The organism is Alteromonas sp. W12, assembly GCF_001924945.1.
Taxonomy (GTDB): domain Bacteria; phylum Pseudomonadota; class Gammaproteobacteria; order Enterobacterales; family Alteromonadaceae; genus Alteromonas; species Alteromonas macleodii.
In genome coordinates this window covers 1383505-1441175 of sequence record NZ_LQXH01000001.1, presented here as the reverse complement: position 1 = coordinate 1441175, position 57671 = coordinate 1383505, and the positions used below count along the sequence as shown (strand labels likewise).

The 57671-nt window shown below is 45.0% G+C and carries 48 protein-coding genes (2 of these 48 only partly in view); 17 read left to right on the top strand and 31 right to left on the bottom strand.

From position 1 onward, the window contains the following. Window positions 1-1963: the 3' portion of a TonB-dependent siderophore receptor gene (locus AWH61_RS06070; protein WP_075176483.1), read on the top strand. Its footprint begins 233 nt before the window's first position; only the last 1963 of its 2196 coding nucleotides appear in the window; the start codon falls outside the window, past its left edge; the stop codon is at window positions 1961-1963. Between the two features lie 62 nt (window positions 1964-2025). Here the strand turns inward: AWH61_RS06070 and AWH61_RS06065 are convergent, their stop codons facing one another. Next, window positions 2026-2985, bottom strand: a complete 960-nt coding sequence (locus tag AWH61_RS06065) for a LysR family transcriptional regulator (protein ID WP_075176482.1) — start codon at window positions 2983-2985, stop codon at window positions 2026-2028. Window positions 2986-3173: 188 nt separating this feature from the next. Here AWH61_RS06065 and AWH61_RS06060 point away from each other — a divergent pair, with 188 nt between their 5' ends. Next, entirely contained in the window at window positions 3174-3995 is an 822-nt protein-coding gene (locus tag AWH61_RS06060; RefSeq protein WP_075176481.1) for a DUF4437 domain-containing protein, read from the top strand. A gap of 72 nt (window positions 3996-4067) precedes the next feature. Here the strand turns inward: AWH61_RS06060 and AWH61_RS06055 are convergent, their stop codons facing one another. From AWH61_RS06055 to AWH61_RS06045, 3 genes are all read right to left on the bottom strand, one after another. Beyond that, window positions 4068-4340, bottom strand: a complete 273-nt coding sequence (locus AWH61_RS06055; protein ID WP_075176480.1) for a hypothetical protein — start codon at window positions 4338-4340, stop codon at window positions 4068-4070. A 173-nt stretch (window positions 4341-4513) separates the two neighbouring features. Continuing rightward, entirely contained in the window at window positions 4514-5650 is a 1137-nt protein-coding gene (locus AWH61_RS06050; protein ID WP_139308974.1) for an ankyrin repeat domain-containing protein, read from the bottom strand. 77 nt (window positions 5651-5727) lie between these two features. Next, a complete protein-coding gene (locus AWH61_RS06045; protein WP_075176479.1) occupies window positions 5728-6699 on the bottom strand; it encodes an NAD(P)H-dependent oxidoreductase in 972 nt (323 codons plus the stop codon). A gap of 198 nt (window positions 6700-6897) precedes the next feature. On the opposite strand from AWH61_RS06045, the gene AWH61_RS06040 reads away from it, so the two are divergent. Beyond that, entirely contained in the window at window positions 6898-7803 is a 906-nt protein-coding gene (locus tag AWH61_RS06040) for a LysR family transcriptional regulator (protein ID WP_075176478.1), read from the top strand. Window positions 7804-7861: 58 nt separating this feature from the next. Here AWH61_RS06040 and AWH61_RS06035 read toward each other — a convergent pair whose 3' ends face one another. Together AWH61_RS06035 and AWH61_RS06030 are read right to left on the bottom strand one after the other, a co-directional pair. Then, window positions 7862-8431 (bottom strand): nuclear transport factor 2 family protein, encoded by a 570-nt coding sequence (locus AWH61_RS06035; protein ID WP_075176477.1) that lies wholly within the window; start codon window positions 8429-8431, stop codon window positions 7862-7864. Window positions 8432-8461: 30 nt separating this feature from the next. Further along, complete coding sequence (locus tag AWH61_RS06030) at window positions 8462-9568, bottom strand: alpha/beta hydrolase (RefSeq protein WP_139308973.1); 1107 nt, start codon at window positions 9566-9568, stop codon at window positions 8462-8464. A gap of 116 nt (window positions 9569-9684) precedes the next feature. Between AWH61_RS06030 and AWH61_RS06025 the strand changes: the two genes are divergently transcribed. After that, entirely contained in the window at window positions 9685-10590 is a 906-nt protein-coding gene (locus tag AWH61_RS06025; protein ID WP_075176476.1) for a helix-turn-helix domain-containing protein, read from the top strand. 41 nt (window positions 10591-10631) lie between these two features. On the opposite strand, the gene AWH61_RS06020 is transcribed toward AWH61_RS06025, so the two are convergent. Continuing rightward, a complete protein-coding gene (locus tag AWH61_RS06020; protein WP_014949292.1) occupies window positions 10632-11438 on the bottom strand; it encodes a DUF3307 domain-containing protein in 807 nt (268 codons plus the stop codon). 50 nt (window positions 11439-11488) lie between these two features. Further along, entirely contained in the window at window positions 11489-12235 is a 747-nt protein-coding gene (locus AWH61_RS06015) for a hypothetical protein (RefSeq protein WP_061094891.1), read from the bottom strand. 278 nt (window positions 12236-12513) lie between these two features. Between AWH61_RS06015 and AWH61_RS06010 the strand changes: the two genes are divergently transcribed. From AWH61_RS06010 to AWH61_RS06000, 3 genes are all read left to right on the top strand, one after another. After that, window positions 12514-13032 carry a TetR/AcrR family transcriptional regulator gene (locus tag AWH61_RS06010; protein WP_014949290.1) on the top strand — a complete coding sequence of 173 codons (519 nt, stop codon included), beginning with the start codon at window positions 12514-12516 and terminating at the stop codon, window positions 13030-13032. Between the two features lie 64 nt (window positions 13033-13096). Continuing rightward, complete coding sequence (locus AWH61_RS06005) at window positions 13097-14152, top strand: alcohol dehydrogenase family protein (protein WP_075176475.1); 1056 nt, start codon at window positions 13097-13099, stop codon at window positions 14150-14152. Window positions 14153-14483: 331 nt separating this feature from the next. Next, entirely contained in the window at window positions 14484-15242 is a 759-nt protein-coding gene (locus tag AWH61_RS06000) for a DNA/RNA non-specific endonuclease (RefSeq protein ID WP_014949288.1), read from the top strand. Between the two features lie 26 nt (window positions 15243-15268). On the opposite strand, the gene AWH61_RS05995 is transcribed toward AWH61_RS06000, so the two are convergent. From AWH61_RS05995 to AWH61_RS05960, 8 genes are all read right to left on the bottom strand, one after another. After that, window positions 15269-16138, bottom strand: a complete 870-nt coding sequence (locus AWH61_RS05995; protein ID WP_075176474.1) for a sterol desaturase family protein — start codon at window positions 16136-16138, stop codon at window positions 15269-15271. A gap of 72 nt (window positions 16139-16210) precedes the next feature. Beyond that, complete coding sequence (locus AWH61_RS05990; protein ID WP_075176473.1) at window positions 16211-16876, bottom strand: CDP-alcohol phosphatidyltransferase family protein; 666 nt, start codon at window positions 16874-16876, stop codon at window positions 16211-16213. A gap of 76 nt (window positions 16877-16952) precedes the next feature. After that, window positions 16953-17582: an ATP-binding cassette domain-containing protein gene (locus AWH61_RS05985; protein ID WP_014949285.1), complete on the bottom strand. Its 630-nt coding sequence runs from the start codon at window positions 17580-17582 to the stop codon at window positions 16953-16955. 54 nt (window positions 17583-17636) lie between these two features. Then, window positions 17637-19436, bottom strand: a complete 1800-nt coding sequence (locus AWH61_RS05980; protein ID WP_075176472.1) for an ABC transporter permease — start codon at window positions 19434-19436, stop codon at window positions 17637-17639. Then, window positions 19436-20824 (bottom strand): ABC transporter substrate-binding protein, encoded by a 1389-nt coding sequence (locus AWH61_RS05975; protein WP_075176471.1) that lies wholly within the window; start codon window positions 20822-20824, stop codon window positions 19436-19438. Before AWH61_RS05975 ends, AWH61_RS05980 begins: the two co-directional genes overlap by 1 nt. After that, window positions 20811-21800 carry a DUF547 domain-containing protein gene (locus AWH61_RS05970; protein WP_075176470.1) on the bottom strand — a complete coding sequence of 330 codons (990 nt, stop codon included), beginning with the start codon at window positions 21798-21800 and terminating at the stop codon, window positions 20811-20813. Before AWH61_RS05970 ends, AWH61_RS05975 begins: the two co-directional genes overlap by 14 nt. A gap of 5 nt (window positions 21801-21805) precedes the next feature. After that, a complete protein-coding gene (locus AWH61_RS05965; protein ID WP_075176469.1) occupies window positions 21806-23959 on the bottom strand; it encodes a dihydrolipoyl dehydrogenase family protein in 2154 nt (717 codons plus the stop codon). A 15-nt stretch (window positions 23960-23974) separates the two neighbouring features. Then, on the bottom strand, window positions 23975-26314 hold the full coding sequence (locus tag AWH61_RS05960; protein ID WP_075176468.1) for a TonB-dependent receptor: 2340 nt from the start codon (window positions 26312-26314) through the stop codon (window positions 23975-23977). A 167-nt stretch (window positions 26315-26481) separates the two neighbouring features. Between AWH61_RS05960 and AWH61_RS05955 the strand changes: the two genes are divergently transcribed. After that, window positions 26482-26892 (top strand): hypothetical protein, encoded by a 411-nt coding sequence (locus AWH61_RS05955; protein WP_014976366.1) that lies wholly within the window; start codon window positions 26482-26484, stop codon window positions 26890-26892. A gap of 138 nt (window positions 26893-27030) precedes the next feature. Here AWH61_RS05955 and AWH61_RS05950 read toward each other — a convergent pair whose 3' ends face one another. Beyond that, a complete protein-coding gene (locus AWH61_RS05950) occupies window positions 27031-27495 on the bottom strand; it encodes an EVE domain-containing protein (protein WP_075176664.1) in 465 nt (154 codons plus the stop codon). Between the two features lie 254 nt (window positions 27496-27749). Between AWH61_RS05950 and AWH61_RS05945 the strand changes: the two genes are divergently transcribed. Beyond that, window positions 27750-30092, top strand: a complete 2343-nt coding sequence (locus AWH61_RS05945) for a YgiQ family radical SAM protein (protein ID WP_075176467.1) — start codon at window positions 27750-27752, stop codon at window positions 30090-30092. A gap of 106 nt (window positions 30093-30198) precedes the next feature. Here AWH61_RS05945 and AWH61_RS05940 read toward each other — a convergent pair whose 3' ends face one another. The 3 genes from AWH61_RS05940 to AWH61_RS05930 all read right to left on the bottom strand — a co-directional run bounded on the left by AWH61_RS05940 (window position 30199) and on the right by AWH61_RS05930 (window position 33606). Continuing rightward, window positions 30199-30618, bottom strand: coding sequence for a hypothetical protein (locus tag AWH61_RS05940; protein ID WP_075176466.1), 420 nt, complete (start codon window positions 30616-30618; stop codon window positions 30199-30201). Then, window positions 30618-32282, bottom strand: coding sequence for a S41 family peptidase (locus AWH61_RS05935; protein ID WP_014949275.1), 1665 nt, complete (start codon window positions 32280-32282; stop codon window positions 30618-30620). The genes AWH61_RS05940 and AWH61_RS05935 overlap by 1 nt, the downstream gene beginning before the upstream one ends. 253 nt (window positions 32283-32535) lie before the next feature. Next, window positions 32536-33606, bottom strand: a complete 1071-nt coding sequence (locus tag AWH61_RS05930; RefSeq protein WP_075176465.1) for an SMP-30/gluconolactonase/LRE family protein — start codon at window positions 33604-33606, stop codon at window positions 32536-32538. A gap of 205 nt (window positions 33607-33811) precedes the next feature. Between AWH61_RS05930 and AWH61_RS05925 the strand changes: the two genes are divergently transcribed. Both AWH61_RS05925 and AWH61_RS20350 read left to right on the top strand, forming a co-directional pair. Further along, on the top strand, window positions 33812-34390 hold the full coding sequence (locus AWH61_RS05925; RefSeq protein WP_075176464.1) for a demethoxyubiquinone hydroxylase family protein: 579 nt from the start codon (window positions 33812-33814) through the stop codon (window positions 34388-34390). Window positions 34391-34474: 84 nt separating this feature from the next. After that, window positions 34475-34666, top strand: a complete 192-nt coding sequence (locus tag AWH61_RS20350) for a DUF8622 domain-containing protein (protein WP_075176463.1) — start codon at window positions 34475-34477, stop codon at window positions 34664-34666. 37 nt (window positions 34667-34703) lie between these two features. Here AWH61_RS20350 and AWH61_RS05915 read toward each other — a convergent pair whose 3' ends face one another. The 5 genes from AWH61_RS05915 to ahpC all read right to left on the bottom strand — a co-directional run bounded on the left by AWH61_RS05915 (window position 34704) and on the right by ahpC (window position 41503). Continuing rightward, on the bottom strand, window positions 34704-36188 hold the full coding sequence (locus AWH61_RS05915; RefSeq protein ID WP_075176462.1) for a PepSY-associated TM helix domain-containing protein: 1485 nt from the start codon (window positions 36186-36188) through the stop codon (window positions 34704-34706). 10 nt (window positions 36189-36198) lie between these two features. Beyond that, window positions 36199-36735 (bottom strand): hypothetical protein, encoded by a 537-nt coding sequence (locus AWH61_RS05910; protein WP_075176461.1) that lies wholly within the window; start codon window positions 36733-36735, stop codon window positions 36199-36201. A 9-nt stretch (window positions 36736-36744) separates the two neighbouring features. After that, window positions 36745-38907, bottom strand: a complete 2163-nt coding sequence (locus AWH61_RS05905) for a TonB-dependent siderophore receptor (protein ID WP_075176460.1) — start codon at window positions 38905-38907, stop codon at window positions 36745-36747. Between the two features lie 267 nt (window positions 38908-39174). Then, window positions 39175-40764: an alkyl hydroperoxide reductase subunit F gene (ahpF, locus tag AWH61_RS05900; RefSeq protein WP_075176459.1), complete on the bottom strand. Its 1590-nt coding sequence runs from the start codon at window positions 40762-40764 to the stop codon at window positions 39175-39177. A 181-nt stretch (window positions 40765-40945) separates the two neighbouring features. Continuing rightward, entirely contained in the window at window positions 40946-41503 is a 558-nt protein-coding gene (gene ahpC / locus AWH61_RS05895) for an alkyl hydroperoxide reductase subunit C (RefSeq protein ID WP_425291745.1), read from the bottom strand. A gap of 299 nt (window positions 41504-41802) precedes the next feature. Between ahpC and AWH61_RS05890 the strand changes: the two genes are divergently transcribed. Then, entirely contained in the window at window positions 41803-43125 is a 1323-nt protein-coding gene (locus tag AWH61_RS05890; RefSeq protein WP_075176458.1) for a DUF2252 family protein, read from the top strand. Window positions 43126-43454: 329 nt separating this feature from the next. Next, entirely contained in the window at window positions 43455-46040 is a 2586-nt protein-coding gene (locus AWH61_RS05885) for an ExeM/NucH family extracellular endonuclease (protein WP_075176457.1), read from the top strand. 119 nt (window positions 46041-46159) lie between these two features. Here AWH61_RS05885 and AWH61_RS05880 read toward each other — a convergent pair whose 3' ends face one another. Both AWH61_RS05880 and AWH61_RS05875 read right to left on the bottom strand, forming a co-directional pair. Further along, window positions 46160-47845, bottom strand: coding sequence for a response regulator (locus tag AWH61_RS05880; RefSeq protein ID WP_075176456.1), 1686 nt, complete (start codon window positions 47843-47845; stop codon window positions 46160-46162). A gap of 208 nt (window positions 47846-48053) precedes the next feature. Beyond that, window positions 48054-48725, bottom strand: coding sequence for a 2OG-Fe(II) oxygenase (locus AWH61_RS05875; protein ID WP_014949263.1), 672 nt, complete (start codon window positions 48723-48725; stop codon window positions 48054-48056). Between the two features lie 426 nt (window positions 48726-49151). On the opposite strand from AWH61_RS05875, the gene AWH61_RS05870 reads away from it, so the two are divergent. The 4 genes from AWH61_RS05870 (at window position 49152) to AWH61_RS05855 (ending at window position 55021) form a co-directional block, all read left to right on the top strand. Continuing rightward, window positions 49152-50708, top strand: coding sequence for a bifunctional GNAT family N-acetyltransferase/carbon-nitrogen hydrolase family protein (locus tag AWH61_RS05870; protein WP_014949262.1), 1557 nt, complete (start codon window positions 49152-49154; stop codon window positions 50706-50708). A gap of 191 nt (window positions 50709-50899) precedes the next feature. Then, window positions 50900-51712, top strand: a complete 813-nt coding sequence (locus AWH61_RS05865; protein WP_014949261.1) for an AAA family ATPase — start codon at window positions 50900-50902, stop codon at window positions 51710-51712. A gap of 142 nt (window positions 51713-51854) precedes the next feature. After that, window positions 51855-52613: a 23S rRNA pseudouridine(2604) synthase RluF gene (gene rluF, locus AWH61_RS05860; protein ID WP_014949260.1), complete on the top strand. Its 759-nt coding sequence runs from the start codon at window positions 51855-51857 to the stop codon at window positions 52611-52613. A 50-nt stretch (window positions 52614-52663) separates the two neighbouring features. Then, window positions 52664-55021, top strand: coding sequence for a diguanylate cyclase domain-containing protein (locus AWH61_RS05855; protein WP_249922606.1), 2358 nt, complete (start codon window positions 52664-52666; stop codon window positions 55019-55021). Between the two features lie 122 nt (window positions 55022-55143). Here AWH61_RS05855 and rpsO read toward each other — a convergent pair whose 3' ends face one another. The 4 genes from rpsO to infB form a co-directional block, all read right to left on the bottom strand. Further along, window positions 55144-55413 (bottom strand): 30S ribosomal protein S15, encoded by a 270-nt coding sequence (rpsO, locus tag AWH61_RS05850; protein ID WP_012518257.1) that lies wholly within the window; start codon window positions 55411-55413, stop codon window positions 55144-55146. 120 nt (window positions 55414-55533) lie between these two features. After that, entirely contained in the window at window positions 55534-56508 is a 975-nt protein-coding gene (truB, locus tag AWH61_RS05845) for a tRNA pseudouridine(55) synthase TruB (RefSeq protein WP_075176454.1), read from the bottom strand. Continuing rightward, window positions 56509-56910, bottom strand: a complete 402-nt coding sequence (gene rbfA, locus AWH61_RS05840) for a 30S ribosome-binding factor RbfA (RefSeq protein WP_014949257.1) — start codon at window positions 56908-56910, stop codon at window positions 56509-56511. Window positions 56911-57024: 114 nt separating this feature from the next. Further along, window positions 57025-57671, bottom strand: the final stretch of a protein-coding gene (gene infB, locus AWH61_RS05835; RefSeq protein ID WP_014949256.1) for a translation initiation factor IF-2. The gene runs 1960 nt beyond the window's last position; 647 of the gene's 2607 nt are visible here — the last part of the coding sequence; its start codon lies off the right edge, out of view — the gene reads right to left on this strand; it ends in the stop codon at window positions 57025-57027.

Genomic DNA, 57671 nt, shown 5'->3' with positions numbered 1-57671 from the left:
CGCTTTAGACTTGTCCGCTTCGGTAGCAAGGCAAAATAACTTTGGTGGCCTTTGGAACAGCTTTGCTATTCGTGGTTTTTCAGGTGACGAAAACTTACCTAGCGGGTTTCTGGTAAACGGTTTTAATGCAGGACGCGGATTTGGCGGACCTCGTGATCTCTCTGGCATTGATCATGTTGAAGTATTAAAAGGCCCTAAAGCTGCGCTGTTTGGTCGCGGTGAACCAGGTGGAGCGGTAAACCTTGTTACAAAGCGCCCCCAGTTTCGTCAAGGTGGTGAAATTAAAGCAACTTACGGAAGCTGGTCGCAGAAGCGCATTGAGGCTGATGTACAATCGGTTGCAGGCAGTACTGAAAATGTAGGTGTACGCTTAGTAGGCTTTTATGAAGATGCTGAAAGTTTCCGCGATACAGTAGAAACTGAGCGTTTTGGCTTTTATCCATCGGTTACGTGGGAAGCATCAGCAGACACCACGGTTACGTACGAACTCGAATACACCGAGCAAAAAATTCCTTTCGACCGTGGCGTAGTGGCCATCGATGGTAAGTTGGGCCATCAGCCAATTGAAACCTTTACTGGCGATCCTAATGGCGACACCATCGATACGGAAGTGGTTGGTCATCAAATTGAGATTTCTCATAAACTTGCTGACGAATGGAACCTGCTTTTGGGTGCTGGCTTACGCGATACTACTTTCGAGGGTAATGCATTAGAAAACAACTTTGGTGGTCGCCAAACGTTATTTATCGATCCTAATCAAGCCTTGTTGTCTCGTTTTAAGCGCTACCGTAATTTCCAAACCGATTACTTCGTTTTACGCGGCGAAATAGCGGGACAATTCGATACTGGGTCGCTATCACATCGCGTGATTATTGGTGCTGACTACGATAAGTTTGAAAATGACCAGATTATTCTGCGCTATCGCCCGCCATTCTTTTCAAGCGATACTGACATTAACGACTTGGACTTAGAACAGTACTTAGTGGTCGATATTTTTAATCCGGATTACTCACCACTTCCAGATGTGGAATTGTCTGATAACTTGGACCGTTTTGAAGTTCAGGAAGCGTGGGGTATCTATTTCCAAGACCAAATCAACATCACTGATAATTTCCAAGTTAGGCTGGGTGGTCGCTTCGATAAGTTCGAGCAGGAAATTGATAATCGCCTGGCGTCACCTGTAAGTACCACTTCACAAGACGACACACGCTTTTCTCCACAAGTGGGTGCTGTTTATCTGTTTGATGACACCACAAGTGTGTACGCAACTTACGGTGAAGGCTTCCGTCAGCTGACGGGGTCGGATTTCGCCGGAAACCCGTTTGAACCTAACGAATCGAAATCTGCGGAAATTGGTGTTAAAGCCGACCTCACATCAATGTTTAATAATATACGGGGTGATATCACCTTCGCCGTGTTTAATATCGAGCAAAGTAACATCCTTGTTTATGATGATAGCCCTGAGGCGTCTGACGGCTTCTTCTTAACCCCTGCTGGCGAAGCCCGTAGCCGTGGTGTTGAGTTAGACATTAACGCTGAATTTGAAAATGATATTTCGCTTTGGGTGTCGTACACCTTCGTAGATGCTGAAAGTACAAACGATGCGGCGGATGCTAACTTTGTTGCAGCCATTGAATCTGGCGATCCTTTAATTAACGTTCCAGAAAACCAATTGAGCATTCAGTTGAGCAAGGGACTTACATTTGCTGATATGCCAGTACGTATCGGTTCAGGGCTGTTGTATGTTGATGAGCGCTTAGGTCAAACCGCTACCGACTTCTACTTACCAAGCTACACCACGGTTCGTGCGTTTGCTGAAATAGAGCCTATAGAAAACTTGTCAGTTAAAGTTGCAGTAGATAACCTGTTTGATGAAGAGTTTTATACTAACTCTTTCGCAGATGTGTGGGTTGAACCTGGCGCGCCTCAGCGCTTTAGGCTTACCGCCGCCTATCGCTTTTAAGGTTTAAGGAGAGGCTTTTAAAGCCTCTCCGTTTATGATGTTCAGGTGTTGTTTTAACTAAATTAGGCGTTGTCACACGGCGGCCATTCACTCTCTTTTAATATTTGATTTTGAATAAGACGTTGACGCTTACTTTCAATAACCTGTTTTAATTCATCTCTAATTAATCTTACTGCTGGCGTAATAAGATGCCGGCTAGGCAGCATGAGCCACATTTCAGTTAGCGGTACGTGGTAACCAGTCAAAATACGCTGCAGCTTTGTGCTCAGTAAATCCCCCGCAACGTCTATACATGACTTTTTAGCTATCCCCTCTCCATCTACGCACCAGCGCCGAACAATATCACCGTCATTCACAGCGCGATTACTGTTCACTTTCACTTTAACTCTCTCGCCCTCGTTGATAAGTTCCCACGTATTGTGGGTTTGGTCGTAGAGCTTATAAAGAAGTGCGTTGTGCTGCGCTAAATCAGTCAAAGTTGTAGGCTCACCGTTTCTTTCTAAATAATCGGGAGACGCGCAAATCACATGCGGAATATTGCACACTTTAAAACCATACATCTGCGATTCTTTAACCGCTTCTTTTGTCATGGCTCTAAGTGCTACATCTACACCATCGCGGTAGAAGTCCACCCGACTGTCGCTCACATGTAATCGCAATGAAAGTTCTGGGTTTTCGCGTTGCACTTTATTTAGCAGTTCACGCATTAAATTGCGACCCATTTCCGAAGACATCGCCATGCGAAGCTCACCATGAATACTCTGCCTCTGCTCTGTTACTAATGCAAGGCCCTGCTGTAAGGTGTCGAGTGCCTGCTTTGCCATAGGCAAATACTGCTCTCCTTCAGGTGACAATCGAATTTTGCGTGTACTTCGCACGAATAGCGCTACGCCAAGCTGCTCTTCTAGACGTTTAACCGCCATACTTGCAGCAGATGAGCTAATATCAAGTTTTATCGCAGCAGTGGTTATCGAGCCCACTTCAGCCACCTTTACGAACACAGACAGGTCTTCGGTTTTCATACTTCCCTCAACGTTTATTTCACTCTTTTGATTTCAAGGCGAAAAAGACAAAGCAAAATGGATCACCTCTATTATCCACATTTTCAGGAAAGTCTTTATTGATTTTGGTCGTTTATGAGACTTATTCGAAATAATAGACTGTGCCTGTCTGTTAAATAAAGCCTACGACCAACAATTAGGAGGTTTGAATGAAACCAACGAACCGAAACAAACTTACAATAGCATCGCTATTATTGAGCACCTGTTTTCTTCTTGTACCCGGCGCACAAGCACAAGACAAAGTTATTGCAGCCAAGGATGTAGAATGGGGTTACTTGAACCCAGCCCGTGGCGACAAAAGCCCCGGGGCAGCAGACTTGTGGGGAGACCGAACAAAAGACACGGCAACGGGGATGTTAGTGCGATTTAACAAAGGCTTTGAATCGCCACCGCACATTCACAACATAACCTATAGAGGTATTGTGATTGAAGGTGAAATGCACAATGACGATCCAAACGCAGCAAAGATGTGGATGCCAACAGGTTCGTTTTGGACCCAGCCAGCAGGTGAAAATCACACCACTGCGGCAAACGACAAAACCAACCTGATTTACCTGGAAATTGATGAAGGCCCATACCTTGTAAAGCCATCAAAAGAACATTTTGACAACGGTGAAAGGCCCATCAACGTTCACGCAGACAATATGGTGTGGCTGCACGAAACAGATACCGCAAATATTTCGGCAACAGGTGTTTCTTCAGCGTACCTGTGGGGAGATACACATTCACTTTATGGCTCGTTTGTTAAACTGCCCCAAGGCTTTGAAGGTGAGATAGTAGCGAAATCTGACGAATTCAAAGCAGTCGTAATCAGTGGGAGCTTGAAATATGACAACGTTAAAACGCTTGATCCAGGTAGCTATTTTACTCTGTCTAAAGGTGCACACTCACGCATTGAAAACGAAGGTAACAAGCCTTCAATCGTATACGTTCGTGCAACATCACCTTATCAAGTGAAAGATTCCAAGTGATAAGAAATGTTAAGTATAAAAAACGCCCATTTAAGGGCGTTTTGCTAAAGCAGGTTTATAACACAAGTGCTGTTACACTTCTCGACACGATGAAGTTATTCTAGGCTCAATAGTGCCAGCGCGTCTGTAAGTGTTACTGCTTTCAGAGTTTTCTTTTACGTTGCGTAAATTATAACGTATAGCAGCGGCATGACAGTCTTGGACATCACGATACTCCCTAACGAAATTACCCCGTTCGTCATAAAGTGCAATCGCACCGCTGTTAACTTCTGGTTGCTGCTGAGCGATTTCCGTTGTGTCACATGCCGCTAATAAAATAACTGACGCTGCCAGTAGTAATCTCATACCTAAGTCCTTCTGTCTAATGTTACTTTTAAATGTAAGCTAGATAATTCAACTAAGCAAATATATTGAATAAAAAGCAATCAATTGAGATTCTGCAGCACTCTGTCTAACCGCTTGTTTCGTATAGCGACTCGTTAATTAAAAGCGATAGGCATTAGTACGTTTTTTTCAGCTCACTTACGCGGGGCTTTTCCACGCTTGCTTCGCGTATTTTCTAGGTATTCAGCAATCATAGAATAACCGTTTTGCCTTGCAAGCTGCTCTGGTGTATTGCCATCATAACCTTTCAAATCTAACCTAGCTCCTGCTTCCACCAATACTTTCGCTGCCTCTAAATGCCCATGCCACACTGCGTCATGAAGCGGTGTATACCCGTTGTTAGGACCTTGCGCGTTAAGCACTTCCTGAAAGCCAGGATATTGACTAAGTAACGTCAGCATGTCTGCACGCCCAAAATATGCGGCTTTGTGTAAAGCAATTGCGGCCATGTAGGCGCCGGTAAGCGTTTGATCTGCGCCGTTATCTAGCAACAGCTTTGCTACTTTCAGGTAGCCTTTCATCGCTGCAAGCAGCAGCGCGCTATGAAAATCACTGCCTTGTTTCAATACGGGTGCAATCGCATTAACGTCATACCCTTTTTCTAGCAGCACTTTTATTTCAGCTACCATTTCTTCTTCAGACAGCGCTTGGTTGGCAACAACCATATAAATGGCTGCTTTTTCTTGCGCTTGCTGCAGCGTTTTTGCTTTATGAGCCGCAAATAGCGCGTTTATAGTTGCAACATCTTCATTTAACGCTTTATCGTTTGCTTTTGCACCGCTTCGATTAAACCCAAGGGCTGTAGCGCCTGCCGCTGAAATAACGGTGGTATCGATGTCGGGCAAACTTAATAAATATTCCACCGCGGGAATATTTCTGTGCCACACGGCCAATAGCAGTGGCGTTCCGCCCAGGCGTACTGACTGCAAGTTTACGAATGCCCCCTCTTTCACAAGCAGTTTAACAAGGTCTAAGTTTCTTCCTTGAACAGCCAGATGAAGCGGCGCTACCCCCATTAATCTATCGAATGCGTTAACATCTGCGCCGCTGTCTATAAGTGCCTTAACACGCTGTATATCGTTATCCCACACTGCTTTGTGCAGCGGTGTTAGGTTCTGATTTATGTTGCTTTCAAACTTACTTGTATAGAGCGCCCCTATTGCTTCGTTTACCGCGGCTTCGCTAAACGAAGCGGTAATGCCCATGCCAGAGAGCACAATTAACGCCAGAGACTGGCAGGTTTTTCTTGTAAACGGGATAGGTTTATTCATTGTCTCGCCTAACTTTTTAAATGCTTTTTGTCTTGGTTTTAAATTCTGGTTTTGGTTTTTTAGCACGTTGTTAATCCCTACAAAGGACTAACAAGGTAACTGTCGATGATTACTTTACCTTCGGTATCAATATGCACATGCCAGCGCTCTTTTACCTGTACCTCAACCGATTCCCCTTTAAAGTCAGACGATTCAAATGTGTCAGCGCTAAGGTTAATTCGAAGGTCTACTGTAAACCCATTGAGCTTCGCTGAATCAGCATCGGGTTTGATATCAATTTGATCTACACGGTGCTCACAGTTAGGTTTAAACGTTTTGCGTGCCCACGCGTACCAGTCGTTGAATCCAGCATGGCCTTGAAATCGTCCCTCTGGCGCTTGCCAGACAACCTCCTCGCTGAGATTCGGTAGAAACGCTTCACTTGACGCTGGTAATTGATCGAACTGCCCAAACCACGTCGTTACAAACTGTTTGATAAGCAATTCTGGTGAGTTCATCAAAACATCTATAGCATCGGCTACCCGCTTACCATGTTGGTCACCGCGGGCCTGAACGTCTGAAAGCGTGTTGTAAACACCTTCAATGTACACCATGCGATGGCTGTAAATTGGCTTGTGGTACTGCATTTTTGCAAGATAAGCGAGCTGTTCTAGCGGGCGTAAGAATTCTTCCACACTGAAATGGTTATAGCCTAGCGGTCCATAAGACTCTTTTGGGCCACCTACCGAAATGGACAGTAAAAAGTGCTTATTCGCCAGCTTGTTTCCTTCAGGGCCAAACGCAAAATTATAAGTAAATACTTGGTCAATCCAGCGCTTAAGTAAAGCTGGTACAGAATACCAGTGGAAAGGAAACTGCAGCACAATTACCTCAGCTTCAAGCAAGGCTTTTTGCTCTGCCTCTACATCAATTGGGTTGTTAGAATAAAGGGTGTCCAAACGTCTAACTTCAATGTCGTCTATGCGCTTAGTCAGGCTTTGCAAAATAGCGCTATTAGCATTGGACTGATCTAAATTAGGATGGCCGGAGATAACTAATACTTTACTCATTACTTCTACCTTTGCGTGATAATTTTATGGTTGGTTCAAAGTGAACAGATAGAAGTTTATGCTTGAACAACCTTTAGTTTTAGATGATTATTAATTCAAAGATTATTAGTTTAAAACTAACAATTAAATTCTAGACATAATTTTGGGCTTGAAACCCTTCGACCAATTTGTCACTTAGACTTTCAAGAGGCGCTACAAGTGAACGGCACCACATTCCAACAACTTATTGTTTTTCATGCTATTGCCGATGAAGGCAGTATTAGTGGCGCTGCTCGCCAGTTAGAAATGGCACCGCCGTCTGTAAGCCACGCGCTTAAATCTCTAGAAGCAAGTGTGGGCGTTCCTTTGTTCAATCGAACCACGCGTAGAGTTGAATTAACCGATGCGGGAAAGTTACTTAAGCAGCAAACTCATCATGCTATCGACACGTTAGATATTGCATTTGAAGAGGTCAACGCCCTTAGCTATACCCCTAGGGGCACGGTTCGTATTACCACCCCCCGCTTCGCCTTCCAACAGCTTTTGGCGCCTTATTACCAAGAGTTTTGCGAGCGCTATCCAGACTTAAAGCTTGAGGTATCGATAAACGATGCAGCCGTAAATTTGATTACCGATGGGATGGATGTGGGTATTCGCTTTGGTGATAGGATAGAAGAAGGCATGGTGGCAAAGCGATTAACTAAAGCCACTAAAGAATGTTTGTTCTGCTCACCTCAGTACGCTAAAAAGTATGGCCTTCCCTCGTCTATTGATAGCCTTCAGCAACACAAGCTCATTCAATATCGTTTTATTACCTCTAACAAACTTGCGCCACTTCATCTGTGGCAAAACCAGCAAGCTGTGAGTGTTTCAATGCCGATTGCTATGGTAGTCAACGATACAGATTTGATGATTGATGCTGCCAAAAAAGGGTTAGGTATAGGAAGAATTGTTGAACCTATGGTGGATGAATTATTTGAAACCGGCGAGCTTGTTCCCGTACTTAAAGAGAACTGGTTTCCTTATTCAGGGCTATTTATGTATTTTCAGCAACATAGTCAAAAGGCCCAAAGAATTAGGGCCTTAATCGACTTTCTTGAAGAAAAACACGCAGTTTTACGCTAGCGCCTGTTGGTTTTTACTGTGCATCAAATCTCAACAGGCGTTAGTAACTTGTTTGCTTTCAGTGCGCTAGGGTATCGTTTTTAACTTGCTGCAGATCCGCCAAGCGGTCTTTCGCATTTTCTGGCGCAATCGCTAAAATATCGCGACTGCCCGCCTCCTCTCTCTTTTCTAGTGTCACTGAAGTAATCAGCCATTGCCCTTCTATCTTTTTAAAAGTGAAGTGGTAGATGCCCGAAACTTGCCAAAAACCATCATGCCCTAGCCAATGACTGGCAGTAAATGGCACGTTAGCAAACGCTATATCTTCTTTTCGATTAATACTTGGGTTTCCCAAGTTGTGGAATGTTTTGTCAAAGCCAGGCAAGAAAGCCGCCCAGTTTTGCATTAAGATCTCACGTTTTTGGGTTACCGCTTCGCCCCCAAACAAACTGGTGTAGTCTGTTGTTACATGTGGGGCAAACAGTAAGGTTAAGTATTCATAAGCATTGTTGTCAGCTAATGCTGAAAAGCTATTCAGGTTGCTGTGAATACTTGCAATGTCTTTATCACGGTTCGAATGGGATGTGGCGGCATGGCCCATAGTAAAAACTCCAACTAACATGACACAAATTATGGCTTTAAATTTCATTTCTGAGCCTTTAATAGGTAAATACTCGTCTTACAATGCGCTGTCGAAGTGGGAAACTACGGCGTTAACGGCTTTTTCAACGGCTTCAGGTTGGTCGTAGAAGTCAAATTGATTGATGTTATCTAGCCAAATTGCATTTACCGAATCAGTCGCGTTTTCCAAATACTGATGTGCACCTTGTGGCAGCGCCATCGCTTCTGATGCAACCATTAAAACCGGTATAGTCTGTTTTGATGCACTTAACTGCGCATTATAATTAAGCCAACCGCTCCATGACGTCACGTTGAATTTGTTGTCGTAGGCAGGCAACAAACCTCGTGATTGCTCAGTGTAGTAAGGTGCGTTATACATCAAGGCGTTTTCATTGGTTAAACTTGCCGCTTCAATAACTAATGGCTCGGATTTGTCTTTCTCTGCCGCTGCTAACGCAAGTAATTGATTGCGATTTTCTTCACCGCCATAAATGGCTGTTGCCATTGCTTCATCGTGTAACCAGGGAGCCACTACTGCCACCGCGCCTAACCGTGTATTTTGGCTTAATTGAGTATTTTGAACCGCAGCATCAAGCATATAGCCCGCTGAGGCACAAATGGCCAAGCCAGCAATACGGCTGTTGTCCATCTGCGCGACGTTTGATAGCGCTTTGATAACAGCCTGTATATCTTGCGTTTTACGAACAGGATCTTCAAGGTACGCGGTTTGGTTGTCATCAGTATCTCTTGACGCTCCCCAACCTCTAAAATCAAATGTAACAGCAGCGTAGCCTCGCTCGGCTAGTGCCTTTGCATAAACAGCTGGCATTTGCTCTTTTACTGATGTCCATGCACCTGTAACAACGACCACTGGTGGATTGGTAATACCTTTTGGCAGGTATAAATTTGCAGCCAAGTTGCCCACTTCTGTGTTTAACGTGATATTTTCCATTTGAAATCCTTGCTGGTTGTATTGACGATGACTATTTTTGTTTTCACTGCTTAACTGCGCGTGATTAGCGCTTAGTTGTTCAATGCCTGCTCGGGCTTGGTTTAACGCGTCTGTTTGCGATGGTTGTTGAGCGTGTGATACGCCCGGTTGTAATATGACCAGTGGCGATATCAAAAGTGACTGTGCAATTACTGTTATGGTAGGTTTAAGCATTTTTGCTGCGCTCTTTAAGTGAAGAATCAATGAACACAGAATATGAAATAGTGCGCCTTAGTTATTGCACATTAATGCTAATTATTTGTAGGTTATTGCTAAAGGAAACATAAAGCTTGAAGTCACGTTTAGCCTTTTTTGATCATGCGACACATCAACCTTCATCGTGCAAAGACGTACTAGATATTGCTTTTTCAAACGACGGTCTCGATTGGAAAGGCATCATTTTAGAGAAAGGAAAGTCGCCTCACTTTTACCCTCAAAATGTGTATACCCCTTATTTCTATTTCGCACTCGCCCTTGAAAGCGACCTGAATTGGAACATAGAAGCGAATGGAAGTATGGTTTCTTTAAAAACCAGTCCGGGAAACATTTGGATTAATCCACCTAAAACGCCGTTTACACACGACATATCCGAGCCTTGTTATTTTGTTATTTTAGCGGTTGAAGAGCGTGTATTTTTAGACGCATGTCCGTTTAAGGTAGAACAAGAACAGCTGCAGTTTCTGAACAACTACAATGTGGAAGACGAGACCATAAAGGGGCTAATTGAGCTTCTGTTATTAGAGACACAAGCAAAGGGTCGTAATGGGAAAGCCTATTTAAGTAACTTATTGTCTGCACTTTCTGCTCATTATATTCAAAATTATTCAAATTACCGCGACCTTCAAGATTCCTCAGCAAAGAGTGTCAAAATAGGCAAGTCACAGATAGATAAGATTGAGCAATACATTAAAGAAAATATAGGCAGTACCATTAGCGTAGATGCGCTGGCCGAACTCGTTTTTTGCAGCAAGTTCCACTTTTTAAGAGAGTTTAAAAAGAGTGTTGGGGAAACACCGTACCAATTTATTACCCAATACCGTGTTGAGCAAAGTAAAAAATACTTACTCGCGAATACTCATTCCATGAGCGACATCGCGTTATTACTGGGATTCAATGACCAATCTCACTTCAGTCGTGTTTTCAAAAATCACGAAGGCATTACCCCAAGCCAATTCATTAAACAATACAGCACGTAGAATAAACTATTTTGGACACTACCTACTCAATAAAGCCCTTGCTAAGACTTTATGGGTAATTGCCCTAATGCCGCTGCGCATGCCAAACCAATGGCAAACGTCATCGCCACACTGGTGAAGGTGCCCAAAAGTACATATTCAGTTAGCTTTCTGTCTTGGTGTTTAGTGAGGTCGCCGAAGCGAAATATAGATTTAGCCGCAATAAGAAAACCTATGGCAGAAAACTGATTTAACAATACAAAGGTAAGCATGAGTACGCGCTCTAAATAGCCAATTCGTTGACCTGCCAGTGATAAAGTTTGTTGTGCCTCTGTACTTATTGTGGGCGGGTCATTGGGGTGAGAAGACGGCATTTTATTAGCTAATACTTCATCGCTCCAAGGCGACAGCAGCTGTTTAATAATAACTGAACTGGGCTTGAGTACCGCCAAATAGGCCAAGACCACTAATAGGTGCGTTGTACCTACCTTCTGAAGTAGTCCCACTGCCTCGCGCCACTGATTGGTGGCATACAAAAATACGCCTAAGATCACGACAATGTGCGCTATTTGATCGACAACAAAAGACGTAGTGTTTTGCTTACAATACGATTTAATCACGTCAATTTTGAAGTGAGAAACGGCGACTACAATTGCACCAACACCTATACTTGCGATACTTATCGTTGATGAAAACAAGAACATTGCTGCTGCCGCGAGTATACCGTGTATGATTGCGTGTAGGTATAAAGGCAAAGCCAGTGCGTGACGTTCGTTTCTTTGCTGTACCCAGGTAAACGGTTGAAAATAAAAGTCTGCTAATAGATGCGCTAACACGAGTGCCACCAGCAGTTGAGGTTCAGCAAGCATTTGGTTCTCCAGTCACAAGCATTATGTTTTTTGCATAACCCGTCATCACGTTAGTCTTCCTTGGTCAATTGTTCCGTTTTTAATGAGGTTCCACCTTGAACCCATAAAATGAGCGCTCTCTCCATATAGTCGAGATATTCTGCTATCAGTTTATAGTTACTGGCATTGAGGATTCGACTTACATTACTGCGATTTTTATCTAGTATGGCCGCTACACTTTCATGGCTCTTATCCGTGGCTTCAAGATACGCGAGTAAGGTTTGCGACTGGGTTTGTGTCAGTCCATTGATATGCGCGTCGGCAAAACGTGTTAAGAGCTGCGTTTTGTCGTCGAGTGTTTGTTCACCGCTACAAAAAGTAAGATGGTGCGGCTTTATGTTATCTAACCCTCGTCCTGACAACACAAATGCGTCTCCAGTCCCAGTTTTTACTTCTGAAGGGCGAAATTGCGCTTCTCCCACAGCAACACTCATTCGCACGTCTACGCCTGAAGCGTGCGCCTTGAGTGCTAGCCGCAATCCAACTGCGGCTGCAATACTATGCTGTGGTTGTGCAACAACTAGCTGGAATGCGTCTCCTCGATAAATATCAAAGTCTCCACCGTAGTACTCGGCGTAGTATGTTAAACGCTCTCTCAGCGTAGCAATTATCTCTCTGAATTCAGCATCAGAATAAGACTGAGAGTTGGAGACGTCACCGGTAATCACACCAGCGCGCTTTTTTGTATTGCTTGTTAAAGCACTCTTTCTTGTCATTTCACTATGCGCCGCGTTGTCTTTTCTACTTTCAATAGACACTTTTTTCCCGTTCAGGGGTCCACTATGACACGCTACCATCTCAAATTCAAAAACAATCACACAGCAAAATGTGATTATTATTAATCACAAATTCACATGTGACTAAATTGCGTAACGGAAAGCAAAATATAACAAAGAACGTATAGCGGCTGTTGATTAAGTAGAATACTTACTCTACCCTAGAATAGAATATTCATTCTACTTAAAATCTGTTTAATTGGATAACAAGCGATGTGCCAAGCAGACGAAAATAACAAACGCTTTCGAGGAGACCCGGTATGACCGCGCCCAAACAATCTGAGTTAGCTTCGAAACTAGAGCAAGCTTTTGCCCTTTACGGATTCGCAGAGCCTAATGTGGCTAAACTCAAGGACTACACTGGCACCACACTAAAAACCTTGTACAAATACTTCCCTTCAAAAGAAGACATGATTATTGGCGCGCTCGACTATCGTCACAGCCGCTACATCGCGTTTCTGGAAGAAAACTGTCCCTCGACGCGTAACGAAGCAATTAACCACATATTTGAACGCTTGTCGGTGTGGCTAACGACATTCGCTCCCAGAGGTTGCATGTCATTGCAGGCTTTGGCGAGTTACCCCAATAATCTTCAAATTGAAACCGCTGTTAACAACCACAAACACGCGGTGCTAACGTGGCTGAATGAAAAGCTCGAAGACCCAGCCCTTTCAAACAGCGTGTTCCTGCTACATGAGGGCATGTCATCAGCATGGCCAACGATTGGTGATAAAGCATTAACCGCAGCGAAAGGCGCGCTAACAGTGCTACTTGATTAGCCCTTCTTAGCACTTGCATCAACCATTACCTTTCTCGTCTAAAGCAAAAATTCTGGAGGACAATATGAAATCATTGCCAAATGAAATGTACGGCGTGCAGTTAACCAAACATGGCGATCTCGACGCACTTACATTTAACGAAAACATACCTTTGCCTACACTCAGCGACAACGATGTACTTATTGAAGTACGCGCTGCGGGGGTAAACAACACCGACTTAAATACGCGAAAAGGTTGGTATTCCAAAGGCGACAACAATGCAGAAGATGCTGGGTGGGCCGGCAATGCGTTAAACCTACCTCTAATTCAAGGCGCCGACGTATGTGGCTATATTACCGCTGTGGGTAATAACGTGAGCAAAGAACGTATTGGTGAACGCGTCATCATTGAGCCTTGCTTGGTAGAAGTTGACAGTAAACCGCTAAGTACCCCTTGGTACTTCGGCTCGGAATGCAATGGAGGTTTCGCACAGTTTACTAAAGTCGCATCGCGCCACGCCCATGCAATAGATTCAACGATGACAGATGTGGAACTAGCCTCGTTCCCCTGCTCTTACTCTACAGCCGAAAACATGCTGTACAGAGCAAACGTAAAAACAGGTGAGCGAGTATTTATAACCGGTGCCTCGGGTGGCGTAGGCTCTGCTGCCGTACAACTCGCTAAAGCACGTGGTGCCTATGTTGTTGCCGTAACCAGCGAACAAAAGCAATCAGCCATACAAGCATTAGGCGCCGACAAGACCGTTTTGCGTGATGAAGATTGGCAACACATGGCAGAAAGCGAGCCGTTCGATGTTGTTATCGACCTTGTTGCGGGCCCACGATGGCCTGAGCTACTTGAGATCCTAAAACCGTTTGGCCGCTATGCTACGTCGGGCGCAATTGCTGGTCACGACGTTTCTTTGGATGTACGGACTCTGTATTTGAAAGATTTAACCCTATTAGGCTGCACTATTTTAGGACATGATGTATTTGTCAACTTAGTAAAACACATCGAAGCAGGCAATATCAAACCACTTGTATCGAGCACATTCCCACTAAGTGAAATACACCAAGCGCAGCAAGAATTTGAGCAGAAAAAACACATTGGTAAGATGGTATTGACGTTACAGCCCAAATAACGTCGATATGCCCGAAAGAACATAAACCAAAGTCCTTTGACGACGGGCGCTCCTATGAGCTTCGCCGAGTAAATGCTTGGCGAAGCTCTTAACACTAACTCTTACACAACTGAGCATAATTTTCTGCCAGCATATCTTGCGCGATAACGTGCTTCGTCGGCTTGTTCAACAAGCCAGGGCATTATAAGAAAAGCCACTGCTAATCGCGTTTTCAAACATAGGTATTTGTTTTTGTACTCTTTGTAACATTAGGTACTATTTCCTGACATTTTAGACCTGTACTTTGGTACAGCCTGTAAAACGCAGGCGTCTAAAAACAAAAGGAAATATAATGAAAAAGCTCATCGCGTTCACACTAACAATTTGCGCATTTAATGCGTTTGCTGATAACTGTGTTTACAACTGCCCCACTGGTCAATCTGGACAAACCATTACCCGTTCCATTTACACCCTAAACAATAATGCACAAACAAAGTTCGCCAACTGGGTGGCCTATCATGTAACCCCAAGCACTATTGACGGCCCATCAAGAAGTCGTAATTGGAAAGCTGACCCTTCAATTAACTCTGCGAATACTTTAGAGCCGAACGATTACAGCGGAGCATGGGCTACAATTGGCACTGACCGCGGTCATCAAGTTCCTCTTGCTTCGTTCAGCAACACAGCCGATTGGCAAATGCTAAATTATTTATCAAACATTACACCTCAAGATTCAGACCTAAACCAAGGTCCTTGGGTGGATCTAGAAAATGCGGTGCGTGATGTAGTGAGAACTGGGCAAGACGTTTATGTGGTTTCTGGGCCGTTATATGAGTGGTATTTCGCTACTCTGCCAGAGGCAGATGAGTCGCACAGCATTCCTAGTGGATATTTTAAAGTCGTCATTACCGATGTTAACGGCTGGGTGGAAGCCTCTGCTTTCATCCTAGAGCAAAACGCAGCTCGCAGTGATAACTTTTGCGCAACTGAGGTAACGGTTAATGAAGTTGAATCCAGAACAGGCCTAAACATTATGCCGTCACTACCAAGCTATAAAGAAAATGCTGTTGAAGGGGGATTAGGAGGCTTAACCGCTGCGCTCGGCTGTTAATAACCCATCTAAAAAGGCAGGGATGCCTACCTCTTTTTAAATGGCTGCTGTAAAAGCGCAATGATACTTGCGTTCTTCTTAGTGGCTGGCACGTCTTTTTGACCAATGGGCAATGTTTCGTCGCTAAACGCAGCGCGAGGCGTAAAACTATTAAAGAGCCTATCCCACCACGATACGCTAAAGCCATAGTTAGAATTAGATTCATTTTTAGCCTGGCTATGGTGAATGCGATGTAAGCGCTGTGTGATTAGCACAAGCCCAATTCTATCATCCCACTTTTGTGGCAACCTAATATTGGCATGATTAAAAAGGGCAAAGCCATTTAGCGCCACTTCAAAGATAACAATAGCAATAGCTGGAACGCCTAGTATCACTACCGCCGCGGCTTTAATACCTAAACTCATAGCAATTTCAACTGGATGAAAGCGAAGGCCTGTAGTGGTGTCGACATGACTATCGGCATGATGCATTTTATGAAAGCGCCACAACATAGGTACGGTATGAAAAAGTCGGTGCTGCCAATAGATAAGCATATCAAGTAGTAAAACACTTAACGTTACGATGGCTATATGAACAAGATACGTTGATGAATTATTGAGAGGCTCACCACTGTTTAGCAGTTGATTGGAGCTTGAAGCGTCAGCCGGCACGGCATCCAGTAAAACGTTGAACACACCTATGCCTTTCTGCTGCGCCCATAAAGACACACCAACGAGTGTGGCCGGAAGCAAAATACGCGATACCAGCGCCCCCATTACCACCATGGACAAGTTACCCAACCAGCGTGTTTTCCTACTAAGCACGGCTTCACGCGCTGGCAACAGTGCTTCAAGTACTGCCATAAGCATAAAAACGCCAAGAAATACGCTTAAGCGAATAACCGCGGTATTATCCAAAGCAAATTACCTTTATCACGTTAATTACTTTCAAAATTCAGATTACTTTTACTGTTACGAGAACTTTCACCATCATTCATAACCTGAAGAAGGCACTGTACGTTCTGACTTAGCAGCGTCGCGCTCTACCCTGTGAAGCGTAGAAAAGCCCCCTGCTATGCGAGTAATGACTGTTACGGCACAGGCTGCAGCGAACACATAGGCAAGCGTTGCAAAATACTGCGGCCAAATACAGAACGCCAAAAACACCAAAATGGTTTCAGTGCCTTCGGTTAACCCCTGCATATAATAAAAGCTTTTGTTAGCAAACTGGGGCCTATCTATTTGAAACTTCTCTGCTGCAATGGCAAAGGCTAAAAAACTGCTGCCAGTGCCAATAAAAGTAGCTAACAGCACCATAGCTGGCATGCCCCACTCTTGAGGGTTAGCAATGCCAAACGCCAGAGGAATAGAAGCGTAGAATAGAAAATCTAAGCAAATATCCAAAAAACCACCCGCACTGCTGCTGCTTTGCTGATAGCGCGCCAGTTCACCGTCAATTCCATCAAAAACACGATTCAATATGATGCAACCTAGCGCCATATTCCACCAGTTAAGAATAATAAAGGGAAGCGCAAGAATACCGACGACAAACCCGGCAAGCGTAACCTGATTTGGGGTAACGCCCTTGCTGTCTAGCGCTTTTATCAACGGTTTTAAAAGTGGCTTTATAAAAGGGGTAACTTTGGCATCTAACATGACATGTCTCTTTACTCGCTCTGCAGTATTTTTTTACTATTTCAGTACTACCTTCGGCAGTACCTATGTAATACCGCTATAAAATTTCTATGACGTTGCCGCCTGCGGCTAGCGCATCATCTTTATCGTGTGTCACTAATACTGCGGGAATATTACGTGCTTTTAGCTGCGAAAACGTCCAGCTGCGAATTTGACTTCGAAGGGCTACATCTAGTTTGCTGAACGGCTCGTCAAGCAATACCACATCAGGCTCAGAAGCTAACGTTCTGATAAGGCTTACTCTGGCCTGCTGACCACCAGAGAGCGTATTCACAGTCCGGTCAGCGATGCCGTCAAGTTCGACGGCCACTAATAACGCGTTTATGGCGTCGTGTTTCAATTGCTTGTTTTTATATGCCTTATCAGGCATAGCGAACGCAATGTTTTCGCCCACGGTCATGTGTTCAAATAAAAGCGCATCTTGAAACATAATACCCACTTTGCGAAGGTGCGCATCGATTTCGTTTATCACCACGTGGTTAATTTTAATTTGTCCAGTAACGCTAAAGGGGGCCTGAAGCTGTCCGGCGATGGCTTGAAGTAAAGTAGACTTACCTGCGCCGCTAGGTCCCATAACGGTCAGCACTTCTCCCTTTGCTACCTCAGCACTTAACTGAAGCAGCGGCTTGTCATCGCGATAAATAACGATGTTTTCTAAACTAAGCACTATAAATTACGCCCTTGTAGTTTTTGTTCTTGTTTTTATGTTAGCCATGCGCTTTTACTGCACCGGGTCTGCAGAACGATTGCTGTGAGTATCTGATACCAGCATTTGCCTACTTCGTCTTCTCATTGCAATTGCAGGCATGTACCAAGCGATCATAAAGCCAATTAACGGCATTACCGCTTGAATAATGACATACACCGCAGTAAGTCGCGTACTGCTCCCCGATACCGACGCTACAGCCTCAGTCGTAACAGTAGGGAGCGTCCCGCCAGACGCCAGCAAGGTAGGTAAATACTGACTAAAACTAATTGCCAGCCCCAACGCCCATGCCACCATAATGGCGCTGAACAACGAAGGCAGCTTAACATGATAAAACACCTGCCACGGCGTTTTGCCCAAGCTCTGCGCCACCATGGCATATCGGTTGTCGAACTTCCTATACGCCACCGCCATCGATAAAAACACGTAAGGCACAACATAAACCATGTGCGCTACATAGGTGTGAAACCATACGGCGTTTTGAAAAACAAGCTGCTGGAACCAGACCAGACCGTATAGGAAAGCTACGCCAGGTACCAATAGTGGCAAAAATAGAGAGACAGAAAATGCATTCGAAGCAACAACACGCGCTGGCTTTAACTGCTCGCTTTCCAGGGTAAATAAAACAAGTACCAATGAAGTTGTACTCACCAGCACGCCAAGTAATAAGGTATTAATAAGCGGAGTTGTCAGCGCACTTGTTGCCGTACTCCAGTGCAGTAGTGTTAGCCCCTCTGGCAATAACAGCGGGAAATGCCATTGCTTAGCAAAGGAGTACACAACAACCGTGTATACCACCGCGCAGATCAAGATGATGTAAACTGCCATAACGGTAAAACCACATGCGCGTAGCGCAGTATCTGCAAAATATCGATTTCCACCTGAAAGGCTGCGCTTACCGGTGTAAGTCACTAATCGCTCTATACCAAAAAACAACAGTACCGCCACGGCTGAAACTGCCACCTGAACCACAGCAGCGCTACTTGCAAGCAGTCGCATGGACAAATCAATATGATTAAACCAGTGCATAATGGCGACAGCCAAAGTGCTCGGGTTATTTGGGCCTAGAATAAGTGGAATTTCTACATTTGAAGTGGCGAAAACTAGTACTGCTAAAAGCGGTAACTTTATCTGGGAAAAAATTGTCGGTAGCACCAGTTTAAAAAAGCTCGCAGTAGGCGAATAACCTAACGCTGTCCCCACCTTTACATACCCCGTGAGTTTCTTTTTCACCAGCGGCTGAGACATAACGCTTAGCGTCATTAACAAAATAAACGGCAGCTCTTTCAGGCTAAGCGCGATAAGTATACTCAGTCCTAGACCGTCATAAAGTAGCGTTCCATCATTCGCAGCGGGCAATGCCATTTCGCTGATTTCATTAACAAAGGGGGTTGCGAAAGCATGACTAAAATACGCATTCAAGCGCGTGGTGACTGCTGCAAATATACCAGAAGGGCTAACTACAAATAAAAGGGAAATGGCTGCAGCTGCGTGGGGAAACACCAGAAACGGGCTTAGCACACCCTGAATTTTGCCTAGCAGGGAAGACTGGTAAAACGTGGCGAGAATACAAAACGCTGCTATTACGGCTAAAAGGGTTGAGCCAATGCCCGTAAAAAGCGACAACCACATCATTTGCCAAATGTCTGGGAGGTCGAATAGCGCAGCAAACACTTGCGTTGAAAAGGCGTTTGCGCCGATAGCTGGGAAATAACCTAACGCAGGAAATATTACCCCTACCAGCCCTGCCAATACGGGAATACAAAGTAAAAGCAGCAAGCACCAGCGTGCAACAAGCGTAATGTGAGTAAACATTAGTAGCGTGCCCCGTAACGTTCATACCAGGCTTCGCGCAATTTATCAGTCCAGCTTGCATGGGGTTCGGCTAACAGCACCGCTGACTGAGATTTGTCGAGGGCAGATTTGTGCACAGCCTCGTCTTTAAACAGCATAGCTTGTGCTTGTGTCAGCGATGCCATATCAAGAACCGTATCATCACCCCACACTTCCAGCTTTTGCTTCTCGGCCTGTGCTTCTGGCGAAAGCAAAAAGTTTACTACTGTCTTTGCTGCTGTTTTGTTTTTCGAATTGTAGGTCAGCCCCACAAAATGGACATTAGCAAGGCTACCGTCTTGCATGGCATAGGTGCGAACATCATCGGGTAAATCAAAACGATTTACGGCTGATGGAATTTCAGCGGCGGTAAATGAAAACGCGAGTGTTAGCTCACCTGTGCCAACCAAGCGTTGAAGTTGTGAGGCTTGGCGAAGCATATACTTCCCTTGCTGCCACATAGTGGGATGCAATTGGTCCAAATAAGCCCAAAGCGCGGGCAATACAGCCTGAAGAGACGATTCAGTAACAGGTTGGTAAAACAAAGACTGCTTATCGCCGTTAAGAGCAATTGCTGCGTATTTTATAAAGCTAATGCCTAAATAATCGCTCGGCACTGGATAGGTGAAGCGTCCTGGCGCTTTTTGAGAGAACCGAAGCAGTTCATTAATGGTTTGCCCAGGCGTAGTGCCTAGCGCTTTCATGTGCGCGCTGCGATAATAAAACACCATGGACGCTTTCCCCCACGGTGCTTCCATACCAAGCGTGGGTTCACCAAAGTCAGTTACCATGGCAGAGTTCTTTTCCGGGCGGGTTAGCGCGAAATGATCAAGTTCTTTAACCCAGTCTTTAGCGAGCAAGCCATGCTTTTTCATTGCCGCAAAGTTTTCGCCATTTATCCATATTAAATCTACGCTGCCGTTATCGTGATTACCGGCCGCTTTTTCTGCTAATACGCGTGACACGGCGTCACTGGTATCAGCAAGCTTAACGTGCTGCAGTTCAATGTTAAAACGCTGGCTAACTTGCGCGGCTACCCATTGCAAATAACCATTTACTTGAGCGCTTCCCCCCCATGCATGAAAACGTACCAGAGGTTTGCTTTGTGTGTCGTCTTTAGGCGATTGCACTGAGGTGCGCTTGAGCACCGTTGACGCACGTACTGGCGATTGATGCTGGCTCTGTATTTCATTGCCAGAAACATCAACACTGGGAATATCAAACGGCACCGCAAATGAATGCGAAGCCGTGATTAGCTGAGAACTGAAAACAGCTGATGCCAGCGCCAGCCCCTTAACGAGACGACTAAATTTGCCAAAGCGGCGTAAACAAGCCGCTTTCGTGCTAACTAAAGCGCTATTGCGTGGCATTGAGTGCCCAGTCGTAATCTAAGAATTCTAACTCTGCGTTATCTTGCTCAAGCACTGAAACCTGCTGACTCGATAGGTTTAATGCATCTTTGTATAACAGCAAAAATTGGCTGAGATTTTCCGTGTTTACGTTTTTAATACCTTGCCAACTTTCACTTTTCCGATTGGTGTTTTTTTCAAAATCTTCGCTGTACCAGTCGAATATTTTTGAAAGCTTCAAGGTGTTACCGTCCATTCTGTTGCGAGACGTATCGGCTAAAAAACGCTTGGTTTGTGCGTCAAGCTGGCTATCTAGCCTTGCGCCAACATACGCTTCTTCTCGCAGCGCAGGACAACCAATACTGGCACAGTTTACGGCGAAATGAATTCGAGGTTCGTTATATCCTTCCGTGGTTTTATTTTGTCCGCGAATAAGTTCGTGCTCTATTTCATCCAGCGTACGGGTTTTACCAAGTAGCGGCGCAATTTCCTTTTTCCATGGCGACGAGAAAAAGCTGCCTAAATCGCGAATAGACTCAATCTTAGGGTATTCGGTAAGAATAAGGTCAACGGTGTAGGCATTGTAAGCATTTATGAGAAATGCCAGTTGGTCGGCCTTGCTCCAGCCGTCAAAGGTACTTTTTTCTACCTTGGCTAAGCTATTTAAATACTGAGTTAAACGTTCCCTGTCTTGTTTAAACCCATAGTAATCAACTTGCGTGCTGGCACCATTGTCTATGGTTTTCACATGCTCGCTTAGCAACGCACTAAACGGTTCGTGTAGCCTGTTCAATTGCTTTGGCACCGCTTCATCAGAGAGCGCAGAAAAGCTTAAGCTTGCAGCAAGCAGCATGATGCTGCTTACTGCCAATCGACCAAATTTTCTAATAGTGATTCGTCTGGACATCGCGATTACTCTTGTCATTACTTGTTCGCTCGCCCTCACCAATGCGTTTTTCACCGCTAAGCCTTTTGTCACCGCTAATGCTTTTTTCACATTAACTATCCTCTGCGCCATGTATGGAACTTCTCTACGTAGCTGAGCAATTTTTCAGGTGCGTTTGCGCGCTTCCAATTCCCTGCTGCATACTTTGCGCCTTCAGCCCATGTTGGGTAAGCGTGGATAGTGCCAAGGATCTTGTTTAACCCCAGGTCGTGCTTCATCGCAACAACAAACTCAGCCAGTAAGTCTCCTGCGTGTTCCGAGACGATAGTGACGCCCAGTATCTTGTCTTTGCCCGGTGGCGTGAGCACTTTAATAAACCCTTTTCTGGCACTTTCCGCAACAGCACGATCTAACTCTGCAAACTCGTATCGCGTTACTTCAACGTCAATGTCTTGCTCGGCAGCGTCCCGCTCGTTAATGCCCACCCGCGCTACTTCCGGATCGATGAAGGTTGTCCATGGGATAACGCGATAATCGACTTTGAATTTCTTAAACGTGCCGAAAAGTGCGTTGACTGCGGCGTACCATGCCTGGTGGGCGGCCACGTGGGTAAATTGATAAGGCCCTACTACATCGCCAGCGGCAAAGATATTGGGCATCAGGGTTTGCAAGTATTCGTCTGTTTCAATTGTTCTATCAAACTGAATACCTAAGTCTTCCAGACCAAAACCATGTAAACGGGCTTTTCGTCCCACAGCCACAATGACTTCGTCGTAGGCAATAGTAGATTCAACACCCTCTTTCGCTACAACAAGTACTTTTTCACCGTCTTGTTGTTCAAAGCGAAGCGCATCATGGGACGTCAATACGTTTACGCCGCTCTCTCTAAGAACAGACTCAGCATACTCCGCCACATCCGCATCTTCCCTGCCCATTAAACGCGGGGCACGCTCAACTTGCGTTACGTCACTGCCAAGGCGTGAAAAGGCTTGGGCGAGCTCACAACCAATAGGCCCGCCACCTAATACGATTAAACGTTTTGGCGCGTCTTCAAGTTCAGCAAACTTGGTCCACAAGGTATCAGAGGTGACATAGCCGCTTTGCTCAATGCCTGGTAATTCGGGAATAAATGGTGCTGCACCTGTAGCAACCACAATATTTTTTGTGGTTAGTGTTTGGGTACCGCCATCGTTCTTTTTGATTTCAACTGTCCAAGGGTCGATGATTTTCGCATAGCCTTTTACAACATCAACACCCAAGCTAGTGTAACGCTCTACACTGTCATTAGGCGCGATTGCCGCAATCACTTCGTGCACACGTGCCATCACCCTTTTAAACGACATAGCGGGTGTTACCGGCTCTAAACCATAGCTATCGGCATGGCGCATTTGATTGGCCACTTTTGCCGTTTTTATAATGGCTTTGCTCGGTACGCAGCCGTAGTTAAGACAGTCGCCGCCCATTTCGCCAGCTTCTACCAGCGTGACTTTTGCTTTCACCGCAGCAGCAATATAGCTGGTAACCAAACCACCTGCACCCGCTCCAATAACCACTAAGTTGCGATCAAACTTCTTTGGCTTGCTGTAGCCTTTGTAGACGCGACGGCGATTGACCACTGCTACGATAGCTTTAGCTATCCAAGGGAATATGCCTAAAAGTACAAATGAAAAGATAAGCCCAGGTGAGACAATGCCAGACAAACTGTCTATTTGGGCAAGTTGAGTACCCGCATTTACATATACCGCGGTGCCCGCAAGCATGCCCACTTGGCTTACCCAGTAGAATGTCCAAGTCTTAAGTGATGTCAGCCCCATCAACAGGTTGATTAAAAAGAACGGAAATACCGGTACTAAACGCAGCGTAAACAAGTAAAACGCACCTTGCTTTTCCACGCCCTCATCAATCTTTTTAAGCTTTTCTTTGAACTTGTTCCGCACGGTGTCGCGTAATATGAAGCGTGAAACTAAAAACGCCAGCGTTGCCCCTACGCTCGAGGCAAACGATACAATAACTAAGCCTTGAACCAGGCCAAACAAAGCCCCTGCTGCCAGGGTCAAAATAGCCGCACCCGGCAAAGAAAGTGCAGTTACGGCAACATAAATGGCAAAGAACACACCTATACTTAATACCGGGTTTTGAGCAATCTGCGATTGAAACGTATCGAGTGAATCCTTCATACCTTGAAGGGTTAGATAGCTATTTAAATCAAAATAAAAAAAGCTAAATATGGCGGCAACAATAACCCCTAAAAGCGCTACTTTCTTAAACATAAATATCCTTAGCGCTTAAAACGCGTATTGCATGGTAACTTGAGCGTGACGAGGTACGTTTGGCATGACAAGTGTCGCACCGAAATACCCACCTTCAAACAGCGGCTGCCAGTTTTCTTCATCGGTCACATTAATGATATCTAAACGCAATCGAAGGTCATCTGTTACTTGATAATCTGCATTTACATCAACCGTATATTGGTCGCGAATATGCACCGTTTGCAGAAAGTCTAGTGGGAATGACTTGGTATAGAGCGCACTTGCCCCCACTTGCAGGTCATCCGTAATTTGCCAGCCAGCGTTAATAGAAGCAATTTGTGGCGGGATCCCCTGAACGCGACTGTCTGATGCAGGGAACGCGGCAAAAGAAGGTGATCCTACTCCTGTACCTTCAATAATATCAGGACGACTATTATCAAACGCATCAATAACCTGCGCCGTACCTTGAAACGCCGCTGAATCATCAAAACGCGCGTCTAAATAGCTATACGCGGCATTGATCCAAACATCGTCTGCTTGATAGAACATTTGTAGTTCGAAACCTTGCGTTTTCACACCACTGTTACTGCCATCACGGTTACGTAGGCTTCGGGTTTGGTCAAACACAGCGGCCTCTGCATACCAGCTGCTGTTTGGCGCATATTTTACACCCACTTCGTACAGCGTATTTTCAGTAGCAAAGTTAAGCGGGTTAATCTCGTTATTACCGCCTAACACCGTGCCACCCGCCATGCTGTTCGATGTTGCGTCGTTTTCTGAAAACGCCGCGTAAACATTTACATCACCCGTTAATTTGTACACTGCACTTAACTGGTAGCTGGTTAATGTATCACTGTACGAATCTGAAGCTGCTTCAACACCAATCGGCGCTAGTGGGTCACGCGCGTCTACGTCATAGTAATCAACACGTAAGCCAGCAATCGTTGAAAATTTGTCGGTCCAAATAGAGCGCTGCTGAAGCGCCAGGCCTGTTTGCCATGCGGTAGAGTCGGTGGTGTCTGACAAGTTAAAATCGCCGTTACCATCACCGTCTACGTCGTATTGCGCCCCCGGTGAAACATATACGCCAGGACGCAACTCAACTAATCGGGCTTTTTGGGCATCGGTAAGCGGAATAACGCGGTTTGAGATAGGCCCGGTTAAATCAATCGGATTATCGGCCTCAGTGGTAAACTGGCTATAGCCCAACACGTCGTTGTAGCGTAGCGCTAACCCTACAGTCGTGGTTTGGCTGTCGTTCCACTTATAATCTAGCTCAGTACGGTTTTCGAACGTGTCAGCCCCGTCAATGATCTCAACAAAGCTATTTTGCGCTATTTCTTCACGTTCAAGATATTGATAATAAGTAATGTTGCGAAGCGCCACGTTATCAGTCATTTTGTATTCGACACTGCTTCGAATAACCGTAGTTTCAGCACCGTTAATGTCGTCAGGATTTGTGAATACGCGGTTGCGAGGAATAACCACTTCTCCGGTAGGAGAAATGATAGCACCTGCCCCCGGTACTGTACTGCCATTCGGCTGAGTGCCTTGCCCAGTAATATAAATACCGTTATCGATAAGGTCTTGCGTTGGGCGGTTGATACCTGCGTTGTCTGGATAGTCTGTGTCATAATACTCCGCGCTGATATCCCACGTCAGTACATCGCTTGGCGTATAGCGATAGGCTACAAACAGGTTCGTGCTATCGCGCTCGGCAAAATCGTAGAAACTGCCATGGTCTAAGTACTCTGCACTAAAGCGAATACCACTTTTACCTTCTTCTATAGCTGTGCCGTAATCCACTTGCGCTGAATACTGATCCCAGCGCCCGGCGCGAAGGGTGACTTTCCCCTTGCTTTCTGTCGTAGGCGCAACCTTAGTTTGAAGGTTTACAAAGCCACCATTGCGCTGCGTACTACCAAACAACACTGGCGACGGCCCTTTCACCACGTCAATTTGCTCAACGCTATTGAACGACAAAGGCAAACCAAAGCCATTGTTGCCCGCTTGACGTCTTATACCATCTTGAAAAAGCTCACCTAATTGGCCGCGTATACTGGGCAGGCTTGGCGTGCCAAAACCGCTAGAGGCGTACGCGTTAGGCGCCGCTTTTACGATGTCGTGTAAATCGTTAATGTTAAGTGCCTCTATCGCTTGTGCCGACAGTGACGTCACCGCTCTAGGTGTCTCAGCTGCACTTAAACCGCTACCGAAAATGCCTTTAAGTGTGTTATCGCCAGGATTTAGCGTATCTAAACTCTGCTGGTTTCCGGTTACCTCAACTACTTCAATGTCTGCCACTTGTTGGGCATAGAGCGATTGACTGACGGCAAGTGCGAGTGTGCTAACGGCTAGGCCGATTACTTTTTTCATTAACAGATCCGTATTTTTAATTCTTGTTCGACAAGACCGATACGCGTCACAAAAAATTTCAGTACATTTAATTTTCAAAAAAATATTAAAAAACACAAAATTAATTGAAATTTTTATTTTGAACGGTCGTTCTAGTATGCTTGCACTATTATACTTTTGGAGCATGTATGCAAAACAACACCGATATTCAAAACCGACTACAATGGTCGCTACTTTCTCTTCGCGTAACAATATTTATCGTTATGTTCGTATGGACACTCGATAAGTTTGTTAACCCAGCCCACGGCATGGCCATTTTTGAAAAGTTCTATGGTATCGGCGGCGTGCCTGAAATGGCCGTTTACGTTATGGGCGCACTGCAGCTTGCGCTGGTTTTGGCGTTCTTAGCGGGACTTGCGAAAAAATACACCTACGGTCTTATTTTTATTCTTCACGGTGGGTCTACTCTGTCTTCATTCCCGCAGTATCTAGATGCCTTTAATCACCTGCTGTTTTTTGCTGCATGGCCAATGTGGGGCGCGTGCTTTGCACTTTTCCTATTGCGCGATGCCGATACTAAATTTGCCTTTGGCAAGTAGCAGCTATTCGTTAGCTAATCACGCTAGATAATACCGCTAGATACACCGCACGCTAGAAAGTTAGCGCATAGCGATAGCCCTTATATTTAGCTTTAGTAAGCTAACAAGATATGACGGCTACGCTTTTTAGCATTTAACTTACTGTTTGGCAGCAGCATACAGTTGCTGCCATTCAGCCTCTTCTACAGGCATGATTGACAGTCTTCCACCTTTTTTGACCAATGGCAGTTCAGTAATACCGGTCATCGTTTTAATCACTGAAAGCGGCAGAACGCTTGAAAATTTCTCTACAAATTTCACGTCAACGCGATACCAGCGGGGGTTATCCTGACTTGATTTAGGATCGTAGTATTTTGATTCAGGGTTAAACTGCGTGGTGTCCGGGTAGCCGTCTCTTACCACTTCAGCAACACCTGCAATGCCCACCAGCTTGCAACTTGAATGATAGATAAATACTCTGTCACCCCGTTTAACGCCGTCTCGTAAAAAGTTACGCGCCTGGTAATTTCTTACGCCGTCCCACGGTTCCGTTTGTTCTGGGCGGTTTGCCAAGTCATCGATTGAAAATGCATCAGGTTCTGTTTTAAATAGCCAATACGCCATAGTCGTTGTTAATTCTCTTCGTTGTAAATAGACAAGCCTTTCATTCGCTAAATGCGGGCATTTGAAGCGCTTATAAAAACCTGCGCTCATGGCTAGCTTTGCAGCTTGTTGCTTTAAGTGAGTATACAAAGCTCTTTAATTTAATGACAGTGCTATACCTTAGCTTGGCCAACACTGCTATAATTACGCACTTATTCTGAGCTACAGCCTTATTTAAGCTCAGCAACTCTCTGATTTATCTAGATGTGATTACTATGCAAGCCACCATTAAGGCCGATCGCGGTCTGTTTTCTTACCCTAAATATTGGCCACACTGCCTGGGTACTGCGCCGTTTCTCCCCATGTCGAAGGAAGAAATGGATGCCCTTGGCTGGGACAGCTGTGACGTTATTTTGGTAACGGGCGATGCGTATGTAGATCACCCTAGTTTTGGTATGGCGGTGATTGGCCGAGTACTTGAAGCGCATGGTTTTCGCGTGGGTATTATTTCTCAGCCAGACTGGACCAGCAAAGACGATTTCATGAAGTTGGGTAAACCCAACCTGTATTTCGGCGTAACAGCCGGCAATATGGACTCTATGATAAACCGCTACACGTCTGACAAAAAGCTTCGTCACGATGACGCTTACACGCCAGGCAATGTAGGTGGCAAGCGCCCTGATCGTGCGGTTACCGTGTATTCACAGCGCTGCCGTGAAGCGTTTAAAGGTGTGCCTGTTATTGTTGGTGGCATAGAAGCCAGCTTACGTCGCATTGCGCACTACGACTATTGGAGTGAAAAAGTACGCCGCTCTGTACTGTTCGATTCCAAAGCGGACATGCTCTTTTTCGGTAACGCCGAACGTCCTCTTGTTGAAGTCACTCATCGCTTAGCGGCAGGTGAAGATATTGCCGATTTGCGAGACATTCGCGGTACTGCGATTATCGTTAAAGAAGCCTTACCAGAGTGGCAAGGTGTTGACTCGACCTCTCTAGACAGGCCGGGCAAGATAGACGCCATTCCAAGCCCCTACCAGATGGAGCCCGAGTGCGATTCGCAGGATAAAGACGCCAAAAGCAGTGAAGCGCCAGAAGCCGCCCCCATTGTGATTCAGCCTGCGCAAAAAGAGAAAGAAAAGCGTAAGCCTTGGGAAAACGTGTACGTTAAGCTACCTGCGTACGAGACGGTGAAAGACAACAAGATGTTATACGCACATACGTCGCGTATTTTGCACCAAGAAACCAATCCTGGTTGTGCGCGTGCGCTAATGCAGCGCCACGGCGACAGACACATTTGGATTAACCCACCGGCCATGCCGCTTGAAACCGAAGAGATGGACGCGGTATTTGATTTACCCTATCAGCGTGTGCCTCACCCTGTCTATGGCGATGCTAAAATCCCTGCATACGACATGATCCGCTTCAGTATTAATATTATGCGCGGGTGCTATGGCGGCTGTACCTTCTGCTCTATTACTGAACACGAAGGGCGTATTATTCAAAGCCGTTCTGAAGACTCTATTATTCGAGAAATAGAGCAAATACGCGATACTGTACCGGGCTTTACTGGTGTTATTTCAGACTTAGGCGGCCCGACGGCGAACATGTATCGCCTGCGTTGTAAGAGCCCGAAAGCAGAAGCAACATGTCGTCGCCCTTCTTGTGTGTACCCTAGCATTTGTGCGCACATGGATACGGATCATAAGCCAACTATCGATTTATACCGCCGTGCTCGTGAATTGCCTGGAATTAAAAAGATATTGATTGCTTCAGGCGTGCGTTACGACCTAGCGGTAGAAGACCCGGAATACGTGAAAGAACTGGCTCTTCACCACGTAGGCGGCTACTTAAAGATCGCTCCAGAACACACCGAAGATGGTCCTCTTTCAAAAATGATGAAACCGGGCATGGGCAGCTACTACCGCTTCAAAGAGCTATTTGATAAGTACTCACAAGAAGCAGGTAAAAAGCAGTACCTTATTCCTTACTTTATTGCATCGCACCCGGGTACCACCGACGAAGATATGCTAAGCCTTGCGATTTGGCTTAAAGAAAACAAATTTAAGCTCGATCAGGTACAGAACTTCTATCCGTCGCCAATGGCAACGGCTACCACCATGTACCATACCGAGGTAAATTCCCTTCGCAAAGTCACTAAAGACAGTGAAGAGGTGCCTTCTGCAAAAGGTGAAATTCACCGTCGATTACACAAGGCGATGCTGCGTTATCACGACCCGAAAAACTTTGCGCAAATTCGTGAAGCACTTAAACGTATGGGGCGCGAAGATCTGATAGGCCGTGGTCCTCAGCACCTTGTTCCGCCAGAAACAGCAGATGAAAAACGCCAAAAAGCGCAAAAAGGCCGTCGTGGTGAACGCGCACTGACCAAACATACTGGGCTTCCTCCTACCTTTCAGGGCAAGAGCAGCAAAGGCGGTAACGGCGTAAATAAGAGCCGACGTAATTCCAACGCTAACAAGCAAGGTCATGGAAACACAGCACAGCAGCGTAACGACACCGGCGGGAATAAGAATAGAGGCAACGCTTCGAAAGGAAATAATAGTAGTGGCAACAGCCGCGGCCGTACGCAAAAGCAGCCAAGTATGCACAAACGATAGCAGCACAAACGATAGAAACAAAAACGCCCGGAGCTTGTAAACTCTGGGCGTTTTTTTAAGGCCTATTGTCAACGATGACATTGCGCTTTCGTCGATTTGCCTCGACTTATGCCTCGTCCACTATATAACAGGTCACATTTTCAAGCTTGGTAAGTTCCCCACTTTGGTCGTTACGCAACACGCACTGTTCACCATCACTTAGCAGCGTAAAACTATAAACAGGGTTGTCGTGCCTTCCGTCAATAGGTAATCCCCTACTATCAACCTTTGCTTTACGCTCAATCGTAATGCTAGCGGTTTGACTGAATGCATCCTCGGCTATCGTTATGTTTAGACCACCAAACCAGTTGCTGATCTTACTTTCAATAGCTTGCTTTTGACTCACACTGATGGATTTGGTTACTGCCTCGTGTAACTCAGCCTCCTGCGTTGTCGCGCATCCGCTCGCCGAGAGCAAAAGTATGGCGAGAGGTGCAGCTAGCAGTCTTCCTTTTAGCAGTTTTCCTTTTTTATTAGGAAGCGACATTACTTGCGCTCCTGAATAACAGGCTGATTTATTTTGTTGTGTAAAATAAAGTTCTCTTTGCGTTGTTCAGGCTTGTCGATAGGAATGAGCTTTTCGCCCCCTAACGCACTTTGGTTACTGCGCAGTGCTTTGACATCCGCCACGCCGTTTGACGTGACAACTTCGGGACATGAGCCTGTAGCAGCATATTCCAATGCGGCTGACAGCATCCCTTCATTTGGATCACCCAAGCTTGCGGTAAAGTCATCTTCAACTTCACACCCCGGCAACTCAAAATCGAAATTAGGCGTGGTGGTAGGCATGAAACCATCAGCATAATCACCAAACCCTTTGTTATTCACCCCTTGGAACTGGATAGTAAAGTAGGTCTCACCGCAATTGTCTGTTGGGTAGAACCCATACGGCTTACCACAAGTAGTAGAGCCAATTTGCACTACTTCTACATCAATACCACGAAGTGCATTCATTACCGCTTCACTTGCTGAACATGTTGCACCCGTGGCTAAAACGTAAACCTTCGTCAGCGAAAGGCTAGGCAGAAGCGTGTCGGTAAGTTGCCCTGCGTTATAGTCAATAACATTGCGGTAAAACGGTGTTGGACGAATAGTCTCTCCGGTGACAGGGTTGGTGTTTGGGTTTTTATCGTTAAAACGCAATGTTTCAAAGGTTGCGTTATTGGTTTGGTTCGGACCCGCTATCATATAGGAAAGCTGTGAAGCTAGCGCCAAACGTCCTCCGCCGTTGTAGCGAAGGTCAATAACGAGCTCGGTCACATTTTCTTCAACAAACATATCGAACGCATCAATTAATCCTTCTTGCGCGGTAACGATAAAGGTATTGAATTGGAAGTAGCCCGTTTTGCCGTTTTCGGTATCGAGTACCTTTGCGTTTTGAACCGGCGTTACGCTGATATCGCCGGAGGTGATGTCTACTGAGAGAGTTGAACCATCAACCTGCACAAACTCAAAGCTTGTAACCGTACCTGCGTCTTCCGGAAACAGAGCAGCATTAATCGCATTGACGCCCTGCTGCGTGTTGTCATTGACAAAGTCGACGCCGTTTATACGCGAAAGGGTTGCACCGCGAGGCACGCCAGCAGTAGCTGCAGGTGAACCCGGCTCAGTGAATCGCACTGTCAGTACTCTCGGCACGGTTGTTGAACCAAATTCCCAATCAAACCCATAGCCCGATGAAATCCCCGATTGAGACAGTTCGTTATATTCGGCAGTGTCCTGTGAAAAGTGGAAGTTATCTTTTGGCGTACCGCTTGGCGTTAGCTCATTGGTTTTAAGCTGATCAAAATATCCCAACACTGAGAAATTTGCAGGGTCATTGTCATCTACTTCGTCGTACCACAAGTAAGTGTCATTAGTCCAAGTACGTAGCCACAGCTTTTCATCCATGGCGGTACCTTGTGTATCTGGGTATGCCCTATTAGTAAAAGGATCAATACCGCTTCTAGGAGTCTCACATTTCGCTAGATATTGAGATTGCGGTTCATACACCCCCGCTTCCCATTCTGGCTCTGTTGTTACAGGTGTCGTTGGCGTGGTAGGCGTTGTCACCACAGGAGGGGTATTAGACGAGCCTGAGCCGCCTCCACATCCAGCTAGAAGAGAAATCGTGACTGCAAGTGCAACAGAAGAATACGTATACGCTTTCATGATTTAGAAAATATCCTTTTAAAACGGCTAGCCCAAAACTATTAAACTTGTGCTAAAAACAACTTTTATTAGCATAGCCGATAGTGACATATCCTTCTAAGCGTAACTACATAACAAAAGTTTAAAATGTTTCGAAATGTAAGAAAACGTGTTGCAGAGTTGATGAGTAAGTTTCATTCGTGACGCGTATCGCTCTATCGCGGTAGAAAAGAAAACTACTTATTCTGCCGTAACAATATGCTTATTATCGTCTCTAGTTTAACTGCAACACACCTACTGCTCGTGCAGTTAAGCTACTCACATATACACCTTCATCGGTCTGTATTGCGCCTGTAACAAAGGGAAATGCACCGCTAGGGTCTTGGTAACTTTGTAAAACCTCTCCGCTTTCACTTATTTTAACAAGATGCCCGTATGCTTGACCTTGCGGGCGCATGAACTGTGGCAGACGCTGTACAATTTTACGAATGAAAGGCTTGTTAGATAGAGCGTCAACGGGAGCGGAGCGAGGCGAAGCAAGACCCAGAAAGTACGCGCCGCTAGTTGCCTGGCTGATGTTGTCTGGGAATCCCGGCAAATTATCAATCACGACCTCCACTTGACCCTGTTTGGGCCCAACTAGCCAATAGCGCAACACGCGATATTTACCGGTTTCGTTGACCAACACTGAATTTTGATCATGGCTTATTGCGACACCATTCGCAAAAACCAAACCATCCATCAGTACATTACTCGTTCTACGTACTGGGTCGTACTCTATAAGCCTGCCATTGCCTCTATGTTCCAAAATTTCTAGCAGGCTCGCTTGCAGCGTTCCCCCATACTCTTTGGCAGAGAACTTGGTAGTTGCGTCAGTGAAGTAAATATTGCCGTTGTCGGCAATATCCACATCGTCTGCATATACAACGTTAGTGTTTTCTACTTGGTTAACCAATACCGTTAGCTCACCTTCAGGGTCTGCAATTAGCAATCCGCGATGAGCATCGGCGATTAATAAGTTGCCGTTGGTATCAAACTCGATACCGAGCGGACGTCCACCAGTGTTAATCCACGGAGTAAATGCTACCTCACCTTTTTTCTTGAGTAATACCGCACCAGAATGAGTGGCGGTTGCAATAGTTCCCGCAGCGTTTATCGCAAAATCCTCCGGCCCTTTATCTGCGCCTAATTCAATAAGCGAAAGATCTGCCAGACGGTTGTTTTCCGCAAACTCCCCCGAAAATCCGCTACTGCTCGGTGCTTGCCAGCCTATTGGCGCAATGGGAACTGGCCACAATAGTAAATACCCTAAAACCAGAATGACAACGCCACCGAATACCTTCATTTATGCTCTCCTACAAGCAACGCATGTTGTGTATCTATCAACCATAGCAAGCAACCCTCCGATACTCTGCTTTCGTTTATAAATAGAACACTATCATCCAGAGCTTTCTAAATAGCGCATATTTGAATATGCATTACAAATTCGTTAGGTAGCATCCATTCCCCCCTTCAGATCGTTTGTTTATAAAATGCTACAGAGGTACGTCATGCCATTTTATGCAAAAACACTCGGAGATAATCACGCTAAGCAAGTAGACAAAGAACTACGTGCGAGCCACGCGGGAGAGACGGGAGCCGTTTGGATATACCGTGGTGCTCTATTCGCCGAATGTGTTTTAAAACTGGTTAATCTTTCTGGCACAAAAAGCGAGGCACAACCCTTCATACATGAGCACCTTAAAACGGAAAGACGACACCTCGCCGTCTTTGAAAACGAAATGCCGCTTTTTAGGGGAAGTTTTATTTTACCTGTATGGATAGCTTCTGGGTTTATCACCGGTTTTATTCCAAGACTTTGCGGTATTAATTGCTTTTACTACACCATTTACCGAGTAGAGCAGTTCGTAGATTCGCATTACGAAGAACAATGCAAGCGCATTTCTGCGTTAGCCATCCCCCCTTCAAACGTTATAAATCGGTTTAGACAATGCCAAGCAGATGAACAACATCACAGAGATGAAGCGCTGCTCCTAATGACGAAAAGGCCGTCGTTATTAATGAAATTATGGGGCACAGCCGTTGAAAAAGGCTCTTCTATTGCCGTTGCAATCGCAAAAGTGATTTAAGTTTTCGAGCTTATGCGCAGTGACCTGTGATAAAAAATAGGCATCAGAGAATTTATTAATTGAAAAAAAAGAGACGCTTTTAGAGTGGGAAAAAAGGACAGAGTTCGGCTACCAAAACCCTGTGACAACTGCGGTATCAATGCCGACACACAGTTTCGTATTCGATGTGGTGATGAAGACACGTGGCGTATAGTATGCAAAGCTTGTCAAGAACGAGCAAAGGCCAGCAATGGCTATATGTATGGCGGTACGTGGAAAAGAAAGAAGCGTAACTAAGGGGCTTCCTGTGAGCCCCTAATAGTTACGATAAGATTTAAGCATTCACTCTTTTTTCTTGCGCTGATTGAGGCGCGCTGTTACTCGCGTCGGTTTCAATCTGTGTTTCTGCATTTTTAGCTCGCTTAATCAGCGTATTAGCACGATAAACACTCCACACCACGTACACCACCATAGGTATATTAAGCTGAAGTGACGCAACCGATAGCGTCGCGCTTTGGTGCACAGCCGCATAGGCTATGAGTAACACCATTACGCTTAGGCCTGATATAAGCAACCATATCGGCTTTGTGAGTGATTTAACTCCCACTGTAATGCCGGTATTAAATAGCATAAGGCACCAAAAAACGGCGATGAGCGAGCCTGTAAAAAACATATCTGCTACAGCAGTTAATGCGAGTGCACTCACACTACCCCACACCGTGCTGTACCAAAGCCTGCTTGCTAACGGCGGATGCGCCTTCTTAGACAGCCAAATCTCCATACCCGACACGCAAAGCATGGTCAGCATTACACCAAGAACAAAGTACAGCCATTTGCTGGTAAGGCCGGCGAAGTCACCGAAGTGCAAACGGTACATCGCCCATACCAACTGCTTACCCCATTCACCGAATTCATAGCCGGCCACACCGATAAAGTTACCCGCCGTATCGAATCGATAGCCTTCTGCGTAGATCATTCTATTGGGTGCCTTGGCATATATTTCGATGAACTGCTCTGGTTTACCGACTTCGTGTACCGTTAAAAATATTGGCGACTTTTCTGGCGCTAGCGTTTCCATTTGTGCAAACGCCCTACCAATAGCCGGTTTACCTTCCTGTGGCGCTAATACAGGGTCTGGCGTAAAGATTTTCTGGATAACCGCGTCGCGATCGCCTTCGTAATTTAGTGAGGCAACAACCACCAAAATGATCCCTGCCATACCAAAATATGCGCCTGTTATACCTATAACTAAATGAAAAGGCGCTGCCCATAGTCCAAAACGGTTGTGCAAATCAATTTGTGCTTGCTGACCGTTGCCACCCCGTCGAAGTTTAAAAGCATCTTTTGCTATTCGTTTGTGAGCAATAATTCCAGTGACGACAAGGGTACAGATGATAGCGCCCAAAGCGCTGACCAAAATCATTCCCCAACTTTGTGGCAAATTGAGATACAAGTGCAAGTTCACAAGCATTTCGGTAAAAGACACGCTTTCTTGCTCTAATAAGTTACCTTCACTGTCGGCAAAGTAAGCAGCATGATCGTTTTCTACCACCAACCGAGGGATATCTGATGTAGGGAAAACCACATAAAGATGGTGAGACTCTTGCGTATTCTGAGCCAAAAAGGTGTCCATCGCCTTTTCAACAACATCAGGAGAAACATTCTCCATTTCTTCAATATGCGGCTGTTCCCACCTTTCAAACTCTAAGTGAAAAACCGCAACGGTCCCAGATAAGCACACCAAAAAGAGAAGTACACTTAGAAAAACGCCTACCCAAGTATGTGCATTTAATGCATTTTGTTTTGTTATTTTATCCATCGATATTCACCTACATGGGGAGGAAAATAAGTATTGGTAGGCAAAGCGCAGCCAAAACTGCGTAAGCAACAACAACTTTAATTTTGTGGGCGGTAGCAAGGTAGTGATAAACAATAAGACCCCACAAAATTGGCAACAGCACGATACCTGCAGCCAACTTCCCTGCTATTGAGAATGGTAGTAGCGCACATAGTCCTAGCGTCAATAACACGCTCACAACCAATAAAACAACCAGCACCACAATGTAGTTTGCGATGTTCCCTAGAACTGTACGTCGCGAGAAATCAAAGCTCCTCGGCTGAGGTACATTTTTTGGCTGAGGTAAATGCGTTTGGTTAAACGCAATAAAAGGCCACACTAAAATGGAAGGAATACACAGCGCATATAGCACGCCAAACTCCCACCCCTGAGCATAAGACCAGCACACTGCTGCAACCAGCCATACGACAAGACCCAAATAAAGATACGTTGACGCTTGAGCGCGCCAACTTTTATAAATAACACCTAAGGCTGCAAGTGTTAAACCACCCGCTGCAACTGAAAGCATGATAAATCCTTAAAACGAATAGGTTAGCGACGCGTTCACTGTTCTGCGTACACCTGGGAAACAGTCACCTCTGAATAAGCAAGACGTGAGATATTTTTTATCGGTCACATTTCTTACATTCAGCTGCAAATTCAAATTATCTGCTAGCTCGTACGACACCATCAGGTCACCAAGGGTGTAGCTAGGCGTGTCGTATCTGATGATACCATTCTCAGAAACTGATTCTCCCACGTAGCGAATACCAGCTCCTACCGTCAGCGCTTCAAGCTCAAGTGGAGAATAATTTACCCATAGGGATGCATTGCTGTCTGGCTGTGCTGACAACGAAAAACCGTTAGGATCTTCTGCATCCAAGACCGACGCCGCAAACTGCGCTGTTATCTGGCCAAAGTCTACGCGCCCTTCTAGCTCAATCCCTTCAATGGTCGTTACGCCTTGCTGTTGCGCCGCTTCGTCTGGTAATCCGTTAGGATTAGGAAGGTTTGAAACTTCAATATCGTAATACGCCAGCGTGATAAAACCAGGTACTGACGAGAGTTCATACTTAATCCCTGCCTCGTATTGACGACCTTCTTCAGGCTTAAGCTGGTTGTTATTGTTATCTAGTCCCACTACCGTCTCGAACGACTCAGCGTAACTAAGGTAGGGAGAAATGCCGTTGTCAAAACGATACAAAATTCCAGCTGAGTATGATGTTTGCGTGTCATCCTGCTCAGTTACGCCCGTATCATTATCAACGCGGTCGTGACGTAGGCCTAGCGTTACCCGCCAGTTTTCATAGGAAATTTGATCAGACAGGTATAACCCCGTGTCCGTGACTGTCTGTTCAGGCGCATCGTTGTAGATTGCGTCGAAAATGGCTTGCTCTGGTGCGCCTGTGTACTCAGGGTTAGCCAAGTCCAGAATGTACCTAAAATCACCTTGTAATACCCCACCACCAGCATAGTAAGCAGAGTTGGCGTCAGTCTTAACATGTTGATATTGTACACCCGCTAATAACTCGTGTTCGAAAGCGCCTGTTACAAAGCCCTTGTTTACACGAATATCAAAAGCGTGTTGCTTAAACGTATTGTCTGCTTGATAAAACGTTCTCGGCACAAAGGTATCGGTAGGCGCGACCGGTGCCCCTACAAAAGCGTTTAGATAGCGAGTACCGCCCGTAAAAGTGGGCCACGCTTGGTGGTAGTCTGCCTCACCATCTCGCCATAAGGCAGTAAATGAAAGTGACGTTGTATCGTTAATCAAGTGCTCGCCAAGCAAAGTAACTTGGTTCGACTTAGTATCAAATTTATTAAACCCTGGTTCACCTGCGTAAACATCTTGGTCGGGTAAATAAGTGCCGTCAGCCAAAGGCAATAATGTGCCTTCCACAGGAATAAACTGCGCTGCTGTATCACTATCAGTATCTTGGAATAACCCGATTAGCGTTAGCGTTGTATCGTCAGAAGGCATGAAGGAAAGTGACGGCATGAATACTTGGGTATCATCGCTAACATAATCAACCTGAGAGTCAGCATTACGATATATACCAACAAAACGCCCCATCCACTTATCATCTTCAGACAGGCTGCCGTTTACATCCACCCCAACTTGCGCGCGGTCGAAGTTTCCGTAGGACAACACCACTTCGCTTCCTTTGCCTAACGTGGGCGTTTTTGACACATAGTTCATTATGCCACCGGGAGAGCCCTGACCGTAAAGTACAGAGGCAGGCCCCTTAAGCAGCTCAACCTGTTCCATTGTGTAAATTTCAGCTCGCGTAGAATTATAGCTGCCAAACAACTCTTGAATTGAGTCGCGATAGCGCGGAATACTTAATCCTCTGGAAGAGATTGAATCGACTCGGGTGGCGTATCCGTATGACTCCCCCGTCACGCCCGCCATATAGGTGGCAGACTGAGAAAGATTTAACACACCTTTTTGCTTTAAATCTAATGCGGTTTCAATGGAAATTGTACGGGCGAGTTCAACAATCGGTGTATTTGTTTTTGTTGCGCCAAACGGAGAACGCATGCCCACTACTTCAATCTTTTCTACTGCATTCGCTTCTGCTTTTTCCGCTGTTGCTTCTCGCTTATCTATAGCTAAGCCAGCGCCACTTTTATCTTCCTGAGCATGTGCGTGAGACACTAAGATAGCCGCTACCGCCAAGCTGAGTAATTTCTTATTCATGTTAAGTGTTTTCTGTTATTAATTTTTAAGACCCATCAATTCGCCTATTACAAGAATGAAGTGAACTGAAGGCTGCATTAGTACTTTCGTCTAATTTAGCAAAAATTTACACAAATGATAACCAGTATCATTCACATTAACATCAATAAGTAACAGAAAACGCGTTAACCGAGGTTGTTAAGTAACATAAAGATACGCGCATACAAAAAAGCCGAACTAACAGCGTTAGCTCGGCTTTAATTCTCATGAGAAGTGAAAGGCTAATGACTATGCCGCTTCACTTTCCTGTTCAGACTCAACCACTTCATGGCTTAATAAGTATTCAAATGCAGCAAGCGATGCTTTCGCTCCCTCACCCATTGAAATAACAATTTGCTTATACGGTACTGTTGTTACGTCACCGGCTGCAAATATACCCGGCTCAGATGTATGACACTTAGTATCAACGATAATTTCGCCATACTGTGTCATGTCTACCGTGCCCTTCATAAACTGACTGTTAGGCACAAGTCCAATTTGAACAAATACACCTGCAAGTTCACGGGTGTGCACTTCGTTAGTTGAGCGGTCTTGGTATTCAATTGCGTTCACTTTGCCATTTTCAGCAGTAATTTGGCGCGTTGCCGCGTTCTTGATAATGGTAATATTACCGCGTTTTTGAGCTTGATCGATAAGTACCTTATCCGCTTTTAGTTCTGGCATAAATTCAAATACCGTCACCGATTTTACAATGCCAGCAAGGTCAAGTGCTGCTTCAATACCTGAGTTACCACCGCCAATGACCGCTACGTCTTTACCTTTGAAGAAAGGGCCGTCGCAGTGTGGGCAGTACGCAACACCATTACCGATGTTCTCTTTTTCGCCCGGAACACCAAGTTCTCTCCAGCGTGCGCCTGTCGCAACAATAACCGTGCGAGTGCGGATCTGTTCGCCAGAAGAAAGCGTAATGGTTTTAATATTGCCTTTCTCAATGCTATCAACGCGTACGTGCTCTTTGAGCGTAATGTCGTAATCGCGTACGTGCTCCATCAAGTTACCAACAAGCTCAGGGCCCGTTGTTTTAGGTACTGAGATAAGGTTCTCGATACCCATGGTATCTTTAACTTGGCCGCCAAAAGTTTCAGCAACAATGGCAACTTTAAGGCCTTTACGGGCACTGTAAATCGCCGAAGCAACGCCTGCTGGACCACCACCGATAACCGTTACGTCTTGAAGTGGTAACGCATCGCCTTTGTTTGCTTCTTTAAGGCTAGGGTCGCGTTCAATTAACTTGTTGATAAGCACAGAGGCATCAACTTTACCATTCGCGAATAGCTCGCCATTAAGGTATACGCTAGGAACACCTTGGATGTCGCGCTCTTGAATTAAATTTTGATATAACCCGCCGTCGATCATTTCGGTCTTGATGTTAGGGTTAATCAAAGCAAATTGATTAAGTGCCTGTACGACTTCAGGGCAGTTGTGACAGCTTAAGCTAATGAACACTTCAAAATTAAGTGGTTCATTCACCGCTTTCACCATCGACTTAACGCTATCGTCTAGCTTAAGTTCAGTACCCGCTGCATGCAGCATGGCAAGTACAAGCGAGTTGAACTCGTGACCGCCAGGGATACCAGAAAAACGAATTCCCGTATCTTCGCCGTCAGCTTCCAACAAAAAGCTGATTGCACTGCGCAACTCACCATTTGTGTCACGCTCTTCTACGTTTAATTTTTCGCTTACTGAAGCAATGTCGGACAGAAACGTCACAAGCTCTTCACGCTTGCTATGTTCACCGGTCTGTACGACAAAGGTTACGTTTTTTTGCATTGACTCTGCATATGATTTCAATGCTTGTAAAATTTCTTTAGTTAACACGGTTATTCTGCCTTATTTTCGACACGCCGATCCCCGCTAACCTTTTGAAAGGTCAACAACATAAGCGGAAATTGGAAATTAATATCAGGGAGTGGAGACCCACCCCCTACAAATTATTTGCTTAATACTGTGCTATGCACAAAGCGCTGAGCTTTCAAATATTAAGCGCTAAGCGTGCTGCTTAGATTTTGCCTACTAGGTCAAGTGAAGGTGCTAGTGTTGCTTCGCCTTCTTTCCACTTAGCTGGGCAAACTTCACCTGGGTTGTTTGCAACGTACTGAGCGGCTTTAACTTTACGTACTAGGTCATCTGCGTCACGGCCGATACCTTCAGAAGTGATTTCCATCGCTTGGATGATGCCTTCTGGGTCAACAACAAATGTAGCGCGGTCAGCAAGACCCATAGTTTCACGCATACAATCGAAGTTACGAGTGATTTCGCCTGTTGGGTCGCCAATCATTGCAAATTTGATCTTGTTGATCGTGTCAGAAGAATCGTGCCATGCTTTGTGAGTGAAGTGAGTGTCAGTAGATACTGAAAATACTTCTACGCCACGTGACTGAAGTTCTTCGTACTTGTCAGCGATGTCGCCAAGCTCAGTTGGACAAACAAATGTGAAGTCAGCTGGGTAAAATACGAAAACTGCCCATTTACCTTTGATGTCTTCGCTGCTTACGTCTACGAATTCGCCGTCTTTAAATGCAGTTGCTTTGAAAGGTTTGATAGCAGTATTAATCAATGCCATGTTTAATTCTCCATTTGGTTTAAATTATTTTCGCACGTTAAACACATACGAATACAAACTTTACTTTTATTGTGTCGACATGGTTTTGCAGTTTTGTGAAGATAATCACGTAACGCAAAATTCATGTCTCTCGAAACTGGTGATAAGAATAGCGCGCACAATCACAAAAAACTAATTGGTAAAAATGAATCGCTTAATCAGGTTATTGAATTGAACGATGAAAATTGAGTCAAAATAGATTGATTGTTTTGCAATACGGTTTCACCGGCTAAACTCTGCTGAATGAGAAAACTATGACCCATTCCCGACTACAGCGCATCTCCCACGAAATAATGCTAATCGACGGACACGCGCCATCTCGCACTTTGGCAAAGCATGCAAAAATGGAGGTCAGCCCCTTTGTTTTCTACAGAGGCAGTGCGCAACTGTTTTACGCTGATATAAAAGCTGGCCTTATCAATTTTCCTAAAGAATGCGAGACAGTTCCCCTCACCAGCGTGATGGGAGACTGTCATACTTCCAATTTTGGCTTTCTCACAGAAGAAGGGTCTCACGGAGATACAGTGATCTTCTCACCCAACGACTTTGATGATGCGTGTGTCGGCAAAGCACATTGGGATGTGCTTCGTTATCTCACTTCATTGCACCTTGCCCAGATACATTGCCTAGGCACCGTTGATGGAAAGTATGCGTGCGATAACATCGACATCACTAAACCTGTTGTCAGCCACCAGCAGGTTATTAATGCGCAATACGCATTTATTGAGCGTTATGTAGAAACCTGTAGCCAAGTAGTAGAAAACGCCATGGTGATTAATGAAGCCATAGACTACTGCCCAGATGCCGTGCCAAGCAAGCTGACCAAACTATATAAAAAAGCCAAAGCTCGTAGCGCAGGAGGAGAAGACTTCACGGTTAAAAGTGCGCTGGCTAAAGCCGTTCATTTTGATGGCAAGACCTTGGGGTTTAAGGCCAACAGTGAGAAATTTTCTACCCTAAGCCCACAAGAATACGCCACGCTACTAGAAGCTTTTGCTCCCTACATGGACGATGCGGTAGTCGATATAGTGAAACGCCTGGACGCGGGCACCGGGTCGGTAAATATGGCGCGCTACTACTTTTTAGTAGGACCAGCAAAACCACATAATTCAGCAAGCTTTGCGCATTGTCATATTGTAGAGGTTAAGCAACAACGTGTTGCGGCGCCTATTTATTATTTTCCAGATTTTAACCCGGTTAATCGCCTAAATGCGGCACACCTTACAGCTCGATGCCAACGAAGAATGCAAAGAAAACCCGACTTAGTGCTTGATGAAGTTAAGTTTGAAAATGCGCATTACCTGGTTCGCTCCCGACATCACGCTAAAGTGGGAATCGACCCACAAGATATTGCAATGGGAAATAAAGCGATAAATGGTGGCTTTGAGTATTTTGCCGAATTGTGCGGGTATAGCCTTGCGCTAGCTCACTGCCGAGGCGATAGAAGAAGTACACGATTCGCGTCGTCAGCATCAACATCTTTTTCTCAAGTAAAAAGCCTGCTCGTAAAAATAGCAAATCTTTATACAGAACAAGTAGTTGATGACCATGCGCTGTTCACTCGTGCGCTGAAATAAAGATATCAATAAAAAGCGTATTTTTTACCAGGCGAACAGTTGTTATAGACATGTCGTTAGCATTACTTAACACCTATATTAGCTTTTGGTTAAGAGTTAAAGGTATGAGTAAACTTACCTATAGATGATAAGGTCATGATATTTAAGCAATATTTTAAAAACAGCTTGAATAAGGTTAAGTCATTCCTATCCATTACAAATGCCCTTAGTGTAGTTCAAGCAATAAGAAAATTGCGCTTCACATATCACTCTGTTTTTTCTATTTCGGCAAAAGCAGAAACAGTAATTATGTGAATTAAAAATAATGAAAACTACAAAGGGAAAATGACGTGAAAACATCATTAACTTTACTATCTGCAGGAATCATTTCTGCACTTTCTTCAACCGCCATCCAAGCTAACGATTTAGTCATTAGCGGTGTTATCGATGGACCGTTAAGCGGTGGTGTTCCAAAAGCAGTTGAACTTTTCGTAGTCAATGACATAGCAGATTTATCTGCCTATGCCCTTGGAACTGCAAACAACGGCGGCGGTACTGATGGCGAAGAGTTTACGTTTCCAGCTGGTGCGTCTGCAAGCGCTGGTACTTATATCTACGTAGCATCAGAAATTGATGGATTTACTGCGTTTTTCGGTTCTGCACCAGACTACGATACTTCATCAATGGGTATTAATGGTGACGACGCTATTGAGCTTTTTAAAGATGGCAGCGTTATTGACACGTTTGGCGATATCAACACCGACGGTAGTGGCACCACGTGGGAGTACTTAGACGGTTGGGCATACCGTACGTCAGGTCAAACAGCAAATGGCGGCAGTTTCGAAGCATCTAACTGGACTTACAGTGGTGTTGACGCGCTTGATGGCTCGACCACTAACACTGACGCTGCAACGCCGTTTCCAGCGGGTACATTTACCACTGAAGGTGGCGGTGACGTTGTAGAAGTTCCAGAAGAGCCTGCTGTTGAGCTAGGTATTTGCGGTGCAGACGCGACACTTATTAGTGCTATACAGGGCAGTGAAAGCAGCTCTGCTGAAGTTGGCAATAACGTTATAATTGAAGCTATTGTAACTGGCACACGTGCTGGCGGCTTCTTTGTCCAAGAAGAAGCGTCTGATTACGACGCTGACGACGCCACGTCTGAAGGCTTATTTGTAGAAGGTTCTGTTGACGTTGAAACAGGTAACCTGGTTCGCCTTTACGGTGAAGTAGAAGAAAACTACGGTATGACCACACTTGCTATGGATAGTGATGTGGCTGCACTTGATTGTGGTACAGCGGATGCTGTAGCAGCGGTAGAACTTTCTATGCCGTACGAACTTGACCTTGAAACCGTTGAAGGTATGGTTGTTAGCGTGACTGATGCAACAGTGACGAGTACAAACAACCTGTGGCGTTTTGGTGAAATCGTTGTTAGCGACACAATTAAACGCCAACCAAGCGACGTAGCTGCGCCTCTGTCAGAAGCATATACTGCGGCAGAAGAAGCGAGCGAGACAAGCCTTCTTACAATCGAAGATAACAGCAGCTCGCAGTACCCAGACGCTCTTAATTACTACCCTACTTTCAGCTACGCTAATGCTATTCGCATTGGTGATTCGGTTTCTGCTGCTGGCCCACTAAACTACAGTTTTGGCACTTACAGAATTAATCCAAGCGACGTTATCGAAGTAACATCTTCTCGCGAAGCAAACCCAGTGGTTACAGAAGGCAACCTATCTATTGCTACGTTCAACGTGCTTAACTACTTTAATGGTGAAGTAGATGCAAATGGCGACGTAACTTTCGATTATGACGAAAACCGCGGCGCAGACGATGAAGTGGCGTTTGAATTGCAAGAGGGTCGTATCGTTGAAGCTATCGTTAACCTTAACGCAGACGTTGTCGGTTTGATGGAAATCGAAAACGATGGTTTTGGTGAAGATAGCGCTATCCAATCTCTAGTTAATGCTATTAACGCCGAACTTGGTGAAACCGAGCAATACTCATTCATCGCAACCAGTGATGGCAGTGAAATTGGTACGGATGCGATTACTGTAGGCTTGTTATACAAAGCTACAGTAGTGACGCCAGAAAATGATGCCATGGTAGTTGCTATGCCAGAGCAACAAATTGATGAAGATAGCCTGGCACGCATGCGCCCAAGCCTTCTTCAATCGTTTGTACACACTGAAAGCAGCAAATCGTTCCTTGTTGCCGTGAATCACTTTAAATCAAAAGGTTCACAATGTGCAGAAGATGTGGCGGAAGCGCCGTCTGAAATCACCACGATTCAGGGTAGCTGTAACGCACTTCGAGTATCGGCAGCTATCACATTAGGCAACGCGCTAAGTGATGAGAGCCTGCCAGAGCGCAAGGTTATCTTAGGCGACTTAAACGCTTATAGCGCTGAAGATCCAGTAGCTGTACTTACCGATTACACACCTGAGTCTCGTGGTTACACTATTACGACCGCGGTCAATACAGGTATGGATGAAGGCTCGTCAGTGGACGTAGAGTCTAGCTTCGGCTATCACAACTTGGCTGAAGAGTTTGATGCAGAAGGCTTCTCATATTGGTTCTACGGAACTGAACAGGTGGGTAGTTTAGATCACGTACTAGCAAGTGAAGCTATGCTTGCAGACGCCATTGACGGTGCTCACTGGAACATCAACTCAGTTGAAGCTTACCAGTTGCAGTACGATCAAGCGCTTCGTTATTACCCAGATGAAGACGGTTACGCCTTTACTGATGTTGGTCCATTTAGAAGCTCAGATCACGACCCATTCATCGCAACCTTTGACCTACAAGCAGACGTAGTTGAAGAGGAAGAAGAAGAAAACAATGATAGCTCAGGTGGAGCAATGGGAGGAATTCTTGCCCTGCTAGCTGCAGCGATTGGCTTTCGTCGTCGTTCGACTACTGTTAAGAAGTAAAAAGTGAAAGAAAGAAGTACACGCTTAACGGGTGTGCTTCATTCACATAAAAAAAGCTGCCTCAATGGAGGCAGCTTTTTTATTGGTACTCTTTTTAATAACAGTCTGTGTAGTAACCGTTATGCTTTAACAGCCACCACACCAACTAAGTCAGCAGCGTTACTGTCGTCCACTTCTATACCTATTCGGCTTATGTACTGATCGCGCTTTTCAGCCTGGGTTGGCGACAAGTCACTGCTTAAAAGAAGCTTCGCCGCTTTATGGGCCGCTTCCATCTGCTCGTCTGTTAAATTATCCCCTAAATGGATTTGAGTAATAACTTTTAACAAGCTCAGTGCAACTTGTTTGTCTTTAGGGGACAGTGTTAGTGCCTGGCGTAAATTGTTGAAGGCTGGCGACAACCGATTCTCTTTGTAGTTAACCGCAGCCATTTGCTTAAGCTCTTTTGTGGTAAATTGAATTTCAGTACGTTCAATCGACTCTTGATTCAGGTATTCATTTACCACTTGAGAAGTAAACGTGTCCCCTTCAATTTGCTTTCTAAGCTTATCTAAAATACTCACACAGTGTTCACGCATTCCTAACTCGTGAAATGCTTTCATTTTATCGAGGCTATCTTCCATCGAGAGTCCGTCGGTAGATGCCGAACGATCCTTCATCAATTTTTCAGCCCCTTTTTTGTCGTCTCGCAAGCACAAGACACGCGCTTTTACGACGTCAATCTGCTCGCCAAGCTGAGACTGCATGCCCTTTTGTTGTTTCAATTCTTCCAGTTCAGATTCTGCGCGTTTCATATAGCGTTCGCCTTCTGTACTGCCAAGACTTGTGGCTAAATCAATGGTTGAACGAATAACATTGAGCGTTAGCTGAGGTGAGTCATGGATAGAATTTTTAGCAAATTTTGCCATATTTTGAACAGCTGAAAGTTGCCCTGCCTTATCGTGGTTCAATCGAGCAAGATCCCATAACCGTTTGTTACGCTCAATATTGCGAGGTGCTAGCCTACTCGCCTCTTTCATTTGTTCGTAGGCAATATCGAACTGCTCTTTCTCAATAAAATACTGAGCAAGCAAGTCAAAGGTTAAGAATCGCGTGTCGTGGCGCTGCAATAAGTCATCAACCAGTAGCTGGGCTTCTTCTAATTCATCTTGTCGAAGCAACGACCGGGTTAAACCAATGTGAACCCACGCATGATCCATGCTCTGCAATAAGCTTCTAAAGTAGTCTTCCGCAGTTTGATAATCGCGAAGCTGCAATAAGCAATCACCAATTAAGCGTTTAATTCTGGTGTGATACTCCGATAGCGAAGGATCTTTTAACTGGCGCTCTGCATAGTACATAGCGGTGGAATAGTCCCCCACCTGCATACAATGAAGCATTTTATGTAGCTTTAACCTTATTTGGATAAGGTATTCCAAACGCAGCTCAATTTTGTTGCGCTGAAGAGGTTTGACCCAAAAGTCATCCGGTTGCAATTCAACAATACAATTAACCAATTCAGGCGATGTCTCTGCACTGAGAAAAATGACCGTGGTGGTGTCGTTGATGTGATTGAGGTGTTTTAATTCTTCAAAAAGGTGAAAGCCATCTTTGTCGTGACTGACGTTAAACGCCAGTAAAACAAAGTCGTATTGTTTTGCAGCACATAACCTTTTCGCGTGAAAGGCATTAAAAGCACTGCTTACGTTTTTTATTCCAATTTCATGCAAAGCTGATGACACTACATCATGTACAAGCCCCTGGTTATCGATAACCAGCACATGTAATTCTTCTCTTGGGGTTGGGGCAGGTATTTTTTCCAGCATTTACCAATCACTTCTAACGTCTTTTCCCTAAGCGTCGTAATAGAATACTTGCTATTGCGACGGCACAATGTTGCGCGAGCTGTGCGCGAGAGGAGCTGGCCCATAATTCAAACCAGTTTTGTAATAATAGCGCGCATACAGCCTAAACTTATTATACATAAGTCTTGGTTTTTAGATACACGTGCGTTTCACAACGTGATTAGTGCTTTTATCGAGGCGGATCAATCGCGTCGTTAACGCTTCCGTTAACCCTAAACCAACCTGCAACCGAGTGGCGGCTGCGGGCAGCAGGTAATACTTCATGAGGGAATTGTTCGCTCAAAAAGACAACGAAAGTACCTTTCGTTGGCAGCACCCTTGTTCCAATTAGATCACTTTCATCAGCGTAGAGCACGAGTTCTCCCCCATCTTCTGAAGTCCAGTCGTCATTCAAATAGGCGACTAAAGACAACACGCGATTGCCCTGACCTTTAAACGCATCTACATGGCGTTTGTAAAATTTACCCGGCTCATAGCAGGCAAAATGACTTTCAAAAGAAAAAAGCCCCATAAAGAGCGAACGATTTACATACTGCTGCATGGCTTCACACCACGAAAGCCACAAAGCGCCTTCGCTAGATGAACCTGTAATCCAGCAAATCTCGTCCCCTCTAACTTTTTCAGCCTTTTGATAATTCTCTGCGCGACCAATACCTGCCGCTTGATATTCAGCTTCAGAGATTGAACGCTGGCAGGCCAAAAGTGCTTGTGTAATGAAATCAGGTAAACCATGCTCTTGAATAGAAAAGCCTTTCGTGACTAAGTCATCGACGATATTTTCAAATATGGCTTCATCGAAAACGTGAAGAGGCTGATACGACGCAAGTTGTTCTCTATTCATCAGAGCATTTCTACCTTTGAGCGGTTAACTAATCGTGTAGTTAGGAGCGGGTTGTGTACGTTAAAAAACTAGCGAACTTATACGCGGGGTTGAATCCTATAGCAATTGCATCACCACGCATTTTCCGCGCTATTTTTTTATCGATAAAAGAAAAATTATTTGTCGTTAAGAAGTCGCACGCTTCTTGCTTATTTAATATCAATTTTAAAGAGAGCAAATGACGGTAAAGGTAAACTAAATCAATAAGTAAACCGAAGTGTATATTTTAAGAGGGTTGATTGAGAGACTTTTCTTCTGCCCTTGTTTCCGTTGCCATTACGTCTGCACATACGGATTGTAATTAACAGTTGAAAAACGCATGGCAAGGCGGTTTAGTAAAGATATACGCAATGTACGTATTAAAATTTTTAGCAAAAAGAGTAACCCATGAGTCAAGATCAAACACAAATAGAAGAAACGGAACATCATCTAGACTTAAGAAATTTGAGACTGGACGACTACAACGATGTTAAAGCGTTAATGGATGAGGTATACGCCAACGTTGGAGGCGCATGGCCTTACTCTAACTATAAAGCCCAAGTTACTACATTTCCCGATGGGCAAATATGTATTGAAGATAAAGGCAAAGTGGTCGCTTTCGCCATTTCAGTGATTGTAGATTATGACCAGTTTGGGGATAAACACAGCTACGACGAAATTACGGGTGATGCTTATTTGACCACACACGATCCTAACGGTGATGTGCTTTATGGTGTTGAGGTAATTGTTTCACCCGAGTATCGAGGTCTACGCCTTGGTCGTCGTCTCTACGAAGCGCGTAAAGAGCTCTGTCGTAACTTGAATCTAAAATCCATTATGGCGGGCGGTCGAATCCCGAACTATAAAAACCATGCGCATGAGCTGTCGCCTTATGAATACATTGAGCAAGTCAAGCTCAAAGACATCTACGACCCCATTTTAACTTTTCAACTTTCAAATGGATTTGAAGTCAAGCAAGTCATGTCGGCTTACCTTCCAGAGGATGAAGCCTCACAGGGTTATGCGACGCTACTTCAGTGGCACAATATTTATTATGAACCGGGCACGCCTTCGCTCATCGCCAGCAGGAAGACCAGCGCACGAATCGGATGTATTCAATGGCAAATGCGTTACTTCAATAATGTAGAAGAGCTTTTACAACAAGTAGAGTACTTCGTCGATGCCTTGTCTGACTATTCTTGCGACGTTGCCCTGTTCCCTGAGTTTTTCAACGCGCCATTAATGGGCCTGAGCCCGTCAGATTCATCAATTGACGCAATTTGGCATTTAGCGACCTATACCGATGAGATTTTAACTGCCGTGTCTCATTTGGCCGTATCGTACAATATTACGATTATCGCAGGTTCTATGCCTGTGGTAGAAGAGGAAGAGCTCTATAACGTCAGCTACATCTGCAAACGCGACGGCACGATTGAAAGCCAGTATAAGCTTCATCCAACACCTCACGAAAAAGAAGATTGGATAATGAAAGGCGGAAACAGCCTTAAGACATTTGATACCGACTTCGGCAAAATCGGCGTTTTGATCTGCTATGACGTGGAGTTTCCAGAGCTTGCGCGTATTCTTGCCGATCAGGAAATGCAAATTTTGTTTGTCCCCTTCTGGACAGATACCAAAAACGGTTATTTGCGCGTGCGACGCTGTGCGCAGGCCCGCGCTATTGAAAACGAATGCTACGTGGCAATTGCAGGTAGCGTAGGTAACTTACCCAAAGTGGACAACGTAGATATTCAATATGGGCAAACCGCGGTTTTCTCGCCAAGTGATTTCGCGTTCCCACATGACGCAATTGTCTCTGAGACCACGCCAAACACAGAAATGACGCTCATTGTTGATTTGGATTTGGATAAACTCACTAAGCTTCAAAATGAAGGCTCTGTGCGGAATTATCTTGATAGAAGACGAGATTTGTATCGCGTTGAATGGATCGGCGATAAGCAGTAGCGCTACGCTTTAAGGAAATTCTCGGATTTTATGGCTTATGTATAATTGACATTAAGCATAAGCCGTAGAATTTCCTTTAATTTAGCGATAACATGCTTTAGCGCGCAAATATAAATGTGCTGTCTTCTTATTGACTTAAAGCATCTAAATGCGATGAAGTTAGCACTACATAACGAGATTATAAATTTACTATGGCAAATAATTCGAAAAACGATGAGTTCCCAACCATTAGATTGGATGAAGAAGACCGTCGTGATTACCAAACAAAACGTCAGGCGGCGCCAACAAAAGCAACGCCTCCACCTTCATCTGCCCCATCAGCAAACCGCCAACCCTCTGGTGGTGGAAACGGTAATGGAATCTGGGTTGTATTCGTTGCCGTCATCGCCTTGGCCGCCTGTGGTGGTTGCTATTACCTGTACACCATGCTTGAGCAACAGAAAGCGGTTGCTGAGCAAGCGGAGCAGCGCATTTTGCAGTTAGAAAACAAGTTATCTGCTACAGGTGAAGAAATTGGTGAATCTACTGTTGCCCTGCAAGTTAAAGTTACTGAGCTAACCAACAAGACAAACGAGCTTTGGGAACAAATGGATAAGTTGTGGGCGTCAGCTTGGCGTCGTAATCAACAAGAGATTGCTGATCTTGGCGACCGCGTAGGTAACGTTCAAAACGCCTTGAATAAGAACATCAACTCAGTTTCAGAAAATGTAAAATCGCAAGCAGCGGCCATTGGCTCGGTTAAGAATCAACTTGCTTCGTTAGCTGATGAACTGCTCGCTGTTAATGTTCAACTTGAGCAAGCAGCAAGCGATAAACAAAGCGCTCAGCAAAGCGTACGCAATTTAACCGACAAATTGTCTGTGTTAGAGCAACGCAATACGACCTTATCTGGCCGCATTACCAGTTTGGAAAACGAAATTCGCGATATAGCAACCAAAGTAGTATCTAGCGGTGGTTCAACGGGTGGAAGTGGTTCGGCTCCTTCAGCTGCAGGTAACCAGTAAACCAGATTAAATCTGTTGCAATAGTATACAACCGAGAATAAAAACCACGGTTTAACGCATAAAAAAGAAAGGGGCGAATCGCCCCTTTCTTTTTGCCGTGATAATATTGCCCTCTTTTGAAATATATAGGACCTAATGCGCAATGAGTGAGCAAGCGCCCAAACGTTTAAATAAATATATTAGCGACACTGGCCTGTGTTCTCGCCGTGAAGCGGATAAACTCATTGAGCAAAATCGCGTTACCGTTAATAACCAACCACCTGAACTGGGTACGAAAGTGGGGCCTGGTGACACTGTAAAGGTAGACGGTAAAGTTGTAGGTGCCGTTGCCTCAGACAAGTCAGATCGCGTATATATTGTCTATAACAAACCCATTGGTATCACCTGTACAACTGAGCGTCATGTCAAAGGCAACATTATTGACGCTATCGGTCACAAGGAACGTATTTTCCCCGTAGGAAGGTTAGACAAACCATCGGAAGGCTTAATCATTTTAACCAGCGATGGGGACATCGTGAACAAGATCCTGCGCGCTGAAAATGCTCATGACAAAGAATACGAAGTTACGGTTAACCAACCAATCAGTGAGCGCTTCGTCAACCGTATGTCTCGCGGAGTACCAATTTTAGGGACGGTGACGAAGCCTTGTGTGGTTAAACCCACGGGCAAAAATACATTTACCATTATTCTAACTCAGGGTCTTAATCGACAAATCCGCAGAATGTGTGAGTTTTTAGGGTACGAGGTCACCAAACTAAAACGAACCCGAATCATGCACCTTGAACTCGGCTCACTAAAACCTGGCCAGTGGCGTAACCTAACAAGCCGTGAACTAACTATTATGCAAAATGCAGTTCGCTCTTCTACAAAAACAGCGAGCAAAGTTGAGTTGCGTAAATAAATGAAACTACTACATTTAGTAGTAGTTTATTGATAAGACAATTTAAGATTTTGAAAAACGGACATTATCATTTTTTTTCGGTAAAGGATTTTCCCCCTAGTGCTGAAATATTGGCTAACTACGATGTATTTTTCGTGGTGGCTTCTGTTGTTATTGCGATATCTGCTTCCCTTATCTCTTTCGTTCTTTCTGCGAAGATGTCGCAAACAGAGTTACAAAATGAGCGAGCATTTTGGTCGCTGGCATCAGCGTGCTTTCTTGGTTTTGGCATTTGGGCGATGCATTTTGTTGGGATGCTTGCCTATCAGCTCCCTCTTGAGGTTTCGTACGACCCTTTCATAACCCTACTCTCTGTGTTACCCGCGATTCTTGCGAGTATTGTTGTGATGAGTAAACTGCCACATAAAGCTAACTCGCTTTTGCTTCGCAGTTTGTATATGGGGCTTGGCATTGGCAGCATGCACTACATCGGCATGATGGCAATGCAGATGAATGCCATCATGGCGTACGATGGCTGGTACTTCTCTTTGTCTATTGTGGTTGCCGTCGGTCTAGCAGGTATTGCTTTAAAAACCCATGAATATGTCACCACTTCGCAACTGCGAATACTTAAACAAATTGTTCCCGCCATTATAATGGGCAGTGCTATATCCGGTATGCATTACACCGGTATGCTGTCTATGCACGTATATGCACTGCCCTCCACGCAAATACTACAAGAGCCAGAAACCAAAAACCTCGCTTATTTGGTCATGCTAATGGTGATGCTTTTCGCGTTTACTATTCTTATTTTTATTGAGCTGCGAGCACGTACGTTATTGCTGGAACGCTATAACGCGGTGTTAAATACAGTACAAGAAGGCGTATTGACTTTCGACAGTGCCGGCATGGTTGAATTTGCCAACCCTGTCGCGTTAAGCATGTTTGGTCTCGACAGTTTTTCTCCTCAGACTATTCACATACGCGAGCTTGTGAGCCCTTCTGAGCATGCCCATGAACCACTCCTGATAGGATTAAAAAAAGCGGCAAAGAATAGCGCAGCGCACAACGTGCCTTTAACTCTGGACGGTATTCGGAAAAGCGGAAAGGTTTTTCCTTTGACACTTCGCATTAATTTGCTGCCGGGAAACCATATTTCATATGTGTGTACGGTAAAAGATTTGTCTGACGTCAAGAACCAAGAAGTTTTTGCACAAACGGTGTTTGACGCACTGCCCAATATGTTGATTGTAAAGCGTGCCGACAGCCTTTCGATTACCCATGTAAATGATGCGGGAAGTAAAATATTGGGCACCGATAAAGCGTCACTCGTGGGGCTATCTGATTTTGATATATTCGACGAGGCGGAGGCCAAGAAATTTATATCTGACGACAAGCAATTACTTTCAAGTTCTGAAAAGCAAATCGTTAACGAATTCAAACTCAATATAGGTGGTGTGACGCGCTTTTTTGAGACGAAAAAGATTGTCATTGATGACAACTACGGCACCCCTCAATACATATTGGCACTGTCTGAAGACGTAACAAAATGGCGGGAAGCTCAACAGACGCTTAAAACGTTAAACCGCCGCATGTCTATGGCCGCTGACGCAGCACACATAGGTGTATGGGAGTGGGACATCGCTACTAACGAGCTCATTTGGGATGAGTGGATGCATAAAATCTACAATGTCTCCAAAGCTGGTTTTAGTGGTCAATTTAGTGACTGGGAATACACAGTTCACGATGACGATATTGCCAATGTGAAGCAAAAGATAGAGCAATCAATAAAAGATAGCTCAGGATTTCACGCAATTTTCAGAGTGAAAGCCGCTGGCGACAAATACCGTCATGTTAGCGGTTATGGTCGCATTGAAGGCAACAAGATGTTTGGAATTAATGTTGATATAACCGAGCAAGTCGAAGCAGAACAGAAAATTAGAAAACTGGCAAATAGCGATACGCTAACAGGTTTAGCGAATAGGCTTGCCCTATCTACCTATATGCGAAATGAGCTTCCTCGATTAGAGAGAAACAATAAGGTGTGTACGCTACTTTATCTGGATCTCAATCGATTTAAGCCCATTAATGACGAATACGGCCATACAATCGGTGACGAAGTTCTTGTTGAGCTTGCACAAAGGCTTCAATCCATGTGTCGCGTGTACGATATTGCATCACGGGTTGGTGGTGATGAGTTTATCGTAGTAATCACCGAGCTAAGCACTGAATACAATGTAGAGACACTTAAAGCCCGACTTGCTAAAAAGCTTACACAGCCTATTACTACCACACAAGGCGCGTTCAGCGTTGGCGTCAGCATAGGTCACGCGAGCTATCCAGAAGAAGGCAAGACGCTAGAAGAGTTAATTTACATTGCAGATGAGCGGATGTTTGAAAATAAAAAGCAAAACATACCGTCGAACTAACGCGTAATACAAACACAAGGTTAATTGGCCGGCTTCATACATGCACTAGGGTGTATTGCACTTCGCTGTACATTTTTGCAAAAAAAAAAGCGCCCATTGGGCGCTTTTCTTGAAACCTAGTCTTATCGACGTAGACCTAGACGCTTGATAAGGTCAAGGTAACGCTCTGCGTTCTTGCCTTTAAGGTAGTCTAGAAGCTTACGACGTTGGCTAACCATACGTAGAAGACCACGACGTGAGTGGTGATCTTTCTTGTGATCAGCAAAGTGACCTTGAAGCTTGTTGATGTTGTGAGTAAGCAAAGCAACTTGAACTTCTGGTGAACCAGTGTCGCCTTCTTTAACGCCATACTCAGCAATGATTTTTGCGGTTTCTGCTTTAGTTAGTGACATATCATTCTCCTAATATTAATGCTTCGCCGATCACTAATTCAGCAAAGCGGAATGAGCGCCGTATTATAATGACGTTTACAGACTTAGCAAGCCATAAACCGTCTTTATTTACCGGCGCAGCTACGATGGATAAACAACTCGACGTTTTGGGTTAACAAACACTTCTTGTTTAGGGATACCTTGGTCTTTCGGGTCAAGAACCCCTTCCCCTACACCTAAGAAAATACCACTGGTATCGTCGCCATGGTAAACGCGGTAAGACACGCCTTCACCCAGCGCTTCGCTACAAATCCCTTTTACAGATTGGCCGTTATCAAAACGGTTTCTTTCAGCGTCGTTAATGGTCACAAATGGCAACCGACTTACGGCGGTATCCATAGGAATCAATAAGTCATCCAGCGCTTTAAAGTCACCTTCTTCCAGTGATTCCTGAATTTCAATTAACTTATCCAGCGAGACCATTTTATCCGTAGGATAGTCTGCTACTTCCGTACGGTGTAAGCGAGTCACGTAGGCGCCACAGCCAAGGTTCTGACCTAAATCATCTACGATTGAGCGAATATAAGTGCCCTTACTGCATTTAATGCGCATTTCTACAAACGGCAGTTCAATACGCAGTACATCTAATTCATACACTTCAATATCACGAGGTTCACGCTCAATCTCTATACCTTGACGTGCATAGTGATAAAGTGGCTTACCTTGATGTTTAAGCGCTGAAAACATGGACGGGATTTGTTTACTCTTACCTAGAAACGCCAAGCACGCATCACGTACTTGTTCTTCGCTTACATCAACAGGCTTTTCTTCAACCACTTCGCCATCGGCATCAGACGTGGTGGTGCGAACACCCAGTTGAGCAGTTACCTCGTAGGTCTTTTCTGCATCCAGAAGAAACTGAGAAAACTTCGTAGCTTCACCCAAGCACAGCGGCAACATGCCACTGGCAAGTGGATCAAGTGCGCCTGTATGCCCAGCCTTCGCAGCTTTGTACAGCCAGCGCACTTTTTGAAGCAGTTGGTTAGATGACCCACCAAGCGGTTTATCAAGCAATACTATGCCGTTAATCTCACGGCCTTTACGACGTCTTGCCATTTACTCCTGCTCTTGTGGATCGTCTTTATCGCGCTTTGACTCATCTTTTGCGATGGTCTGAGACACAAGATTAGAGATACGCATACCTTCAACAATCGACTTATCTTCAAAGAAGTGAAGATCAGGCACTGAGCGCATGCGAATACGTTTAGCTAGAATACTGCGAATAAACTTTTTGTATTCTGCCAGTTGTTTAATTTGCGCTTTACCTTCTTCTTCGGTGCTGTTGTAGATAGTCACAAAGATTTTTGCATGCGCTAGGTCGCGCGACACATCTACGTCAGAAACCGTGATCAAGGGCATGTCGCCAACGCGGTGCTTGTATTCATTTTGCAGAATGCTCGCCACTTCTTTATGGACTTGCTGAGCGACTCTGTCGGTACGTGAAAATTCACGGGCCATTATTCTCTCCTTTCCTTATTTAACGCAGGGCATGCGTGAAGCCTGTTTACTGTATACAGACAAAAACGGGAGCACTCGGCCCCCGTTTTTCACATGCCGAATTAACTAAGGCAATTAAATTTCGCGCTTAACCTCAACGATTTCGAAGACCTCGATTTGGTCGCCTACTTTCACGTCGTTGTAGTTCTTAACGCCGATACCACATTCCATACCGTTACGTACTTCTTGTACGTCATCTTTAAAGCGACGCAGTGACTCTAGTTCACCTTCGTAAATTACTACGTTGTCGCGAAGTACACGGATTGGGTTGCTACGCTTAACGTTACCTTCAGTAACCATACAGCCCGCAATTGCGCCCAGTTTCGGTGACTTAAATACGTCACGTACTTCTGCAAGACCTATGATTTCCTGCTTGAATTCTGGTGCAAGCATACCACTCATGGCCGCTTTCACTTCGTCAATTAGGTTATAGATAACGCTGTAGTAACGTAAATCAATTTCTTCAGCTTCTAGTACGCGACGCGCTGTTGCATCGGCACGAACGTTAAAGCCTAGTACGATAGCGCCTGATGCAGCCGCAAGGGTTGCGTCAGTCTCAGTGATACCACCTACACCACTACCTACAATGTTCACTTTTACTTCAGAAGTAGAAAGCTTAACAAGTGATTCAGAAATTGCTTCTACAGAACCCTGTACGTCAGCTTTAAGTACGATGTTAAGTTCGCTAACGTCACCTGATTCCATGTTCGCAAACATGTTTT

Excerpts from the sequence above, each read along its gene's own strand:
- truB (WP_075176454.1), bottom strand. The coding sequence starts at position 56,508 with ATGGCAAGACGTCGTAAAGGCCGTGAGATTAACGGCATAGTATTGCTT.
- AWH61_RS05950 (WP_075176664.1), bottom strand. The coding sequence starts at position 27,495 with ATGGCGTATTGGCTATTTAAAACAGAACCTGATGCATTTTCAATCGAT.
- AWH61_RS06060 (WP_075176481.1), top strand. The coding sequence starts at position 3,174 with ATGAAACCAACGAACCGAAACAAACTTACAATAGCATCGCTATTATTG.
- AWH61_RS06055 (WP_075176480.1), bottom strand. The coding sequence starts at position 4,340 with ATGAGATTACTACTGGCAGCGTCAGTTATTTTATTAGCGGCATGTGAC.
- AWH61_RS05925 (WP_075176464.1), top strand. The coding sequence starts at position 33,812 with ATGCCATTTTATGCAAAAACACTCGGAGATAATCACGCTAAGCAAGTA.
- AWH61_RS06030 (WP_139308973.1), bottom strand. The coding sequence starts at position 9,568 with ATGCTTAAACCTACCATAACAGTAATTGCACAGTCACTTTTGATATCG.
- AWH61_RS05930 (WP_075176465.1), bottom strand. The coding sequence starts at position 33,606 with ATGAAGGTATTCGGTGGCGTTGTCATTCTGGTTTTAGGGTATTTACTA.
- rpsO (WP_012518257.1), bottom strand. The coding sequence starts at position 55,413 with ATGTCACTAACTAAAGCAGAAACCGCAAAAATCATTGCTGAGTATGGC.
- AWH61_RS05960 (WP_075176468.1), bottom strand. The coding sequence starts at position 26,314 with ATGAAAAAAGTAATCGGCCTAGCCGTTAGCACACTCGCACTTGCCGTC.
- AWH61_RS06045 (WP_075176479.1), bottom strand. The coding sequence starts at position 6,699 with ATGAGTAAAGTATTAGTTATCTCCGGCCATCCTAATTTAGATCAGTCC.
- AWH61_RS05980 (WP_075176472.1), bottom strand. The coding sequence starts at position 19,436 with ATGTTTACTCACATTACGCTTGTTGCACGCTGGTGCTTGCTGCTTTTA.
- AWH61_RS05955 (WP_014976366.1), top strand. The coding sequence starts at position 26,482 with ATGCAAAACAACACCGATATTCAAAACCGACTACAATGGTCGCTACTT.
- AWH61_RS06010 (WP_014949290.1), top strand. The coding sequence starts at position 12,514 with ATGACCGCGCCCAAACAATCTGAGTTAGCTTCGAAACTAGAGCAAGCT.
- AWH61_RS05915 (WP_075176462.1), bottom strand. The coding sequence starts at position 36,188 with ATGGATAAAATAACAAAACAAAATGCATTAAATGCACATACTTGGGTA.
- AWH61_RS06035 (WP_075176477.1), bottom strand. The coding sequence starts at position 8,431 with ATGAAATTTAAAGCCATAATTTGTGTCATGTTAGTTGGAGTTTTTACT.
- AWH61_RS05880 (WP_075176456.1), bottom strand. The coding sequence starts at position 47,845 with ATGCTGGAAAAAATACCTGCCCCAACCCCAAGAGAAGAATTACATGTG.
- AWH61_RS06020 (WP_014949292.1), bottom strand. The coding sequence starts at position 11,438 with ATGCTTGCTGAACCTCAACTGCTGGTGGCACTCGTGTTAGCGCATCTA.
- AWH61_RS06000 (WP_014949288.1), top strand. The coding sequence starts at position 14,484 with ATGAAAAAGCTCATCGCGTTCACACTAACAATTTGCGCATTTAATGCG.
- rbfA (WP_014949257.1), bottom strand. The coding sequence starts at position 56,910 with ATGGCCCGTGAATTTTCACGTACCGACAGAGTCGCTCAGCAAGTCCAT.
- rluF (WP_014949260.1), top strand. The coding sequence starts at position 51,855 with ATGAGTGAGCAAGCGCCCAAACGTTTAAATAAATATATTAGCGACACT.
- AWH61_RS05940 (WP_075176466.1), bottom strand. The coding sequence starts at position 30,618 with ATGTCGCTTCCTAATAAAAAAGGAAAACTGCTAAAAGGAAGACTGCTA.
- AWH61_RS06065 (WP_075176482.1), bottom strand. The coding sequence starts at position 2,985 with ATGAAAACCGAAGACCTGTCTGTGTTCGTAAAGGTGGCTGAAGTGGGC.
- AWH61_RS05910 (WP_075176461.1), bottom strand. The coding sequence starts at position 36,735 with ATGCTTTCAGTTGCAGCGGGTGGTTTAACACTTGCAGCCTTAGGTGTT.
- AWH61_RS05865 (WP_014949261.1), top strand. The coding sequence starts at position 50,900 with ATGGCAAATAATTCGAAAAACGATGAGTTCCCAACCATTAGATTGGAT.
- AWH61_RS05870 (WP_014949262.1), top strand. The coding sequence starts at position 49,152 with ATGAGTCAAGATCAAACACAAATAGAAGAAACGGAACATCATCTAGAC.
- AWH61_RS05935 (WP_014949275.1), bottom strand. The coding sequence starts at position 32,282 with ATGAAAGCGTATACGTATTCTTCTGTTGCACTTGCAGTCACGATTTCT.
- AWH61_RS05965 (WP_075176469.1), bottom strand. The coding sequence starts at position 23,959 with ATGTTTAAGAAAGTAGCGCTTTTAGGGGTTATTGTTGCCGCCATATTT.
- AWH61_RS05945 (WP_075176467.1), top strand. The coding sequence starts at position 27,750 with ATGCAAGCCACCATTAAGGCCGATCGCGGTCTGTTTTCTTACCCTAAA.
- AWH61_RS05975 (WP_075176471.1), bottom strand. The coding sequence starts at position 20,824 with ATGCCACGCAATAGCGCTTTAGTTAGCACGAAAGCGGCTTGTTTACGC.
- AWH61_RS05905 (WP_075176460.1), bottom strand. The coding sequence starts at position 38,907 with ATGAATAAGAAATTACTCAGCTTGGCGGTAGCGGCTATCTTAGTGTCT.
- AWH61_RS05890 (WP_075176458.1), top strand. The coding sequence starts at position 41,803 with ATGACCCATTCCCGACTACAGCGCATCTCCCACGAAATAATGCTAATC.
- AWH61_RS06050 (WP_139308974.1), bottom strand. The coding sequence starts at position 5,650 with ATGAATAAACCTATCCCGTTTACAAGAAAAACCTGCCAGTCTCTGGCG.
- AWH61_RS06005 (WP_075176475.1), top strand. The coding sequence starts at position 13,097 with ATGAAATCATTGCCAAATGAAATGTACGGCGTGCAGTTAACCAAACAT.
- AWH61_RS05875 (WP_014949263.1), bottom strand. The coding sequence starts at position 48,725 with ATGAATAGAGAACAACTTGCGTCGTATCAGCCTCTTCACGTTTTCGAT.
- AWH61_RS05990 (WP_075176473.1), bottom strand. The coding sequence starts at position 16,876 with ATGTTAGATGCCAAAGTTACCCCTTTTATAAAGCCACTTTTAAAACCG.